This window comes from Streptomyces sp. NPDC048643, from assembly GCF_040650615.1.
In the GTDB taxonomy this organism is placed as follows: Bacteria; Actinomycetota; Actinomycetes; order Streptomycetales; family Streptomycetaceae; genus Streptomyces.
The window spans coordinates 1-57,671 of sequence record NZ_JBEZHO010000043.1; the positions used below are offsets into that span (position 1 = coordinate 1).

Here is a 57,671-nt window from a genome sequence, read left to right on the forward strand (position 1 = left end):
GGGCTCGAGTTGATGATCGACAGCCCGGCGATCGGCTGGGGCGTGCAGATCGACCGCGTCGAGATCAAGGACGTGTCCCTGCCCGAGACGATGAAACGCTCGATGGCCCGGCAGGCCGAGGCCGACCGTGAACGGCGGGCCCGGATCATCAACGCCGACGCCGAGTTGCAGGCCTCGAAGAAGCTCGCCCAGGCCGCCGAGGTGATGTCGGAACAGCCGGCCGCCCTCCAACTCAGGCTGCTCCAGACCGTGGTGGCCGTCGCCGCCGAGAAGAACTCCACCCTCGTGCTGCCCTTCCCCGTCGAACTGCTCCGCTTCCTGGAACGCGCCCAGTCCGGGCAGGCCCCGGTCGCTCCGGAGCCGCAGGCGAAGCGGCCTCCGGAGACACCGCCCCCGATGGACGCGCAGCAGGTCACCGAGGACACCGAGCCGACCGCCCTGGCGAACGGGGCCGGCCGGCTGCCGGAGGGCCTCGGCGTTCCGGACGCCTTCGGCGACACGGACGGGCTCGGGATACCGGGCGCGTTCGGGGACCTGGACGCGCCCGGGAGGCTGCCGGAGTCCCGGGAACCGGAGGCTCCGGAGGAACCCGTCGAGAAGCCGCTGGACTGACCCCGTCCGGCTCGGGGCACCCGCTGCGGGCACGCGGTGACCGGGCCGTCCGAGCACACCGAACGGGTAGCGGGCCCCGGACACCCGGCGCACCATCGAGGAACACGGCCGGAAGGGGCGCGCGGTGGGCAAGAAGCACGGCGGGAAGCACGACAAGGACGAGACGAAGCACGAGAAGAAGCACAGCAAGAAGCACCACGGAAAGGGCGGCGCCCAGGACGACGCCAGGCCCCCGGCGCGACTCCGGGAGCTGCTGCGCGTGCCCGGCGGGCAGGGCGTGGACCTCTCCGCGTACGACGCCGAGGCCACCCCCGGCGGACCGCACGACAAGACCTCCGGCCTGGCCGCCACCGCCCGGATGGGTGAACACCTCGCCGACCTCCAGGAGCGTCTGTGGGCGGCGAGCACGGCCGGCGACCAGCGCCGGATCCTGCTGATCCTCCAGGGCATGGACACCAGCGGCAAGGGCGGCGTCGTCAAGCACGTGATCGGCCAGCTGAACCCCTCGGGCTGCCGCATCCGGGCGTTCAAGGCCCCCACGCCGGAGGAGCGCAGGCACTCCTTCCTCTGGCGGATCAGGCGGGCCCTGCCCGAGCCCGGCGAGATCGGCATCTTCGACCGCTCGCACTACGAGGACGTACTGATCGGCCGCGTGCGCGAGCTGGCCCCGCGCAAGGAGATCGCCCGCCGCTACGGCGAGATCAACCGCTTCGAGGAGTCCCTCGCAGACGAGGGGATCACCGTCGTGAAGTGCTTTCTGCACGTCTCGTACGAGCAGCAGCGCCGCCGCCTGCTGGCCCGCCTCGACAACCCCGAGAAGTACTGGAAGTTCAACCCGGGCGACATCACCGAGCGCGCCGTGTGGCCCGCGTACCAGAAGGCCTACGAGATCGCCCTCGACCGCTGCTCCACCCCGGGCGCGCCCTGGTTCGTCGTCCCCGCCGACCGCAAGTGGTACCGCAACTGGGCCATCGGCAGGCTCCTCCAGGAACACCTGGAGGCCCTCGACCCGCAGTACCCGAAAGCGGACTTCGACGTGGAGGAGTGCCGGCGGCAGCTGCTCACCGGTGACACCGGCCCCGGCACGGCCCCAGCCGGGTGACGTGTCGACCCTGTGCGGGCGCCACACCCCCATGACGGCTAATTAGTCACATTTCATTTCATATCTTCATGCGGTGATCCTTTCCGTACGGAGTTTCGCCCTGGCCTGTGCCCTCGGAGCGCTCGGCGCCGCACTCACCGCGTGCGGCGGCCCGGCCGCCCCGCCCGTCGCGCGCCAGGGCCACCACGCGCCCGCCACCAGTGCCGCGCCCTCGCGCCCGCCCACGCTCGCGCCGGGGCCGGCCGGTCTGACCCCCGTCTTCAAGAACGGGCCGCGTACGCAGGCCAAGACCGTCGCGCTGACGTTCGACGCCGACATGACCGCCGATGAGGGGGCCCGGGCCGCGGCCGGAGAACATTTCGACAACCCCCAGCTGATCGCGACCCTGCGGGCGTTCAAGGTCCCGGCGACCGTGTTCATGACGGGCCGGTGGGCCGACGAGTATCCGCGAGAGGCCCGGGACATCGGGCAGGACCCGCAGTTCGAGATCGCCAACCACTCCTACAGCCACTACGCCTTCACGGACGACTGCTACGGACTGCCCACGGTGTCCGAGGACAAGATGCGGGCCGACGTGGAGCGGGCGTACACCGCCTTCGAGCGGGCGGGCGTCCGGGACGCGATGCCGTACTTCCGCTTCCCCGGCGGATGCTACGACCAGCGGTCGCTGCGGACGCTCAGTTCGGTCGGTGTCACCGCCGTGCAGTGGGACGTGGTGAGCGGTGACGCCTTCGCCACGGACGCAGACGCCGTGGCGCAGCAGGTGCTCGACGGTGTGCGGCCCGGCTCCGTGGTCGTCATGCACTGCACGCGGAGCGCGGCCCCGGTCACCGAGCGCGCGCTGCGGACGATCGTGCCCGAGCTGCGTAGGAAGGGCTTCCGGTTCGTCAAGGTGTCGCAGCTGATCGGCGCCTCCGCCGGACGGCACTGACCGCCCCCGCCGCCCCGACGTGGCGGACTCCCCTCCCCGCGCTTCCCGGCCGCTTGCCCCTCGTCCGTACGCTGGTGACATGAGCGACGACTACCGCGCCGGCGGCGCGGACGAGCCGGGCGGGGAGTCCCGCGGCCTCGGGGCGGCGGGCGACCAGGGTCCGGCGTACGCGGAGTGCGTGCTGTGCCGGAAGCCCACGGAGTACCCGGCGTCGCAGAAGGGCGTCACGCTGTGCCCGGTCTGCGAGTGGCAGGAAGCCCAGCGCACCGCGTGTTCGGGCTGACCCGCACGGAACATGGCCCTGCTCCCGCGCGAACCGTCCGCTCGGCGCCGATCTTGCGCCTGGCAGACTGGGGCGGGTGAGCAGCGAGCCGACCCCCGCCGACGACAGTCCCTTCCGTACCGAGCCCACCTCGCGCGACGAGGCGCCGCAGTTCGTGCTGCCGCTGGTCGTGCACATCGAGAAGGCGGCTCCGCCCGCGCGCACCGACGCGCTGGAGACGTCGGCCCGGGCGGTCCTGACGATCCTGAGCGACGAGCGGTCACTCGGCGACGGGGAGTGGGCGCGGGCGATGCGGGACTGGCAGGACGCCCGGATCCGCAAGGTCGTCCGGCGGGCGCGCGGTGCCGAGTGGCGGCGGGCCGAGGCGCTGCCCGGCATCACGGTGACCGGCGGGTCCGCCGAGGTGCGGGTCTTCCCGCCGGTGCCGTTGGACGGCTGGCCCAAGGACCTGGCCCGCCTCCAGGTGTCCGGGACGGATCTCGACGATCCGGAGCCGCCGGGAGAGGCCGATCCGGACGCGCCCGTGCTGTGGCTCAATCCGGGGCTCGACATGTCGGCCGGGAAGACGATGGCGCAGACGGGCCATGGCGCCCAACTGACCTGGTGGGAGCTGTCGGACGAGGAGAAGGCGGCCTGGCGGGACGCGGGCTTCCCGCTCACCGTGCGCACCGCGCGGCAGGATCACTGGGATGAACTCATGCTGTCCGACGGGCCGTTGGTGCGCGACGCGGGTTTCACGGAGATCGCGCCCGGGGAGACCGTCGCCGTCGAGGGCGTGGACCGCGTCAGGTCGCTCAAGCACTGACGACGCACCCCGCCGAGCCCGGTCGGGCCGCGCGGGGACGACCGGTGCCGACGGCCTCGGGTTCGGGGAACCGGAGGGACGTCGGCACGGTCGGGCGGTGGGTCAGGTGGTGACGGTGGCGACGGGGTCGAAGCCGTAGGTGCGGGCGTAGCCGTTCTCGGTGCCGACCAGCAGGTCGACGATCTCGAAGTAGTGGTCCCAGAACGGCGTTTCGCGCAGTGCGTCGACAAGGCGCTGGTAGGCGTCGTGGTCGTCGGCCTCCCAGACCCACACGTCGGTGACGCGGGTGGAGTAGAACTCCGTGTCGTAGAAGCGTGACCGGACGCCGCTCGTCCTGGCCTCGATGGCGGGGACGACCTGGCCGGTGAACGCGGTCATGCGTTCCTGCGGGGTCATGGCGAGCCATTCGGGCCTGGTCTTGATGAGCATGAACGCGGTGACCGGCGGTGCGGCCGCGGGGGTGGGCATGTCGGGCGCCTCCGAAGTGGCTGATGTTCGCGATGTGTCGGACCTCGGGCGGTCCGTGCCGGGGTGGTGCGTCACGGGGCGAGCACGGCCGGCTTGAGGGTCCGGGCGCACCACTGTTCGAAGGTGGTGGGGGTCGCGGTCTCCTGGGTGCGGACGACTCCCGCGTCGAGGCCCTCGTCCTTGGCGCGCTTCATGTCGGCGATGCCCTGGACGAACGCCTCGTCGAGTCCGTAGCCGACGAGGGTGGTGTACAGCTCGTCGAGGGGCTGCCGTTCGTAGCGGACGGGGCGGCCGAGCTGCTCGGTCATGATGCGGGCCAGGTCCTCGGGCGAGAGGTCCTCGGGTCCGAGCACCGGAACACTGTCGCTGCCGGTCCACGAGCGGTCCAGCAGCAGACCGGCGGCGACGGCCGCGATGTCGGCGACGGCCACGAGCGGAGCCCTGCGGTCGGCGGCTACGACGTCGGTGAAGACACCCTTGTCACGGAGGGAGCCGGCCTCCTCCAGCAGGTTCTCGAAGAACGACGGGTTGGCCAGCGCCCGGTAGGCCACACCGGTGCCGGTGATGAGGTCGTCCAGGGCGAGGGAGGCGGTGACCAGTCCCGCGCGTCCGGCGACCGCTGTGCCGCGGCCGAGCGCGGAGACCCCGACGACGTGACCGACGCCGTGGGCAGCGAGGGCCTTCGCGGCGGGACGGCTGAAGCCGCTATAGGCCTCCTCGGGGGTCCGGGAGGAGTCCGGCGGGACGAGCCAGAACACGGCGTCGGCGCCCTCGAAGGCCCGGTCGACGACGTCGGCGTCGCCGTGGGAACCGGCGACCACATCGACGCGCTCGCGCACCGCGTCGGGGAGCCGGGCGGGGTCGCGCACGATCACGCGCAGTTCCTCGCCGCGGCCGGGGGCGGACTCCAGGAGCAGGGGCAGCAGGTGGCGGCCGATGTTGCCGGTGGGAGCAGTGATGACGATCATGAAAACCTCGTGGGTCGTGCCGGATCGGTACGTCCCTCATCCTGCGGAGCCGCCCGGCGTTGCCACAATGGGAACTTCAGCAAGGGATCTTTGCCTGGAACGGAACAACCCACATGAGCAGCACACCAGAACCCGTCATCGACGCGAATCTCGCCGTCGCGCTGGACGCTCTGCTGACCGAGCAGAGCGTCACGCGGGCTGCGGCCCGCCTGCACACGTCTCCCGCCGCCATGAGCCGGACGCTCGCCCGCCTCCGCCGTGTCCTCCAGGATCCGCTGCTGGTCCGGGCCGGTCAGGGCATGGTCCCGACCCCCCGCGCCCAGGCCCTGCGGGACGAGGCCGCCGCGGTGGTCCGCCGTGTCGGGGCGCTGCTCTCTCCGGGCACCGGCGTCGATCCGGCCGCCCTGCGCGGCACGTTCACGCTCCAGGCGGCCGACCTGGTCGGCGCGGCCCTCGCTCCTGGCCTGCTGCGGCTCGCCCGTCAGGAGGCACCCGGGGTCTCGCTGCGGTTCCGGGCCGAGGAGTTGGAGGCCGGTCCGGCGCTCCGCGACGGCAGGATCGACCTGGAGGTCGGTTCCATCGACCACGTCGACCCCGAGACCAGGGTCGAGGAACTCGTCAGCCTGCGGATGATGGCCGCCGTACGGCCGGAACACCCCCTCGCCGAGGGGACCCTGACGCCGGAACGGCTCGCCGCCGCCGAGCACGTGGTGGTGAGCCGCAGAGGACGGTTCACCGGCCCGCTGGACAGCGCCCTGGCCGAGCGGAACCTGAGGCGGAGGGTCGCTGTCGTCCTACCGGGGCACTTGGCCGCGATGACGCTCGCCGCCGGCAGTGACGTCGTGTGTCTCATCCCCACCGCGCCGCCGGGCGTCGCGCCGTCACCGCTCACGGACGCGGCCGGCGCGCTCGGCCTGCGGCTTCTGGAGATCCCGCTGCCGCTGCCACCGCTGGCCATCGGCATGGCGTGGCATCCTCGGCACGCGGCCGACGGCGGCCATCAGTGGTTGCGCGACGCGGTCCGCCGGACCCTGGGACCACGGAGCCCGGCGGCCTGACGCTTCTGCGACGGCTCCGGCTCCGGCTCCGGTGGTGTCTGTCCACTGCGCGGTCGGGGTACGCGGGCCGGGTGTACCCGGGTACGGCGGCCGGACGTGTCAGTCGGCCAGCGCGGAGGCGAGTTCGGTGGTGACCCGGACGAGTTCGGTGTCGGGTTCGTCGAGCAGGTGCTGGAGGGCACCCCGGCGGGCGCGGACGGCCTGGCGGGCCTCGCGCTCCCAACCCACGTAGTTCTCACGGCGGTTGAGCAGCTTCGGGTAGGCGCGGGCCGTGCGCTCCCACTGGCGGGCGTCGGCGATGTCCTTGAGGAGCTGGACGATCTGCACCCGGCAGGTGACCTGCGGGAGTTCGACGAGTTCCCACAGGAAGGGAACCGTCGCGGCGGTGGCCTGTTCGACCACGAATCCGTACTGGCAGATTCGTTCCCGCAAGTCGTGAAGTGCTGCCCGGGCCGTCGGTTCGTCACCCCAGGCGACGGCGTTCAGCAGGAACGGGATGGCCTGAGCGGAGCCGCTGGAGTCCTTGATCTCCTCCCACGACACGTGTTCCAGGTTCTCGAGTGGTGTTGCCATTTCCGCTCCCTCCGAAGGCGTCGGACAGTGTCAGGTGGTGCGAGCCGCTCGACGTCCCGGCCCCGGTCCCGCCCCCTGGGGCGCTTCCTGAAACAACGTCAGTACCTGGCGCTGGCAAGCCCGTTGGCGCCGCCGCTAGTATCCACCTGACACCACCTTCGTGCAATTGCACGAGAAATTGCACGAAGGTGGAGGGAGAAGATCAAGCCACGTGGTGTCCGTCCGATTCCGGGACGGGGTGGCCGGTATCCACGTGATGGAACGTCAGCAAGGAGAGTGCGTGGTGCGATCGGTGCCGAACGGAGTGCGGGCGAGCTCACTGGCAGCTCACTGGGTCAAGAGCAGCCACAGCAACGCCGAGGGGAACTGCGTCGAGGTGGCCAGCCTGGGCGAAGGGGGTATCGCGGTGCGCAACTCCCGCGACCCGGAGGGTCCGGCCCTCGTCTACACCCCGGCGGAGGTGGCCGCTTTCCTGGCCGGTGCGAAGGGTGGCGAGTTCGACCACCTCCTGTGAACGGTCTCCCGCGTCACGGAGCCCGGATCCCGGTCCCGGCGAAGCGGAGGAGTGATTTTCCACTTCTGTCGACGCATGCGGCGGAGACCGACTCGGTGCGATAATTTGGGCTGTCTTCTGCCGGTCGACTGGGAGCCAGGATGTCTGTCGAGTCACCCCGCGTCTCCCGCCTCGAACCGTATCTGAGTCGGCAGGAGCCCGCGCCCACTCTGCTGAAGATGCTGGTCGGCGTTCAGCTGACGGGTGCCCGCGAGGACGCCGGCCTCTCCCAGGAACAGGCGGCGCGCTCCCTGGGGTTCAGCCCGGCGAAGCTCTCACGCATAGAGGCGGGCAAGGGCCGCAAGCCCCCCACGGAGGCCGATGTCCGGTCCCTCCTCGACCTGTACGGGACCGACGACTACGAGGTGTCCGTCCTGCTGCGGCTCCTCCAGCGCGCCGGTGAGCCGGGATGGTGGCAGCGCTACGACAAGCGGCTGATGCCCGAGTGGTTCGACCGGCTGGTCGGGCTCCAGGAGGCGGCCACCACCATCCGTACCTTCGAGATCCAGTACGTGCCGGGCCTGTTGCAGACCCCGCACTACACACGGGCGGTCGTGCAGCGCGGGCTGCCGACGGCGACGGCCGGCGAGGTCGAGCGCCGGGTGGAGCTGCGTATGCGCCGGCGGGAGCTCCTGGACCGGGAGGACGCGCCTCATCTGTGGGCGGTCATCGACGAGTCCGTGCTGCTGCGGGTCCTCGGCAGCCCCGAGGTGATGCGCAGGCAACTGGAGCACCTCGTCGAGATGGCCCAGCGCCCCCATGTGATCGTCCAGGTCGTGCCGTTGGACGTGACGAACGCGTCGGCGCCGGCCATCCCGGTCACCTATCTGCGCTTCGGCGGCGTCGAACTGCCCGACGTGGTCTACCTGGAGCACATCAGGAGCGCCAACTTCCTGGAGGACCGCGACGAGACGGAGGAGTACCGCGTGGTGCTCGACCGGCTCGCCGACGAGGCCCTCAACCCGCGCGAGTCCCTGGCGCTGCTGCGCGACACGATGGAGCGGCGCTACAGCGTGTCGCGCTGACGCGACGGCGGACGCCCCGGAGTCGCGCGGGCACGGCGATGCGATGCTCCGCCGCCGAGTCGCGCCGGCACGGCGGTGCGGTGCTTCCGCGCGTCGCGCCGAAGCGGCCACCCCTCCGCGTCACCCGATGCGGCCGACTCCGCCGAACTCGATCCATTCCTGGGTGAGTTGACGTGCCACCACGTCGGTGTCGGGACGCCAGGTGGACACCTCGACGAGGCCGGGTTCCAGGATCTCCATCCCGTCGAAGTACTCCGCGACGTCCTTCTCCTGGCGGACCCGGCCCCAGTGGCCCTGTGTGGCGGTGTCCATGAAGTCGGTGACGAACGTGCGGACCTCGGGATCCTCGCTGACCAGCTGGCACATCACCATGAAGCTGCCGGGGGCGAGCCGCTCGGAGACGCGGGCGATCACGGCGAGCGGCCCGTCGGTGTCACTGTCCGGGATGCAGTGGAACACCGAGTTGAACAGCACGGCGACCGGCTGCGAGAAGTCGATCAGGCGCTCGGTGTCGGGGTGCGTGAAGATCTGCTCGGTCTCGCGCAGGTCGGCGTGGATGACGGCGGTCCGGTCGTTCTGGTCCAGCAGGGCCCTGCCGTGCACGAGCACCATCGGGTCGCTGTCGACGTACACCACCCGGGACGTCTCGTCGATCTGCTGGGCGACCTGGTGCACGTTGTTCTGCGTGGGCAGGCCGGATCCGTGGTCCAGGAACTGCCGGATCCCGTACCCGCCGGCGAGGGTCTTCACCACCCGCTGGAGGAAGCGCCGGTTGTTCAGCGCCAGCGCGCGCGTGCTCGGGACGACCTTGTCCAGCTCCTCGCACGCCGCCCGGTCCGCGGCGTAGTTGTCCTTGCCGCCGAGATAGTGGTCGTACATGCGCGCGGCCGTGGGCACGGTGGCATCGATCGCCGTGGACAGCTGCTGGTCAGGCTGCATCGTTCCCCCAGATCAGTGCCGCGCCAAAGGTCTGGCCCGACGGTCGATCCATAGTAGATAAACGGAAGTTGGCGTTACCAGTCCCCGAACGAAGCATGGGGTGGAGGACCGGCACCCGCCCTCGCCCTCCAGCATCCCGCACGCCCCGCCGGACCGTCCCGGAAGCCGGAACATTCCGCGGCCGTCGCCCCTGCCTCCCGGCGAGGCGACACGGCCCGGCGCGAACCCTGCGACCCGGACGACGTGCTCCGGTGGCCGGCCCGGTCGCCGCGCCGGCGGGCCCCGAACCTCAAATGTTGCTCTGAACGTCCGCTCCGATGGGTTGGGCGTTCGCCGCCTGGGCCATGACACGGTCACGCCGGGGGACGGGCCGTCGTGAGGAGACGACACACAGGCAGGCCGGACGGGCACCGTGACGGAGGAGGGGACATGCAGCAGCTGAGGCGGCTGGGAACGGGAATCGGATGGCGGCCGGAGATCGCCGAGGCCGTGGAGCGCATGCCCGGCATCGACTGGGTCGAGGCCGTGGCGGAGAACGTGTGCCCGGGCCACGTCCCCGAGTCGCTGCTGCGGCTGCGTGAGCGGGGTGTCACGGTGGTGCCGCACGGCGTCTCGCTGGGCCTCGGCGGCGCCGACCGTCCCGACGAGTCCCGGCTCACCGCACTCGCCGAGCGGGCCGAGGCACTGGGTTCGCCGCTCGTCACGGAGCACATCGCGTTCGTCCGGGCGGGCGGACCACTCACCGCCTCGCCGCTCCTGGAAGCCGGGCACCTGCTGCCGGTGCCGCGGACCCGGGACGCGCTGGACGTCCTGTGCGCGAACGTCCGCGCCGCGCAGGCCGCGCTGCCCGTGCCGCTCGCCGTGGAGAACATCGCCGCGCTGATCTCCTGGCCCGGCGAGGAGATGACCGAGGGGCAGTTCCTCTACGACCTGGCCGACCGCACCGGGGTCCATCTGCTCATCGACGTCGCCAACCTGCACACCAACCACGTCAACCGCGGCGAGGACCCGGCCAGGGCACTCGACGAACTCCCCGTCGAGGCCATCGCCTACGTCCACGTCGCCGGGGGCTTCGAACGTGACGGCGTCTGGCACGACAGTCACGCCCACCCCGTCCCCGAGCCCGTTCTCGGCATCCTCGCCGACCTCGCGTCCCGGGTCGCCCCGCCCGGGGTCCTCCTCGAACGGGACGAGAACTTCCCCGAGCCCGCCGAACTGGAGCGGGAACTGGCGGCGATCCGGCGCACGGTGACGAGGGCGCGGGCGCGGGCCACCGTCGGGGCGGGCACGCGAGGAGGCGTGACGTACGCGCCGAGCGCGCCGAAGGCGATCACCGGTAACGGCGTGGAGCCGGACGCCGGGGCCGCCGGACGCTCGGAGCCCGGTGCCGCGGTACGGGCGGAGCCGGCGTCCGGGGCCGAGGACGCCGCCCGGCAGCGGCTGGCGCTCGCGCAGACCGCCCTGCTGTCGGCGCTGGTCGCGGGGACCCCCGCGCCCGAGGGCTTCGACCGGGTCCGGCTCGGGGTGCAGGCGCGCGCCCTCGCCGCCAAGCGTGCGGACGTGGTCGCCAAGGTCGCCCCCGAGCTGCCGGAGATCCTCGCGGAGGTGTACCGGCCGGCGTTCCTGGCGTACGCGCAGGGCCACCCGATGACCGGCGGGTACCGGCGCGACGCGCTGGACTTCGCCGAGCACCTGCTGCTCGCGGGGCTCCCGGAGAGCGCGGAGACCCGGCTGCTGCGCGAGTGGTGGCTGGAGCGATCGGGGCCGGCCCCGCTGTCCCGGCGCCCTGGAGCGCGGCTCGCCCGCGCCACCCGCAGGGTGCTGCTGGGCCGCTGACGGACGGGTCGCGGGGTGTGGACGCGCCCCGCGACGGCCGGGGCTCCGGACCGTCCCCGGCCTCACCGCGCCGCCTCGGCCACGCACGCGCGACACGAGGCGTCCGCGGAGTGTGCCCGGACTAACACCGCTCCCTGTGAAGGTGATGTGCGCGTCCGTTTCCGGTGGGTTCCGTGCGGTCTGACGTAGGCACGAACCACCGCAACCGGCGCCTTCCACCCTCCGCGCAACCCCATTTTCCTGTACGGCAGTTGGCGTAGACCCCGCAGTAGCATGCCAACCCGCACGCGAAGCGCATTAGCGTGCGGTGCCGCAACAGGAGGCACCATGCGATCCATCAACCGCACCGGATTGGTCAGTGGAACAGGGCTCATCATCACCGCCCTCCTGGCGACCCTGGCCGCCCTGGCCTTTCCGATCTGGTCGTACGCGGACCGCTCCGGCACCGGCCTCGACACCCTGAACGCGCAGTCCGTGTCGACGCGGTACGGACCGCTGTCGGCCCTGGACCGCGAGTTCGTCACCAAGGTCCGGCTGGCCGGGCTCTGGGAGCTGCCCGCGGGTCAGCAGGCCCAGGAGCGCGGCACCACCCAGGCCGTACGGACGGCGGGCGAGCACCTCATCGAGGGGCACACGTTCCTCGACGCGCGCGTCCGCAATGTCGCGGCCCGCCTCGGCCTGGAGCTGCCCAACCAGCCGAACCCGCAGCAGCGCGGCTGGCTGGCCACCCTGAGCGCGGCCCACGGCACCGAGTACGACCGGGACTTCGCGAACATCCTGCGCACGGCGCACGGCAAGGTCTTCGCCGTCGTCGCGCAGGTCCGCGCGAACACCCGCAACTCCCTGGTCCGCGATCTCGCCGACGACGCGAACACCACCGTGCTCGACCACATCAAGGTGCTGGAGGCGACCGGTTACGTCGACTTCGACGCACTGGCCGAGGACGCCGCGACCGCGAGTCCGCCGCCGCTCACCAGCTCCCCCGCGCCGCCCGGTCCGACCGAGGCCCCGCAGTCGCCGGTCCCGGTGACACCGTCCTCGGGATATCCCCTCCCGCCGCCCGCGACCCGCCCCAGGCCGACGTCGATTCCCTGACGGCACCCCGGTCCGTACGACACCGGTCCACACGTCGTCGGCCCACCCCTCACCGGGCCGAGCGGAACGTCACAGACCCACAACGCTCCGTCCACATGGTGAATAAGGCATGGCGTCCGCCCCGCACTTCGCATAGAAACACGCCATGTTCTGGGTCCTTCTCCTGCTGCTGGCCTGGGCCGCGGCCGGCATATCGTGCACGCGGCTGTGCCTGGCCGCCGTGCGCGCCGCGACGGTCGACACCCGTGAGGCGCACGGGCACGACCTGACGCTGTACGAGGCGGCGTTCCTGTCGGGCGGCCCGGCGCGGGTGGCCGACCTGACCCTGGTGTCGATGGCCCGCCAACGCCGGCTGCTGCTCGCGCACACCGGCTGGGCGACGGTGGTGGACCCGCGCGGGCGGGACGACATGGAGCGCTCGGTGCTCGGGGCGATCGGCCCGGAGGGCCAGTCCCGGATAGCTCCGGTGCGGGCGGCCACGGCCGCCGCGGACTCGGTGCACCGGCTCGCGGACCGTCTGGTCGCGGCGGGGCTCGCCGTGCCCGATGGGGCCCGCAGCACGGTGGCGGGCGCCGTCCGCCAGGTCCAGGCCGCCTCGGCGGCGGTCCTCGCGCTGGCCGTCGCGGCCCTGTTGCTGCCGGCCAGGACCAGCGGGAGCGGCGTCCCGGTGGCCGTCTGGTTCGCCCTCCCGCTGGTTCTGACCCTGAGCTGTCTCGCGATCGCCCGTATCGAGGTGCACCCGTACACGCGCTGGGCCTCTCCCGCCGGTCAGCGGCTGCTCGGCACCCTGGCCCGGCACTCCGACGCGTCGGGTGACGACCGTACGTATCTCACCTCGGTCGCCGTGCGCGGTGTCCGGGCGATCGGCGAACCGGACGTGCGCGCGGCGCTCGCCCACCGGGACCGCGGCGCCGGCCACAGCGGCTGACGGCGGGGGCTCACGCGGGGGCTGAGGGGCGCCCCGGGGGGCGCATCGGGGTCATTGCGGCCGACACCGACGGCCGGTGCTTTACATCGCCGACGGTCGAACGAACCATCCTTCTGTCGCTGCCGTGCGCCGAAGGGATTCGCGATGAGAGCTGCCGTCCTCCACGGAACCGCGGGGTCCCTGCTCCTGACGGCCCTCGTCGCCGCCCCGGCCGGCGGCACCACCGCCTGGCCGGACGGGACCGGTTCGGCATCGGCCGAGGCGCGCGGCACCGTCGTCGCCGCCCGGCGCGCCGCGGCCGCCGGCATCCGCTTCGGCGCGTGCCCCAAGGTCGAGCAGCTGCCCGGCAACCTCCAGTGCGGCACGGTGACCGTGCCCCTCGACTACGCGCACCCCGACGGCAAGCGGATCAAACTGACCGTCAGCCGCGTCAAGGCCACCGGCAAGGACGCGCGGAACCCGAAACGCAAGGTCCCCCGTCAGGGCGCCCTCGTCTACAACCCCGGTGGGCCCGGCGCCTCCGGCATGTACTTCCCGCTGATCGGCTTCCTCCCCGAGTGGAAACCGATCGGCGCCGCCTACGACCTCGTGGGCTACGCGCCGCGCGGCGTCGACCGTTCCGCGCCGCTGTCCTGCCAGGACCCGAAGCGGTTCCAGAAGGCGCCCTCGCAGTCCCCGACGTTCCCCTCCGAGTCGTACAAGAAGGAACGGATCGCGGAGGCGAAGGCGTACGCCCGTGGCTGCGCGCAGCGTTCCGGGGCGGGCCTGCGCCACTTCACGTCGCTGAACAACGCCCGTGACCTGGACGTGCTGCGCGCCGGACTCGGCGAGCGGAAGCTGACGTTCATGGGCGCGTCGTACGGGACGTACTTCGGTGCCCTGTACGCGACCCTGTTCCCCTCGCACGTGCGCCGGATGGTCTTCGACTCGGCGGTGAACCCGGACCCCGAGCAGATCTGGTACCGCAACAACCTCGACCAGTCGGCCGCGTTCGAGGGCCGTTGGACGGACTTCCGTACCTGGATCGCGCGCCATGACGACGTGTACGGCCTCGGCGGCACGCCCGAGGAGGTGCTGCACTCCTACGAGAAGGCACAGGCCCGGCTCGCCGCGAAACCCGCGGGAGGCAAGGTGGGGCCGGCGCAGCTGCAGGGCGCGTTCCTCCAGGCCGGGTACTACGACGACTACTGGCCGCAGCGCGCCCTGGCGCTGTCCGCCTACCTGAAGGGTGACCCGAAGCCGCTGGTGCAGATCGCGGGGCCGCATCCGGAGGCGGCGGCCGAGCAGGAGAACGGCAGCGCGGTCTACACGGCCGTGGAGTGCAACGACGCGTCCTGGCCGACCGACTGGCGCACCTGGGACCGCGACAACACGCGGCTCGCACGGGTGGCGCCGTTCGAGACCTGGGACAACGTGTGGATGAACCTGCCGTGCGCGTACTGGCCGGTGCCGCGGCAGAAGCCGCTCGACGTGCGCACGCTGCCCGGGCAGTTGCCGCCGACGCTGATCCTGGCGGCCGAGCGGGACGCGGCGACGCCGTACGACGGGGCCAAGGAGTTGCACAGGAGGCTGTGGGGTTCGGTGCTGGTGACGGAGAACGGCGCCGGGACCCACGGGATCGGCGGCGGCCCCAACAAGTGCGTCAACGGCTATCTGGACGCCTACCTGCTGGAGGGGCGGCTCCCCGAGCGGAACGCCGGATGCGCGCCGCACAAGGAGCCCACGGCGCAGGCGCCCGACGGTGAGCGCGGCGCCGAGGGCGCGAAGGGCGCGGCTGCGGCGCCCGAGGACTCGGACCGGGCGGAGCCGGCCGCGAAGAGCGTCGGGCAGGCGCCCTGACGGACGGCTCGGTGACATGACGACGGCGGGTGCCCCTTGGAAGGGGCGCCCGCCGTCGTGTCGTGCCGGTCAGGCGAGGCCGGCCACCAGTTCGGCGACGTCCTTGCGGCGGCCCGTGTAGAACGGGACCTCCTCGCGCACGTGCATCCGGGCCTCGGAGGCACGCAGATGACGCATCAGGTCGACGATGCGGTACAGCTCGTCGGCCTCGAACGCGAGGATCCACTCGTAGTCGCCGAGGGAGAACGAGGCGACCGTGTTGGCGCGCACGTCCGGGTAGCCGCGGGCCATCTTGCCGTGGTCGGCGAGCATCCGGCGGCGGTCCTCGTCGGCGAGCAGGTACCAGTCGTAGGAGCGCACGAAGGGGTAGACGCTCACGTAGTCGCGGGGCGACTCGTCGGCGAGGAACGCCGGGATGTGCGAGCGGTTGAACTCGGCGGGCCGGTGCAGCGCCATGTTCGACCAGACCGGCTCCAGGGCGCGGCCGAGGCGGGTGCGCCGGAAGAGGTTGTACGCCTCCTGGAGCTGGTCGCTGGTCTCGGCGTGCCACCAGATCATGAGGTCGGCGTCGGCCCGCAGCCCCGACACGTCGTAGGTGCCGCGGACGGTGACGTCCTTCGCGGCGAGCTGGTCGAACAGCTCCTGGACCTCGTCGGCGTAACCGGCGCGGTCCTCCGGCAGTACGTCCTTCAGCCGGAAGACGGACCACAGGGTGTAGCGGATGGCCTCGTTGAGGTCCTTGGCCAGCTTGCCCTTGTTCGGGACCCTGCCGGACTCGGTGGTGGGGGCGTCGTCACTCATGGGGCTATTCTCCCGCTCCGCCGTGCAGGCTCTGCACCGGGTCGGCCCGCAACGTGTCCAGGCCGCCGAAGTCGCCGCCGAGTCCGTCCACGGCGGCGTACGCGGAGGCGATGCAGGCGGGGATGCCGACCCCGTCGTAGGCGGCCCCGCAGACGGCGAGGCCCGGCAGCCTGCCGACGTGTTCGCGGACGCGGACCACGCGCGCGTGGTGGCCCACCGGGTACTGGGGCAGTCCGTCGTCCCAGCGCGTCACCCGGGTCTCCACCGGCTCGGCGTCGAGGCCGGTGGCCTCCCTCAGGTCGTGCCGGGACACCCGGACGAGGTCGTCGTCGGGGCGGCCGAGCACCTCCGTCTCGCCGTACCGCCCGACGGACGTGCGCAGCACCGTCAGGCCCGGGTTCCGCTCGGCGATCCAGCCCCACTTGCGGGAGGCGAACGTCGAGGCCTTGATGGTGTGCCCGTCGACCGGCGGGACGAGGAATCCGCTGCCCTCGGGGAGGGCGGTGTCGGCGCTGCGGTAGGCGAGCGTCACGAGGGCCATCGACGCGTACTCGACGGCGGCCAGTTCGGTCGCGGCGGCGGGTGCCTCGGCGCGCAGCAGCGCGGCGGCGGCCGGTGCGGGCACGGCGAGGACGACCGCGTCGGCGTGCAGGACCCGGCCGCCCGCGACGATCCGCCAGGCGGACCCGGGCCGCTCGCCGGACGCGGGGCCTGCGGGGTTCGTCCTGCGCAGTTCGGTGACCGGGGTCCCGGTGAGGATCTCGCCGCCGTGTGCGGTCACCGACTCGGCGACGGCGAGGGGCAGTCGGCCCACACCGCCGTCGATGCCCATGAACACCGGGCCGTTCTGCTGCGCGGCGGCGGCCTTGGCCTGGATCTCGCGGACCGCTTCCGTGAGGGAGGTGTGGGTGCGGGCGGCGGCGTACAGCTGGGGGACGGCGAGGCGCAGGGAGATGCGGTAGGCGTCGCCCGCGTACACCCCGCCGAGGAGGGGTTCGACGAGGCGGTCGACGACCTCGCGGCCCATGCGGGCCGCCACGTACTCGCCCACCGCGATGTCGTCGCCGACCTCGGTGCGTGGGAGGTCGGCGTCGCGCTCGACGCGGCGCAGGCCCTCTTCGGAGAGGACGCCCGCGAGGGCGGAGGCGCTGCCGGGGACGCCCATGACGTGCCCCTTGGGCATGGGGCGCAGGACGCCCCGGTTCCACAGCGAGGCCGAGGCGGTGGCGGGCGGCTGGAGGAGGTCGCCGAGGCCGGTCTCGCGGGCGAGGGCCACGGCCTCGGGGCGGCGCGCCAGCATCGACTCGGCGCCGAGGTCCACGCGCGCGCCGGCGATCTCGCCGGTCAGCAGCTTGCCGCCGAGGCGGTCCGACGCCTCCAGAACGGTGACGCGGAACCCGCGCCCCAGCAGGCGGTGGGCTGCGGCCAGCCCGGCGATGCCGCCACCGACGACCACGACGTGTCCCGAACCCGTACGAACGTCCTCTTCGCGCATGTCTCCACCTTCTCAGACCCTGTCGGCACCTCGGCCGGGGAGCCCGGTGTCCGGTGCGAGTCCGGACCGTGACCGCATCGGGACCGGATCCGGCCAACGTCCCGCGCCGGCCGGGCGTCGAAGGAGCGTCAGTCAGTCACCGTCCCGGGGGTAGGCCATGCGCACACATTCGTCAGCACGTCCGGCAGGATCCGCGTCGCCGGAACCGTCCCCGCATCGTGCTCTCCCGTCACGCCCGTCCCGGCCGTTGCGTGTTCTGGCCGGGGTGCTCCTCGTCACCGCGCTCGCGCTGACGGGGTGCGGTGCCGGCGACAGCTCGTCCGACAGCAAGTCGGCAGCGGAGGGCGGGGGCGCGAACGCGCAGAAGGCGGACTCGGGCGCCGCGGGCAGCGCCAGCGCGACCGGCCGCAAGGCCACCGCCCCGCCGAAGCTGTCCGCGAACAGCATCATCCGCACCGCCTCGCTGACGGTTCGGGTCAAGGACGTTCCCGAGGCCCTGGACGACGCCCGGACCACCGTCGAGAGCGCCGGGGGCTACGTCGGCAACGAGACGACCACGCGTGACGGCGAGGGTCGCGAACGCACCCACGTCGTCCTGCGGGTGCCCACCGAGCGGTACGACGAGGTGCTCGCCGACCTGGAGGGGACCGGGAAGGTCCTGGAGCGGACGGCCAAGGCGCAGGACGTCACCGACCAGGTCGTGGACGTGCAGAGTCGCATCGCCTCGCAGCGCGCGAGCGTGGCCCGGGTCCGCGAGCTGATGGACAAGGCGACCAAGCTCAGCGATGTGGTCACCCTGGAAGGGGAGTTGAGCGGCCGCGAGGCCGACCTGGAGTCGCTGCTCGCCCGCCAGGCCTCGTTGAAGGACCGTACGAGTCTGGCGACGATCACGCTGTCGCTGTCCCAGACGGCGGTGCGGCACGCCGAGAAGAAGGACGACGACCCGGGGTTCCTGGACGCGCTCGCGGGCGGCTGGAACGTGCTGGTCACCATGATCCGCTGGCTGGCTCTCGCGATCGGGGCGGTCCTTCCGTTCGCGGCGGGCGTCGCGCTGATCGCCGTGGTGTGGCTGTTCGTGGTGCGGCCCCGGCTGCGCCCCCGGCGGGCCGCGGCCACGGCGTCGGGACGGGCCACGGTGTCGGGACCGGCCGCCGTCCCGGCGTCGCGCCCGTCGCCGGGCACCGCTTCGGGGACCGCGGCTCCGAAGGCCGGTCCGCCGGCCGGTGGCAGGGCCGAGGACGGTGGTGAGCAGGACTGAAATGCCGGGCCCCCGTAGCGTGTTCGTATGAGCATGAGCCGAACGAGCGGTAGTGGTGGGGCCCTGGAACGACTGGTCGTGATCGGCGGTGACGCGGCGGGCATGTCCGCCGCGTCACAGGCGCGCCGGCTGCGCGGGCCGGACGAGCTGGAGATCGTCGCCTTCGAGCGGGGCCACTTCGCGTCGTACTCGGCGTGCGGCATCCCGTACTGGGTGGGCGGCGACGTGCCGGACCGTGACCGGCTGGTGGCGCGGACCCCCGAGGAGCACCGGGAACGCGACATCGACCTGCGGATGCGCACGGAGGTCACGGAGATCGACGTCGCGGGCGCCCGGGTGCGCTCCCGTGAGCTGGACACCGGGACCGAGGCGTGGACGTCGTACGACAAGCTCGTGATCGCGACCGGGGCGCGGCCCGTGCGGCCCGAGCTGCCGGGCATCGACGCGCCGGGGGTGCACGGCGTGCAGACCCTGGACGACGGACAGGCCCTGCTCGACACGCTGGAGCGGACGGAGGGCCGCCGTGCCGTGGTCGTCGGCGCGGGCTACATCGGCGTGGAGATGGCCGAGGCGCTCATCAACCGCGGGTACGAGGTGACGGTCGTCAACCGCGGCAAGGAGCCGATGTCCACGCTCGACCCGGACATGGGCCGCCTGGTGCACACGGCCATGGAGGGCCTCGGCATCACGATGGTCGACGACGCCGAGGTCACCAAGGTGCTCACGGGTGACGACGGCAGGGTCCGCGCGGTCGTCACGGACGACGCCGAGTACCCGGCGGACGTGGTCGTGCTCGGCATCGGCGTACGCCCCGAGACGGCGCTGGCGCGGGCGGCGGGGCTGCCCGTGGGCGACCACGGCGGCCTGCTCACCGACCTGGCGATGCGGGTGCGCGGGCAGGAGAACATCTGGGCCGGCGGCGACTGCGTCGAGGTGCTGGACCTGGTCTCGGGGAGTGAGCGGCACATCGCGCTGGGCACGCACGCGAACAAGCACGGCCAGGTGATCGGCACCAACGTGGGCGGCGGGTACGCCACGTTCCCCGGGGTCGTCGGTACGGCGGTGAGCAAGGTGTGCGACCTGGAGATCGCCCGCACCGGCCTGCGCGAGAAGGACGCGCACCGGGCGGGCCTGCGGTTCGAGGCCGTCACCGTCGAGTCGACGAGCCGCGCGGGCTACTACCCGGGGGCCGAGGCCATGACGGTGAAGATGCTCGCGGAGCGGCGCACCGGACGGCTGCTCGGCGTGCAGATCGTCGGCCGCGAGGGCGCGGCGAAGCGCGTGGACGTCGCGGCGGTGGCGCTGACCGCGGGCATGACGGTGGAACGGATGACGACCCTCGACCTCGGCTACGCGCCGCCGTTCTCGCCCGTCTGGGACCCCGTCCTGGTGGCGGCCCGCAAGGCGATGGCGAAGGTGCGGGCCGGCGCCTCGTAACGGCGCGCACCGCTCCCCCACGCCGACCGCCCCACCGCGTACCGCAAGCCGACCGGTGTCGCCCGGCCGTCAGGCGGACTCGTGGCCCGCCGATCCGTTGATGCGGTCTATCGCCTGGCGGGCCTGCTCCCCCGGCGGCCGGGCGGGCAGCGACGAGACGGAGGCGGGCGCGGTGACCGCGGGCGGCGCCTGGGCGGGCTTGGCGTGCGCCGCCGACCGCGTGGACCGCAGGCGGTGGCTGACGGCCTCGTCCAGGGTCACCGGACGCTGCATCCGGGCCGCGAGCCGTCCGGCCTCCTGGCCGAGCGCCGCGACGTCCTCCCAGGGGAGGTGCACCACCAGGGCGATCTCCGCCTCGCCGTCGGGCAGGGCCTGCATCGGAGGAGTAACTCGGTCGTTCATCGCCTGTGTCCTCACGTCATCACGTCGTCGCGTCGAACCCACGCCGGAACGTCCGTCACGGCGGGGGCGGTTGAGGACACATACGGCTGACGGGGCGGGTGTGTTCAGTGGGACGACGCGGTGAACTCCGGTCGGGCGCACGGGCCCTGGGGCTCGGTGACCCGCGGATTCGCCCCGTACATCGCGGGCAGTACTTCCTTGTGGTCATTCCCGTCCATGACGTGAACCCGGCGCGGCGCACGCCCTATGTGACGTACGCACTGATCGCCGCCAATGTCATCGTGTTCCTCTACACACCCGGTCTGGCCGGATCCGCGGCGGGTGACAGCGCCCTGTCGCAGCTGTGCCACCTGCACGCGTTCATGGACCAGTACGCGGCGGTGCCGCAGGAACTGATCCACCATCGGATGGCGCGCCTGGTGCCGACCGGCGACGTCGGTGTCGGGCCGCACGGCGCCGGCTGCGTGACGGGCCCGCCGGACTACGACAAGTCGCCCCCGCTGTCGGTGCTCACGGCGATGTTCCTGCACGGGAGCTGGCTGCACCTGCTGGGCAACATGCTCTTCCTGCTGATCTTCGGCAACAACATCGAGGACCGCCTCGGCCACGTCCGGTTCACGCTGTTCTACGGGGCGTGCGGCTTCGCGGCGGCCTACGGCTTCGCGCTGGTCAACGAGGACTCGGGGGACCCGCTGATCGGCGCCTCGGGAGCGATCGCGGGAGTCCTCGGCGCCTACCTGGTGCTGTTTCCGAAGGCGAGAGTCTGGGTGCTGGTGCCGTTCCTGGTGTTCCTGCCGCTCCGGCTGCCCGCCTGGATGGTCCTGGGCTTCTGGTTCGTGCTCCAGGCCGCGTACTCGTCCGGAGCGGCCGTGCCGGACGCGGGCACCGTCGCCTACGCCGCGCACGTCGTGGGATTCCTCGCGGGCATGCTGCTGGCCTGGCCGCTGCGCCCCGGCACCCCACCACCGCCGGAACCGCGCCGCCTGCTCTTCGGCAGACAGGCGCGGCACAGCTGGTGAGCCGGCGGCCGCACGGCCGCCGGGCTAGCGCGCCGTCCGGGTGTGGACGTACTCCACCAGGCGGGTCAGGGAGTCCGGGTCCATCGAGGGCAGGACGCCGTGGCCGAGGTTGAAGACGTGGCCCTCCAGACCGGCGGCGGCCTCCAGCACCTCGCGGGTCTTGGCCTCCACGGCCGCGGTCGGTGCGAACAGCACGGCCGGGTCGAGGTTGCCCTGGAGCGCCTTGCCGGGGCCGACACGGCGGGCGGCCTCGTCGAGCGGGACACGCCAGTCGACGCCCACCACGTCCGCGCCGGCCTCGCCCATGAGGCCGAGCAGTTCGCCGGTGCCGACGCCGAAGTGGATGCGCGGGACGCCGTACCCGGCGACCGCGTCGAAGACCTTCGTGGACGCGGGGAGGATCGAGCGGCGGTAGTCGGCGGGGGCGAGGGCGCCGACCCAGGAGTCGAACAGCTGGACGGCGCTCGCGCCCGCCTCGATCTGTACCTTCAGGAAGGCGGCGGTGATCTCGGCGAGTCGGTCGAGCAGGTCGGCCCACAGCTGCGGGTCGCCGTACATGAGCGCCTTGGTGTGCTCGTGGTTCTTCGACGGTCCGCCCTCGACGAGGTAACTCGCGAGGGTGAAGGGCGCGCCCGCGAATCCGATGAGCGGGGTCTCGCCGAGCTCGGCCGTCAGGATCTGCATCGCCTCCGTGACGTACCAGACGTCCTCGGGGGTCAGATCGCGCAGCTGGGCCAGGTCGGCGCGGGTGCGGATCGGGTTCTGCACGACGGGGCCGACGCCCGGCTTGATGTCCAGGTCGAGACCGATGGCCTTCAGCGGGACGACGATGTCGCTGAAGTAGATCGCGGCGTCCACGCCGTGCCGGCGGACCGGCTGGAGCGTGATCTCGGCGACCAGCTCGGGCCGCATGCAGGACTCCAGCATGGGGATGCCCTCGCGCACCTTGAGGTACTCGGGCAGTGAGCGACCGGCCTGCCGCATGAACCACACGGGCGTGTGCGGCACGGGCTCGCGCCTGCACGCCTTGAGGAAGGCGGACTCGTACGTGGCTGTCGGCTGCTGCCCGGCGGGGCTGTGGTTGGCGCTCACGACGGAAAGTCTCCCACGCCACACGGACCGCCCGGTCCCGGGCTCCGGCGGCCCCCCGCGGGCGCCGCGGCCCCTCGCGGGAGCTGCCCGGAAAGCGGTGTTCGCGCGGCGCGATCCGGACAGGGGTCCCACGCACGGGTGTCTCTCCCTGCACGCGGGCTCCGTTCCCCTTAATCTTCCCCGCATGGCTGCGGCTCAGGGACGACTGTCGGACGGCGCTGGCGGAATGGACGACGCGAAGGAGGAGGACAGGAATGCGGTGGAGACGGCCCCGTTGCCCTTCCGGGCGGCCGTCGACGCACTGAGGGCCGCGCGACTGCGGCCGGACATCGAGATCGACCCGACGCGACCACCGCAGCGACTGGCTCCTTACGCCTACGCGCTGGAGGCCGCGGTCGTCGCCGACGACGAGGATCTGGCCGACGGCCGGCTCGTCCTGCTGCACGATCCGGCCGGGCACGACGCCTGGCAGGGCTCCTTCCGCCTGGTGACCCTGGTCCGCGCGGAGCTGGAACCCGAGATGGCCGCGGACCCGCTCCTCCCCGAGGTCTGCTGGTCGTGGCTGACGGGCGCGCTCCAGGCCCGCGGACTGTCGTACGGCGAACCGAGCGGCACCGTCACGCGCGCGAGCTCCCACTACTTCGGCGGGCTCTCGGAGCGTCCTGCCGCCTCACAGATCGAGATCCGGGCGTCCTGGACGCCGCGGGAGGGCCTCGGCGGCGTTCCGGACACCGCCGCGCACCTCGCGGGCTGGTGCGACCTGCTGTGCCAGATCGCCGGTCTGCCGCCGTTGCCCCCGGGCGACGCCTCGGTGGTCACCCTGCCGCAGCGCCGGGGGCCGCAGTCCCGCTGATCCCGCTCTCCGACTCTCCGAGAAAGGCGCGCGTCGCGACGCGCGCCTTTCTCATGTCCTGACCCGTTTGACCTCCGGCCTTCACCCGCTTGCCGGTTTCTTTGTCGATACGACCACTTTCGGCCGCGTATCGACGTGGAGCGACTCGGTTCGATCTTCGGATGATCGATCGCGTGTCCGAATTGCACGGATTGTTACTCACCACATCGTGATCATTCTCTAAAGGTCGACGGGTTTGATGCCGAAGACGTCTGTGACCTTGAAAGCACGGTTCGTCCTGGCTCGCCCCCCAGAGCCGGTCCCCGTCCCCGCACCCCCAGGAGGCCTGGTGTCCGTTCTCCTCGAGCAGCCCGCAAGCCTGGTCGCCTACCGCCCGAACAAGCCGACCGCCATGGTGGTCGTGGCCGACCCCCGGGTCCGCTCCACCGTCACCCGCCATCTGTGGGCGCTCGGAGTGCGCGACGTCATCGAGGCGTCGTCCGTCGCGGAGGCACGTCCCCGCATCGGCAACCCGCGCGACATCTGCGTCGCCGATGTCCACCTGCCGGATGGTTCCGGCCTCACCCTTCTGTCCGAAACCCGAGCCGCGGGCTGGCCCAACGGCCTCGCCCTCTCCGCCGCCGACGACATCGGCGCCGTGCGCAACGCCCTCGCGGGCGGCGTCAAGGGCTATGTCGTCACCGGTACCCGTACGAACGTCGGGCTCCCCACCCGGCCCGGCGCCGCGCCCATCGGCTCGGCCGCCGCCCGTATGCACCGCCGCCCCCCGGGTTCCCCGAGCCACCCGGGCGGCTACCGCGAACTGTCCGGCCGAGAGGTCGAGGTCCTGCGCCTGGTCGCGGAGGGCCAGTCGAACAAGGCCATCGGCGTCTCCATGGGTCTGTCCGCGCTGACCGTCAAGAGCCACCTCGCCCGTATCGCCCGCAAGCTCGGCACGGGCGACCGCGCCGGGATGGTCGCGGTCGCGCTGCGGACCGGCATCATCCACTGACCCTCCCCCGCACCGCTCCCCACTCCCCCACCCGGCCTCCTCCCCCCGTGCGTGAACCGGATCTTTCACCGAGCTGACTGGTTTACGACCCTCAGACGCCCGTCGACGGAACGTTCCGTCGACGGGCGTTGTCCATACCCGGATACCCTTGACAGGTGACCGACGCCCAAGAGACCGCAGCAGACAGCTCACTGCGAACCACCGGAGGCGGCCCTCCGGACGACGTCGAATCGGCGCCGATCCCCTTGCTCGAGCCCCGCGAGGGCATTCCGCCGGTGATCGCCGACGACGCCGCCCTCGCCGAGGTGATCGCGGCCTTCGCCGCGGGCACCGGCCCGGTGGCCGTCGACGCCGAACGCGCGTCCGGGTACCGATACGGCCAGCGTGCCTATCTCGTGCAGCTGCGCCGCGAGGGCGCGGGCAGCGCGCTGATCGACCCCGTCGCCTGTCCCGACCTGTCGGGTCTCGGCGAGGCGATCTCCGGCGCCGAGTGGGTGCTGCACGCCGCGACCCAGGACCTGCCCTGTCTCCGCGAGATAGGCATGATCCCCACCAGCCTCTTCGACACCGAGCTGGCCGGCCGCCTGGCCGGGTTCCCCCGCGTGGGCCTCGGCGCCATGGTCGAGAGCGTCCTCGGCTTCGTCCTGGAGAAGGGCCACTCCGCCGTCGACTGGTCCACCCGCCCGCTGCCCGAGCCCTGGCTGCGCTACGCCGCGCTCGACGTGGAACTCCTCGTCGACCTGCGCGACGCCCTGGAGAAGGAGCTCGACCGGCAGGGCAAGCTGGACTGGGCCCGCCAGGAGTTCGACGCCATCGCCGCGGCCGAGCCCGCCCCGCCCCGCAAGGACCCCTGGCGCCGTACGTCCGGGATGCACAAGGTCCGCCGCCGCCGGCAGATGGCCGTCGTACGCGAACTGTGGGAGACCCGGGACCGGGTGGCGCAGCGCCGGGACATCTCGCCGGGCAAGGTGCTCGGGGACGCGGCCATCGTCGAGGCCGCGCTGGGCCTGCCGGCCAACGTGCACGCGCTGTCCGCGCTGAACGGCTTCGGACACCGCATGGGACGGCGCCAGCTGGACCAGTGGCAGGCCGCGGTCGACCGCGCAAGGGAGCTGCCGGACGCCGAGCTGCCGCAGCCCGGGCAGCCGGTGACCGGTCCGCCGCCGCCGCGCGCGTGGGCCGACAAGGACCCGGCCGCCGCCGCCCGGCTCTCCGCCGCGCGGGCCGCCGTGTCGGCCCTGGCCGAGCAGCTGAACATGCCCCAGGAGAACCTGATCACCCCGGACACCGTGCGGCGGGTGTGCTGGGAGCCGCCCGCGACCCCGGACGCCGAGTCCGTCGGCGCGGCCCTCACCGGGTACGGGGCGCGGCCCTGGCAGGTCGAGCTGGTCACGCCCGTCCTGGTGACCGCGCTGTCCCTGAAGGCTGACTAGAGGCCCCGCAGGGGCCCTTGGACACCCCCTGAAGGGACGCGCTGCGACGCCTGTGACGGCCGGGACTACGCCGAACGGGCTCAGGACGCCGGGCCGGAACGTCGAGATCACGCCAAGATCCGCGAACCGGGCCGGGGCACACGCGGGTCCGCCCGCGAATCCCTTCGTGCGCCTTACGGATGTGACCTTCACCGCTCCCGGCCGCGGGACTGGGCACGATGGTTACTCGTAAGTAGCATGGGTGCTGAGCGCACGCTCAGGCGTGTGCCCGCGCAGCAGTGCCATCCCGCATCTGGAGGAGAGCCATCGTGCCTCGTACCGTCAGGGACGTCGTCTTCGTCGACGGCGTCCGCACCCCGTTCGGCAAGGCGGGCCCGAAGGGCATCTACCACGAGACCCGCGCCGACGACCTCGTCGTGAAGGCCATCCGGGAGCTGCTGCGCCGCAACCCCGGTCTTGACCCCCAGAAGATCGACGAGGTCGCCATCGCCGCGACCACGCAGATCGGCGACCAGGGTCTGACCCTGGGGCGCACGGCCGGCATCCTCGCCGGGCTGCCCCAGTCGGTCCCCGGCTACTCCATCGACCGCATGTGCGCGGGCGCGCTGACCGCCGTCACCAGCACCGCGGGCTCCATCGCCTTCGGCGCGTACGACGCCGTCATCGCCGGCGGTGTCGAGCACATGGGCCGTCACCCCATGGGCGAGGGCGTGGACCCGAACCCCCGGTTCGTCAGCGAGAAGCTGGTCGACGAGTCCGCCCTGTTCATGGGCATGACCGCCGAGAACCTGCACGACCGCTACCCCACGATCACCAAGCGGCGCGCCGACGAGTACGCCGTGCGCTCGCAGGAGAAGGCCGCCAAGGCGTACGCCAACGGCAAGATCCAGCAGGACCTGGTGCCGGTCTCGGTGCGCAACACCAACGCGGAGGTCGGTGAGACGGGCTGGGGCCTGGTCACCGCCGACGAGCCGATGCGTCCGGGCACCACGCTGGAGAACCTCTCCGGTCTGAAGACCCCGTTCCGCGTGCACGGCCGGGTCACCGCCGGCAACGCGGCCGGTCTGAACGACGGCGCGACCGCCTCGATCATCGCCTCCGAGGACTTCGCCCGGGAGCACGACCTGCCCGTGCGGATGCGCCTCGTCTCGTACGCCTTCGCGGGCGTCGAGCCGGAGGTCATGGGCTACGGCCCGATCCCCGCCACCGAGAAGGCCCTCGCGAAGGCCGGTCTGTCCATCGAGGACATCAACCTCTTCGAGATCAACGAGGCCTTCGCCGTCCAGGTGCTCGCGTTCCTGGAGCACTACGGCATCGCCGACGACGACGCGCGCGTCAACCAGTACGGCGGCGCCATCGCCTACGGCCACCCGCTCGCCTCCTCCGGCGTCCGTCTGATGACGCAGCTGGCCCGCCAGTTCGAGGAGCAGCCGGAGGTCCGCTACGGCCTCACGACCATGTGCGTCGGCTTCGGCATGGGCGCCACGGTCATCTGGGAGAACCCGCACCACAAGGACGCCGGAGGCGACAAGTGAGCACCACCGAACTCCTCAAGGGCGCGGCCGAGCTGTTCCCCGACGAGGTCGTGACGTCCGCGCACGTACGCCACCTCGACCTGCCGTTCGGTGCCGGGCGCTTCGCGCTCATCACCCTCGACAACGGCTTCGACCACACCAAGCCGACCACCTTCGGCCCGGCGTCGCTGGCCAACCTCGACGCCGCCGTCGACCAGGTCGAGAAGGAGGCCGCGGCCGGCGAGATCGTCGGTGTCGGTATCACCGGCAAGCCGTTCATCTTCGCGGTCGGCGCCGACCTCAAGGGTGTCGAGCTGCTCAAGCGGCACGAGGACGCGCTCGCCATCGGCAAGGGCGGCCACGAGGTCTTCAAGCGTCTGTCGGGCCTCGCGGCCCCGACCTTCGCCTACTACAACGGCGCGGCGATGGGCGGTGGCGTCGAGGTCGGTCTGCACTGCACCTACCGGACCGTCTCCGCGGCCCTGCCGGCGTTCTCGCTGCCCGAGGTCTTCCTCGGTCTGGTTCCCGGCTGGGGCGGCTGCGCGATCCTGCCGAACCTGATCGGCGCCGACAAGGCCGTCTCGGTGATCATCGAGAACTCGCTCAACCAGAACAAGCAGCTCAAGGGCGGCCAGGTCTACGACCTCGGTATCGCCGACGCGCTGTTCGAGGGCGCGGACTTCCTGGAGCAGTCGCTGCTGTGGACGGCCGCCGTCCTCAAGGGCGACATCGCCATCGAGCGCCCGGCGATCGACCGCGGTGAGGCCTGGGACCAGGCCGTCGCACGCGGCCGGGCCATCGCCGACAGCAAGGTCCACGGGGCCGCTCCGGCCGCCTACCGCGCGCTCGACATCATCGCCGCGGCCAAGGACGGGGACCTGCAGAAGGGCTTCGACGCCGAGGACACCGCGCTCGCCGACCTGATCATGGGCGGCGAACTGCGGGCGGGCATCTACGCCTTCAACCTGGTCCAGAAGCGCGGCAAGCGTCCGGCCGGCGCGCCGGACAAGTCCCTCGCGCGTCCGGTCACCAAGGTCGGCGTCGTCGGCGCGGGCCTGATGGCCTCGCAGCTGGCGCTGCTGTTCCTGCGCCGCCTCGAGGTGCCGGTCGTGCTGACCGACATCGACCAGGAGCGCGTCGACAAGGGCGTGGGCTACGTCCACGCCGAGATCGACAAGCTGCTCCTCAAGGGCCGCGTCAACCAGGACAAGGCCAACCGCCTGAAGGCCCTGGTCTCCGGTGTGCTCGACAAGGCCGAGGGCTTCTCCGACGCGGACTTCATCATCGAGGCCGTGTTCGAGGAGATCGGCGTCAAGCAGCAGGTGTTCGCGGAGGTCGAGGCGGTCGCCCCGGCGCACGCGATCCTCGCCACCAACACCTCCTCGCTGTCGGTCAGCGAGATGGCGTCGAAGCTGAAGAACCCGGAGCGGGTCGTGGGCTTCCACTTCTTCAACCCGGTCGCGATCCTCCCGCTCCTGGAGATCGTGCGCGGCGAGCAGACGGACGACGCCTCGCTCGCCACGGCGTTCGCCGTCGCCAAGAAGCTGAAGAAGACCGCGGTCCTGGTGAAGGACGCCCCGGCGTTCGTCGTGAACCGCATCCTCACCCGCTTCATGGGCGAGATCCAGAACGTCATCGACGAGGGCACGCCCGTCGCGGTCGCGGAGAAGGCGGTGGAGCCCCTGGGCCTGCCGATGTCTCCTCTCGTCCTCCTCGAACTGGTGGGTCCCGCGATCGGCCTGCACGTCTCGGAGACCCTCAACCGGGCCTTCCCGGACCGCTTCACGGTCTCCCCGAACCTCGCGGCGGTCGTCAAGGCCGGCAAGCGCGGCTTCTACGTCTACTCCGCCGAGAACGGCTTCAAGCCGGAGCTGGACCCCGAGGTCGCCGCGCTCCTCCAGCAGGGCGACGTCGTCCTGACCGAGGAGCAGGTCCGTGACCGCGTCCTGGACGCCGTCGCCCAGGAGATCGGGCTCATGCTCGACGAGGGTGTCGTCGCCGAGGCGCAGGACATCGACCTCTGCCTGATCACCGGTGCCGGCTGGCCGTTCCACCTCGGTGGGATCACGCCGTACCTGGACCGCGAGGGTGTCTCCGAGCGAGCCACCGGCAAGCGTTTCCTGGCCCAGGGCCTCGCCTCGGTCCCCGCGTGACGCTCCGCTGAGTCACACCGGTGCCCCGCAGGCCAGTCGGCTTGCGGGGCACCGTCGTATCGCGGGGCGTTGACGAGGAGAATTCAGCCCCGCCGGCGCTTGAGGAGCGGGGGCCCGGGGGCAGCGCCCCGGGTACGGGACGGGCAGGGGCGGAGGGGGGCGAAAGGAGCTTCCGGGGTCACACCGGGTGCCAGGGTTCCAGGGCGAGGACCGGTTCGGGCTTGCGCCGGGTGAGGAGGAGTTCCCCGGTCGCCGGGGAGAGGCTCGCGGCGACGACCCGCCCGTGCTCGTCCTCCGCCATCGACACCATCGCGTCGGCGGGAAGCTCGGGCCCCGACTCCGTCCACCACGCCCCCGCCGCCTCGTCCTCGGTCGGATACGCGGCGAACGCCACCCGCCCGCTCGCGGACCGCTGCGCGAGCAACGTGCAGTCGTGCCCGTCGAGTTCACAGCGGATGGCGCAGACGGGCCCCGGCCCGGCGGAGGCGAGAACGGGCGCGGGCTTGGCGCCGGGACGCCAGGCGCACACGTCGCCCGACGCGTCGGTGAAGAAGAGCGTGGTGGAGTCGAAGGAGGTCGCGAGCGCGCGCAAGGTGTCCGCGCGGACCGGCGCCTCCAGCGCCTCGTCCAGGGCCGGTTCGGCACCCGCCTCCTGCTGGCGCCAGTGTAGGACACCGCCCGGCACGGCCGCGTACAGCTCGACCAGGCCCGACGTCCCCGTGACGGCCGCCAAGTCCCCGTGCACGTCGCGTCCCTTGAGGTCCCGCCAGGGCCCCCAGCCGCCCTTGAGTTTCTGCGCGATCATGCTCACTCCGCCGCCCTCGTTGCGCACGAAGACGTGGGCACGCCCCTCCGCGTCGACGGCGACGGCCGGGGTGCCGGTCCGGCCTCCGGTGCGGTTGGGATGCCCGATCGGATGCCAGTCGAGCGCGGCGAGGTCCGGCCGGTAGTGGGTCGAGTGGACGAGACCGGACTCGTCACGGACCGTCGGGCGCCAGGAGACGAGGTGGGCGTAGCGGTCGGGTCCCTGGCCCAGGGCCAGTACGGGGTGCAGGCGTTGGCCGCCGCCCACGGTGCGCGGCGGGTCCCAGGGGCCACCGGGTCCGCGCTCCGCCCGGCAGCGGACGGCGGCCTCCGACAGCAGGTACACACTGAGCCTGCCGTCACGGCCGCGTATGAGCCAGTCGACGTTCACCGGTTCACCTTAATCGGGACCACCCCCGACACCGAGGCCCGCCCCCGCCCGCTCACAACCGCTTGGCGCTGCGCAGCAGACCGGCGTAGAAGCCGTTGCCGTCGATCCGGGACGCGCCGCCCTTGTCGCCCATGGTCGGCCCGTTGACCTCCTTGCGGCTGGAGATGAAGACGCGGTGACCGTCGGTGTCGACGCCGAGGTACAGGGCGACGTGGTCGAGGTGGTTGCCGGTGCGGTGGTCCATCTTGAAGAAGAGGAGGTCACCGGGCTGGACGACGTCGATGTTCTTGGGGCGGGTGTACCAGGGGGCGGGGCCGGAGAGCTTCAGGATGTCGACGCCGACCTTGGAGCGGGCCATGCCGTCGGCGCTGCGCGGCAGTCCGTCGCCGGACGTGTTCGTGGCCATCAGGGGGTAGCGGGCTCGGTAGCCCCAGATCATGCGCATGAAGCCGGAGCAGTCCAGGGCCCGGTAGCGCTCCTTGCGGGCCTGCATGGTGGAACCGTCACGGAACGTGTAGTTGATACCGAGGTAGTCGTAGAAGTCGTTCTGTTCGAGGCGGTCGACGCCGTCGTCCTTGAACGGGCCGAAGACCGCGTCACCCGCGTACGGAACGCCCTCGTCGTCCTTCTTCACCGGCGCGCCGTCGACGTACTGGAAGGCGATCGCGAAGATGTCGTCGGCCTCGCTGCCGTAGAACTCCTTGAACCAGTCCTTGAACCACTTCTCCTTCTCGGCGCCCTTGCGCCAGGCCTCCGGCATGAGGCGCACCCAGTCCTGGGTGACCACGCGGGACTGGGTGTTGGCCGGTTCGGTGAAGGTGCGGGAGGGACCGCGGAGGGTCGCGGTGCGGGCTCCGTCGGTGAAGGTGGCGAGGATGTCGCCGTTCTCCCCGCGCAGCACCGAGCGCGTGGGGTTGTTCAGACGCTCCCAGGTCTGCTTGCCGGTGGCCTTCCCCGAGTTCTCCAGGTCGGGCCGGTCGGTGACGGCCTGCACGGCCGGGACCTTCGCCTCCTCGTCCTTGCGGAGTTCGAAGGTGAGGAAGGCGCTGCCGGTGAGCAGCACGAGGACGGTGGCCGCGTGGAGAACGGGACGGCCTTTGCGCTTCGGCATGGTGACGGCTCCAGAGGTTCCGAAGAGAAGGCGGGTCAGGCGGTCGGCATGGCGCCGAGGAGGATTCCGGCGGTCAGCACGACGTAGGTGGCGAGCGTGACCGAGCCGGTCGACAGCAGCGTGGCCCCCTTGGGCTGGCGCACCAGCTGGTAGCCGATGAGACCGGGGACGATGAAGCCCAGGGTCTGGTTGGCGTAGAGCAGCGGGAACTCCATCTGGAGCACGATGATCACGGTCGCCTGGATCAGCACGCCGGACAGCACGACGGCCGCGAACAGGCGCTTGCCGTAGAGGATCACGAAGCGCTGGAGAAGCAGCGTGGTGACGTACGTCAGGACGGTGACGCCCACGACGAGGGCGGCGCGCTGCAGGTCCTCGATGAGGGTGAGCGCCAGCCAGCCCGGTGTGATCATGCCGCCGGGCGAGAGGTTGGTCGTGAGGTAGCAGATCAGCGAGAACATCAGGCCCAGGCCGATGCCGATCGCGGCGATCTCGGGGGTGAGGACGGAGGGGATCAACGGGGCTCTCCTGGGCTGTGCCACTGCTGGTCGTCGGCGGGGTGTGTGGGTGGTACGCGGGGTTCGAACAGGCCTCGGGCCGGCGGCTGTTCACCGTGCTCGGGCGGCTGGGACCGCGCGGCGGCGGGTCCCTGCGACACGTCCGGCCAGGCCGCACGCGCCTGCTCCGGCCGGCGGCTCTCGTGGGCCGCCCCCGCGGTCTGGTGCGGATGCTGCGGCTGGTGCGGGTACTGCGACTGCTGCGCCTGCTGAGGGAAGTCCGGGAGCGTCGGCCTGCGGCGAGTCTCCGGGCGGCCCTCCGAGGAGAGCGCCGGCTGCGGGTCGACGTCCTGGCGGTGGCTCTGCTGCGGCCGGCCCGGCTGCTGCGGGTACGGGTTGTCCGCCGAGCCCTGCACGGGCACCTGGGTCCGGGGCTGGTTGGTCTGCGGTGCGTACCGTGTCTCGTACGCCTCCGAGTACGGCTGGTACGGGTCGATCCGCGGCGCGTACAGCTGGACGGTCTCGACGTGCTCGCGCACCGCCACCGCGGTGCGCGGCGCGGTGGGGACCGCGGGCCCGTTCCTCCTTCCGTCACCACGGCCGGGGGCGATGCTCTCGGCGCTGTCGTCGGCGCTCTCGTCGGCGGGAAGTTCGGCGAGGTGCTCCAGCAGGTGCTCGCCCTGGCCGTGGATGTTGCCGATGGCCACCAGCGAGCTGTCCGGCCCGAGTTCGGCGAGAAGCCGCCGCATGAACTCCTCCGGGTCGCGGCGGTCGCCGCCGAGGTCGACCGCGCGGGAGCGGTACTCGGCGGGCATGGCGTCGATGGCGCTCTTCGCCGGGTGCCCGATGACGAAGACCTTGTCGGGGTCCAGCTCCGGAATGATCTCGCCCATCTGCCCATTGCGCTCGACGCGGTCGGGGCGACAGTTGATGACCACGTTGAGCGGGCGGTGGATGGCACCGAGGTCGAGCAGCTGGTTGATGTTCATCAGCGTCGACTCGGGGTCGTTGGCCGCGAAGACGTTGGCGAAGCGGACCTTCTTGCCGTCCTCGGTGACATACCGCTCGACGGAGAGGACACCGGGGTCCGGCGGCGCGTCGTACATGCCCTGGAGGGCCGTCTCCCGCTCCACGCCCAGCAGTTCGGCGACGGTGAGCGCGATCGCCACGTTCTCCTTGAAGGTGAACCAGCTGAACCCGCGCAGCTCCTCTTCCGAGACCGTTTCCGGGTCGGCGTAGATCAGCTTGCAGTCGCGGGAGTCGGCCTCCTCCTGGAGGATCGCGAAGCGCTCCTGCTCGGCGGTGACACAGATCCCGCCCTCCGGCATGGACCGGGAGAGCGAGCGGGCCACGTCGTCGAGGGTGGGGCCCATCTCCGCGAGGTGGTCCTCACGGACGTTGCACAGAACGCCGATCGTGGAGCGGATCAGCTTGGACTGGTTGATCTCCTGGAGCGCCGGCATCACCGCCATGCACTCGATGACGAGCGCGTCCGGGTTGTACGCGGCGGCGCGCCGGACGATGCCGATCTGCTCGACGACGTTGGCGATGCCGAACTTGCGGTAGACCGGCTCCTCGGTGGCGTCGGGATGGATGAAGCGGGCGGCCGTGCCGGTGGTCTTGGCGACGGTGGCGAGGCCTCCGCCGCGCAGCGCCCCCGCGCAGAGCCGGGTGATGGACGACTTGCCGCGGATGCCGTTGACCAGCACCCGGGTGGGGATGTTGTCCAGGTTGGTGAAGTGGCGCCGCTGTTCGACGATGCCCGCCACGAGCAGGATCGCGCAGCACACCATCAGGACGGTGTAGAGGAAGAGCACGGCCGATCAGTTCCTAACGTGCTGCTGCTGGGCCGTGCCGGGTGCGCTCCGGCGTGGCGTTGGCTGCTGTCTGCGCTGTTCCTGGAGCTGCTGACGGAGGAGTTCGAGGGAGCGGGTGACCGCGCCGACCTCGTCGTGGTTGCGCGGGAACAGGACGGTCTTGCGGTCGCCGTCGGCCAGCGCCTCGGCCTGTCCGGCCAGGGCACGCAGCGGGCGGGCCACCACGATCTGCATCCAGCCGAGGCAGGCGGCCGCCGCCGCGGCGCCGAGGAGTCCGGCGAGCACCGTGCGGTGCTGGACGTCGTACTCGGGGATCGCGAGCCGGTCGGCGGGCTGCCAGCTGACGACGGTCCAGCCGAGCTGCTTGGCCGCGCCGCCGCCCACGAAGGGGGCGGCGGCTGCGATCTGCACGCCGTTCTCCCGGTAGAGGACACCGGCGGCGTGCGCGGACTTGCCGACCTTCTGGCCGGATGCGGAGACCAGGTCCTTGAGGCGCTGGTCGGGCAACGACTGGAAGGCGAGGTAGCCGGTGTTGCCGGCGATGACCTCGCCCTTGTCGTCGACGAGGCGGACGACACCGAGACCGGGTCGCTTGAGCACGGAGTTGAGGAAGTCGATGCGGAACTCGCCGACCAGGGCCGAGCCGTCGCGGCCGGGAATCTCCGCGGTGCCGACGACGAGCGGCTTCTTGCCGCCCCGGCCGAGCAGCTGCAGCGGGTCGGCGGTGGCGGGCTTGGGCCGGGCCTCGCGGGGCTCGTCGCCGACCCCGGCGATCACGTCCCCGGAGGCGTCGACGACGTAGAGCGCCTGGTAGCGCAGGTGCTGGTTGAGGGTGCGGTCGAGGACCTTGGTCATGTCCGCGGGGGTGGTGCGGTCGCCGATCAGCGTGGCGACGGACTGGAGGTCGGCCTCGCCCTCGTTGAGCGCGCGGCGCACCCGGTCGGTCAGGGTGTCGGTCCGTTCGCGCTGGTCGTTGACGAGCTGCTGCGGGACGACGACGGTGCCGTCGGCGCGGTTCAGGATGAGCAGCAGCGGGGCGGACCAGGCGAGCAGGAGGACCGCGCACACGGCGAGGAGGGCGCGGGTGCCGACGCGGCGCAGGCCGCGCGGGCGCGGCGCGGAGTCGTCCCGGTCCGCGGGTGTGCCGAGCAGTTGTCCGCGCAGCCGCTCGAGGGCGAGGCCGATGCGGCGGGCCTCGCCGTAGCCCGGGACGCTCACCGGGCGTGCCAGGTCGCCGCGGGTGAGACGGCGCGACTCCAGGAAGAGCCGGATGAGCGGTCGCTGCACCGTGCCGAGCAGTACGGCGACGGCGATGCCGCCGACGACGAGGAGCGCTCCGGCAGCGATCAGACCGAAGACGGGTGAGGTGGAACGGGTGGGGTCCTCGGCGACCTTCACCATGGCGACCACGGTGAGACCGAGGGCGGTCGCGGTGGTGGTCTCGCCGGGTTCGGGCGAGGAGAGGCCGGCGTAGCCGGCGACGGACCGGTCGCTGAGGAAGCTGCCGCCGAGCAGGCTGCCGCTGACGCCCAGGTACCCGCCTGAGCCGGGCTCCTTGGTGCTGAGCGGGTGCTGCGCGGCGCGGCCGGCCGCCTTCTTCGCGAAGGCCTTGAGCTGCTTGTTGGAGGCGGCGACCTCTTCGCGCTGGAGGTCGGTGAGGACCTGCTCGGGCTCGGGGATGCCGTCACTGCTGAGGATCGTCCCCGAACGGTCCACGACCGCGATGGAGCGGAACTGGCCGAGGCTGATGCCGGGGAACTTGAGGCTGTTGGAGGCGACGAGCAGCAACTGCGGCTTGCCCGGCCAGGAGAGCAGCGCGAACGACAGCAGCCGGACCTCGCCGTTCTCCAGGCGCACCATGCGCGGCGCGAGGCCGCCCTCGTCGCCGAGAGTGGACCGGTCGAGGGAGGTCAGCGGCACGGTCTCGCCACGGGTCGCGACGAGCTTGCCGGACCGGATCTCGACGACCGCCGTTCCCATCCACTTCTGGTACGTGTTGCCCAGTTTGTCGAGGACGGTGTCGGCGGAGACCGGGGCGCCGGCGCTGAACAGCGCGGCGGAGCGGTCGAGGTCGGTCACCGACTCGTCGATGGAGGCACGCATGGCGATCGCGCCGTCCTCCGCGAAGTGCTGCTGGGACGTCTGCACCGCCTTGGGCACCGAGGTGTCCCCGGCCGGGCCGAGGACGAGTGCCGTGACGGCCGCCAGGGAGAGGAGGAGCGCTGACAGGACCGCAATGGGCGGTCGTATGCCGCCAAGCAGCGACATGTCTGCTCTGCGGCGAGCACGGTGCTGCCGCGCCGGGGGCGATGGCGCCAACGGTCGGGTCCTCTCAAGCGGTTGTACGGGCGTGCGGGCACGGAGAACGGCCCGCGTGCGGGTGCGGGTGGGGCGCGGGGACACGGCTGGGAAAACTGAGTCTCCGCGCGTGTCAGACCAGCGAAGGCGTCAGGAAGTTGCACCGATCAAAAGTGATCTAGACAACATCACGTTTTAGTTGGGCATCTTCGGGCAGGACTGATCAATTCCGGTTCAGGTGAAGTTCAGGCACATGTCGGGGTCTGGACATGTGCGGCCCTGACCATGCCGGACTCCACCCAGGACGGTCCGGCCCGGGACGTGCCGCGCGCCCGACCCGTCGAGGGGCCGGGCGCGTCCTGACGCCGGGTGTTCTCAGCCGGGCAGCTCAGTGAGGGGCTTCAGACCGTCCTTCGCCGCTCCGCGGTTCAGCATGGTGCCCTCGGTCCGCTCGAAGGCGAGCCGGAGGCGGGAGCGTTCCTGGTCGCTGAGGTCGTCCCGCTTGAGCTCGGCGGCCACGTCCACCAGCCGGTAGTTCTCCACCTGGCCCTTGGCGGGCTCGGCCGGGGTGCCGTCCGTGGTGACCTCAGGGTCCGGCGGGATCTCCACGAGGGTCGGCTCGTAGCGTGCCTCGACGTCCCACTTGCCGCCGCGCTGCGTGAAGGTGAACCAACCGATCACGCCCTCCTCGGTCAGCCCCGTGGGCACGTCGTGACGCGCGACCTGATTGCCGAGGCCGTACGCGATCCACGTGCCGTCGACCTTCTCCATCGGCTGCACGACGTGCGCGTGGTGACCGATGACCAGGTCGACAGTGGTCTCGCGCGCGAGCTGCCGGGCGAACTTGAGCTGCGGGGTCGAGGGGTTGGGATGGTGCTCACGGCCCCAGTGGATGGACAGGATCACGACCTCGGCACCGGCCGCGCGGGCCTGCTTCTCGGCCTTCTTGATCCGGCTCAGGTCGTTCTGGTTGACCAGCCAGGGCTTGTCCTTGGGCAGCTCGTGGGCGTTGAAGCCGAACGCGAAGGAGATCTGCGCGACCTTCACGCCCTTGACGTCCATGACCAGCGGGGTGAGGGCGTCCTTCGCGGTCCGGAAGGAGCCCGTGTGCTTCAGGCCGGCCGCGTCCAGGGTGTCCAGGGTGCGCTTCACCCCCTCGTATCCGTGGTCGATCGAGTGGTTGGAGGCGGTCGAGCAGGTGTCGTAGCCGACGTCCTTGATGGTCCCGGCGATCTGCGGCGGGATGAGGAAGTTGGGGTAGCTCTCGAAGGGGCCCTTCGGCTTGCCGATCACCGGCTCCATGTGGCAGATGCCCAGGTCCGCCTTGCTGATCACGGGCTTGATCCCGGCCATCAGCGGGCCGAAGTCCAGACCGTCCGTCCCCTTGCCCGTCTTCTTGGCGTCGGCACTGGCCTGGTCGATCAGCTGAGGATGGATCAGGATGTCCCCGGCTGCGGCGACGGTGAACGACCGGCCGCCCCCCTTCGACGAGGAGTCGGAGTCCTCGCCGCCTCCGACGAGACCGCACCCTGCCAGCGCGGCGACGAGGGCGAGCGGGGGCAGGAGAGCGGGCAGGGTGCGGCGGCTACGACGTCTGGTCACCGAGATATCTTGATACAACCATGAGGGCAAACCGCTCCAGAACGATAACGATCGCAACACTTCTCCTGGTCCTCACCGCTCTGGCCGGTTTGGGCGCGGTTGTCGTGCGCGGGAGCCAGGACAAGGGGAGGACTCCCTCCACCGACGAGCGCGGGGGCGGCCCTCCGTCGGTCGACCTGGCGCGCTCCGTCGCCGCCTACACCGACCGGTTCGCGCCGGACGGCTCCTTCCAGCCGCCGTCCCGTACCGAGCGGGAAGCCATCGCACAGGCGGTCGGCCTGCTCCTCGACGGCCACCGTGAGCAGGCCGAACAGCGTCTCACCGAGGTGGACTTCGCCCTGCGCACCGTGGTCGACAGCTCGTCCGGCCGACAATTCGCGGAGGTGTACGACCGCGTCGACCAGGGCCCCTCGCCGCGCGGCTGGGGCCGCGTCTTCGTCGACCTGGAGCACCCGGTCCGATGGTCGGTGCAGGTGCCCCACCCGGTCGCCGACCAGGATACGGAGCTGCTCGGCGTGCGGGTCCTCAGGGGTGCTCCGGGAGGTCTCCTTGTGATTGCTGGCGCACATCGCAAATCAGGTGAGGGTAATGCGGCGGACGTAGCTCACCGGCGGGACACGGTGTTCCACGCGATCTGCGCCGAACTCGTCCGGCGCGGTGTCCCCGGCGTCCAGCTGCACGGGTTCGCCGAGAAGTCGGCCCCGCGCTACGACGTCATCGCCTCGACAGGAGCCGGCGAGGACGGGCTCACCGCCGGCCGACGGCTCGCCGACGCGCTGGGCGACCGGGACTTCGCCGTGTGCCGGGCCTGGGCCCGCTCCTGTCCGCTCGCCGGGCGGGACAACGTACAGGGGCGTGCCTCCGCCGACGCGGGGGTGCCGTTCCTCCATGTGGAGTTCGCTCCCGGACCGCGGACGGACAGCCGCCAGACCGTCCGGGCCGCCGATGCCCTGGCCGTCGTGACGCGCGGCTGGGCCCGGAGTGCTCTGGCAGGGTGAGGGCATGACGACTCTGCTCATCGTGGACGGCGCCAACGTGGTCGGATCCGTGCCCGACGGATGGTGGCGCGACCGGCGGGGAGCGGCCGAGCGGCTCCGGGACGGGCTGGCCGGCGTCGCCGAGGCCGGGGTGCCCGGTCGTCCCGGTCCGCTGGAGATCGTCCTCGTGGTCGAAGGCGCCGCCCGGGGAGTGGAGTCCGTCCCCGGGGTCCGGGTGGACGAGGCTCCGGGCAGCGGGGACGACCGGATCGTGGAGCTCGTGGCCGGATCGCCCGACCGCCCCCGCCTGGTCGTCACGGCCGACCGCGAACTGCGGCGCCGGGTGACCGAGCTGGGCGCGGAGGTCACCGGCCCACGGACCGTACGCCCCGGTTCCTGAAGTCCCTGAACCGGTTCCTGAAGCGGTCCCCGGGCCTCTCGCACTTCGGGGGCGTAACCCGCCTCCGGCTCCGTTGCGACGCAGGCGAGCGCCCGGCCCCGCGCCGAGCCACCCGACCCCCCCAGCCCTCCCCCGGCGGACCCCGGACACGTCACCGGCCCCGCACCTCCGCGCCGAGGCGGGGACGTGCGGGGCCGGAGGACTCCCGGGTGGGAAGGTGGCGTGCGAGCCGAGCGGTGGGACCGTCAGGCCGTGGGGCCGCTCGGCGGGGGGCCCGTCGGCGGGCTTCCGCCGGTGCTCGGGGAGGGTTCCTGGGGGCCGGCCAGGCGGCTGTGCGAACGGCCGTACAGGAAGTACACGACGCTGCCGATGACCATCCAGATCGCGAACCGCAGCCAGGTCTCGGCGGGCAGGTTCAGCATCAGCCACAGGGACGCGAGCACCGACAGGATCGGCACCCAGGGGACCAGCGGGGTGCGGAAGGCGCGGTGCAGGTCGGGGCGGGTGTGACGCAGGATGACGACGCCGATCGCGACGACGACGAAGGCGAAGAGCGTGCCGATGTTGACCAGTTCGGCCAGCTCGCTGAGGCTCGTGAAGCCGGCCAGGATCGCGATGATCACACCGAGCAGGATCGTCGGCCGGTGCGGGGTGCGGAACCGGGGGTGGACGCGGGAGAAGAACCGCGGCAGCAGCCCGTCGCGGCTCATCGCGAAGAAGACGCGGGTCTGGCCGAGCAGCAGGATCATGCAGACCGTGGTGAGGCCGACGGCGGCGCCGAAGCTGATGACGCCCGCGTACCAGGGATGTCCGGTGGCCTTGAACGCGTCGGCGAGCGGGGCGTCGACGGACAGCTCGGTGTACTTCTGCATGCCCGTGACCACGATCGACACGAGGACGTAGAGCGCGGTGCAGATGAAGAGCGAGCCGAGGATGCCGCGCGGCATGTCCCGCTGCGGGTTCTTCGTCTCCTCGGCGGCCGTCGCGACCACGTCGAAGCCGATGAAGGCGAAGAACACGACGGAGGCGGCGGTGAAGATGCCGAGCAGGCCGAAGTTGGTGGGGGCCCAGCCGAACATGAGCTGGATCAGCGGCGATTTGATGCCGCTGCCCGCCTCCACGTTCTGCGCCTTGGGGATGAACGGCTTGTAGTTGTCGCCCTTGATGAAGAAGGCGCCCGCGATGATCACGATCATGACGACGGTGACCTTGATGGCCACGACCAGCGTGGTGATCCGCGCGGAGAGCTTCACGCCGACGACGAGGATCGCCGTCAGGACGAGCACCAGGCCCGCGGCGAGGATGTCGAACCCGAACCCGGTGCTGCCCTCGCGCCCGCTCAGGGACTCGGGCAGATGCCAGCCCGCGTTGTCCATCAGCGAGCGGACGTAGCCCGACCAGCCGACCGCGACCACCGCCGTGCCGAGCGCGAACTCCAGGACGAGGTCCCAGCCGATGATCCAGGCGGGCAGCTCCCCCAGGGAGGCGTAGGAGAAGGTGTACGCGGACCCCGCGACCGGGACCGTGGAGGCGAACTCCGCGTAGCAGAGGGCGGCCAGGCCGCAGGCGACGCCCGCGACGACGAAGGCCAGCGAGACGCCCGGCCCCGCGTTCTCCTTGGCCACCTTGCCGGTGAGGACGAAGATTCCGGTGCCGATGATGACACCGACACCGAACACGGTGAGATCCAGAGCGGACAGCGACTTCTTGAGTGCGTGCTCCGGCTCCTCAGTGTCGGCGATCGACTGTTCGATCTTCTTCGTCCTGAAGAGGGTGTTCCTCACGGGCGTACCTCCCACGCTTGTCGTCCTCGACATCATCGAGAGGGCGGGTGACACGTATGCCCCGACGCGGGCCCCGTTAACGCGAACGGCCGGTTTCACCACCCGTCCAGGGGTGCTGAAACCGGCCCTTCGGCCCTGCTGTCCGCGCGTCAGTCGCGCGCCGGCTCCACCGCGTCCACGGCCTGCGGGGTGTTTCGCTCGTAGCGGCCGTCGAGCTTGGCGACGAGGCCGGTGACCTGCCGGGCGATGTCCGGCGCGGTCAGCCCGATCTCCGCCATGACCTCGGCGCGGGAGGCGTGGTCGAGGAAGCGCGGCGGGATGCCGAAGTCGCGCAGCGGCACGTCGACGCCCGCGTCGCGCAGCGCCTGGGCGATCGTCGAACCGACACCGCCGACGCGCGAGTTGTCCTCGACGGTGACGACCACGCGGTGCTGCTCGGCGAGCGGGGCCATGGCCTCGTCGACCGGCTTGACCCAGCGCGGGTCGACGACGGTGGTGGAGATGCCCTGCTGGTCGAGGAGCGTGGCGATCTCCAGGCACATCGGGGCGAGCGCGCCGATGGAGACCAGGAGCACGTCCGGTGCGTCGGTGCCGGGCGCCCGCAGGACGTCCATGCCGCCGATCCGGCCCACGGCGGGCACGGCCGGGCCGACCGCGCCCTTGGAGAAGCGGACCACGGTGGGCGCGTCCGTCACCTCGACGGCCTCGCGCAGCTGGGCGCGGACCTGGTCGGCGTCGCGCGGTGCGGCGAGCCGGAGGGTGGGAACGACCTGGAGGATCGACATGTCCCACATACCGTTGTGCGAGGCGCCGTCGGTGCCGGTGACACCGGCGCGGTCCAGCACGAAGGTGACACCGCACTTGTGCAGGGCCACATCCATCAGGACCTGGTCGAAGGCCCGGTTGAGGAACGTCGCGTAGACGGCGAAGACCGGGTGGAGCCCGCCGGTGGCGAGGCCCGCCGCGGAGACGGCGCCGTGCTGCTCGGCGATGCCGACGTCGTAGATGCGGTTCGGGAAGGCGTCGGCGAACTTCTTCAGGCCGACCGGCTGGAGCATCGCGGCGGTGATCGCGACGATGTCCTCGCGCTCCTTGCCGAGCGCGACCATCTCGTCGCCGAAGACGGAGGTCCAGTCGGCGCCGGAGGCCTTGATGGGCAGGCCGGTGTCGGGGTGGATGGGGCCGATGCCGTGGAAGCGGTCCGCCTCGTCCTGGAGGGCGGGCTGGTAGCCGCGGCCCTTCTCGGTGAGGCAGTGCACGATGACCGGGCCGCCGAACCGCTTGGCGCGGGCGAGGGCGGACTCCAGGGCCTCGATGTCGTGGCCGTCGATCGGGCCGACGTACTTCAGGCCGAGGTCCTCGAACATGCCCTGCGGGGCGATGAAGTCCTTCAGACCCTTCTTCGCGCCGTGCAGCGTCTCGTAGAGGGGCTTGCCGACGACCGGAGTACGCCCCAGGAGGTCCTTGCCGCGGGCCAGGAAGCGCTCGTAGCCGTCGGTGGTCCGCAGGGTCGCCAGATGGTTCGCGAGGCCGCCGATGGTCGGTGCGTAGGACCGCTCGTTGTCGTTGACGACGATGATCAGCGGACGGTCCTTGGCGTCGGCGATGTTGTTCAGCGCCTCCCAGGCCATGCCGCCGGTGAGGGCGCCGTCACCGATGACGGCGACCACGTGGTCGTCACGGCCGAGAACCTCGTTCGCCTTCGACAGACCGTCGGCCCAGCCGAGGACGGTGGAGGCGTGCGAGTTCTCGATGACGTCGTGCTCGGACTCGGCCTGCGAGGGGTAGCCGGACAGGCCGCCCTTCATCTTCAGGCGGGAGAAGTCCTGGCGGCCGGTGAGCAGCTTGTGGACGTAGGACTGGTGGCCGGTGTCCCACAGCACCCTGTCCTTGGGCGACTCGAAGACGCGGTGCAGGGCGAGGGTCAGCTCCACGACACCGAGGTTGGGGCCGAGGTGGCCGCCGGTCTTGGAGACCGCGTCCACGAGGAAGGTCCTGATCTCGCCGGCCAGCTGGTCCAGCTGCTCCAGGCTGAGCCGGTCCAGATCGCGCGGTCCCGTGATGCGGGTCAGCAGCGGCACCCGTGCCTCCTTGCAGTAGAGCTGTTGCCGGGCTTGTCGAGTCTAATGTTCCGCCTTTTCGGCCGCGGGCCGGGCCCGGCGATCCACGCCACACGATCGGCCGTACCGGATGGGAACACGCATTCGCTTACCGGACATGACTGTGCCCGGCGCCGCCATTGGCGCCGGGCACAGGGTCGTGAAGGGCGTGAACCCTACGCGCGACCCGCCGACTTCTGGGTCTTGCGGGTGACGGCGTCGATGACGACCGTGGCGAGAAGCACACCACCGGTGATCATGTACTGGACCGGCGAGGCGATGCCCTGCAGGGCCAGGCCGTACTGGATCGAGACGATCACGAGGACACCCAGGAGGGCGTTCCACGTGCGGCCCCGGCCACCGAAGAGGCTGGTGCCACCGATGACGGCCGCCGCGATGGCGTTCATCAGCAGGTCACCGGCACCGGCGCCCTGGTTGGCGGAGGCGATCTTCGAGGCGATGAACAGACCGCCGATGGCGGCGAAGGTGCCGGAGATCGCGAAGACCGAGATCCGGACCATCTCCACGTTGATGCCCGCACGCCGGGAGGCCTCGACGCTGCCACCGAGCGCGAAGATCTTCCGGCCGTACGCGGTGCGGCGCAGCACGAAGTCCGTGAGCAGCAGGACCGCGACGAAGATCACCACGGCGAGCGGCAGGCCCTTGTACTGGTTGTACACGGCGCCGACGGCCAGCGTGAGGACCGCCAGGAGCGCGGTGCGCACGATGATCTCGCCGAGCGGCTGGGACGGCACGCCGGCCGCCTCGCGGCGACGGTTGCCGAGCAGCGAGGTGACGAAGTACCCGGCGGTCACGACGATCGCGAGCGCGTAGGCGGCGGCCACATCGGAGAAGTAGTAGCTGGTCAGCTTGGCGACGATGCCGTTGCTGTCCAGGTTGATGGTGCCGTTGCTGCCCAGGATCTGGAGCATGAGGCCGTTCCAGAACAGCAGACCCGCCAGCGTGACGGCGAAGGCCGGCACACCGATGCGCGCGAAGAAGAAGCCCTGGATGGCGCCGGCGACCGTGCCGGTGAGCACGGCCAGGACGAGGGCGAGCCACTCGTTCATGCCGTGCGTGACGCTGAGTACCGCGAACGTCGCTCCGGCCACACCGGAGAGCGAACCGACCGACAGGTCGATCTCACCGAGCAGCAGCACGAAGACGATGCCGACCGCGATCATGCCCGTGCCGACCATGGCGACGGAGATGTCGGAGAGGTTGCCGGCGGTGAGGAAGTTCGAGTTCAGGCTCGCGAAGATCGCCCAGATGATGATCAGGCCGATCACGACGGGGATGGAGCCCAGGTCGCCGGACTTCACCTTCCGCTTGAACTCGGTGACGTAGCCCTTGACACCCTGCTCGCGCACGAGCAGTCGCGGGTCGACGACGGGGACCGCCGCGGCGGCCGCCTCCGGGTTCGGTACCGCGTGGTCCTCGGGGGACTCGGAGGTCTTGTCGATGCTCACTTCTGAGCCTCCCCATTGCTGCTGCGCGCCGCACGACGGGTCACGGCGTTCTCCGTGGCGCCCGTGATGGCGGAAATGATCTCTTCCTGGGACGTCGACTTGACCTCGAAGACGCCGTTGTTGCGCCCGAGGCGCAGGACGGCGACCTTGTCGGCCACGGCCTTCACATCGGCCATGTTGTGGCTGATGAGGATGACCGCGTGACCCCGCTCGCGCAGACGCTCGACCAGGTCGAGGACCTGGGCGGTCTGCTCGACGCCGAGCGCGGCGGTGGGCTCGTCGAGGATGACGAGCTTGGGCTCACCGAGCATCGAACGGGCGATCGCCACGGTCTGACGCTGACCGCCGGAGAGCGAGGCGATCGGGATGCGGACGCTGGGGATGCGGATGGACAGCGTGTCCAGCAGCTCGCGGGAACGGCGCTCCATCTCGACCTCGTCCAGGATGCCGCGCCTCTTCACCTCGCGTCCCAGGTAGAGGTTGCCGACGACATCGATGTTGTCGCAGAGCGCGAGGTCCTGGTAGACCGTCGCGATGCCCAGGTGCTGGGCGTCGTGCGGGCGGTTGATCTGGACGGCTTTGCCGTCCCACTCGATCGAGCCCTCATCGATGGGGTGCACGCCGGCGATCGTCTTCACCAGCGTGGACTTTCCGGCACCGTTGTCGCCCACCAGGGCGACCACTTCACCGGCGTGGACTTCAAGCTCTACATCGGTGAGCGCCTGGACGGCACCGAATCGCTTGGAGACCCCGCGCAACGCCAGAACAGGCGTAGCGGACACGTTAACCATCTCCTTCGCCGCCTGACCCGGCGGGAGGTTGTGCAGAAGTTTTTTGTGGAGGGGTGTTCTCTCCGGCGCCCCGCCTAGCTTGCGGGGCTGTTGGATGCGGGGCGCCGGAGGGGCTTTGTTTCAGCAAGTCACGTACGGGAATTCAGGTCCGAATTCCCGTACGCGGTTCGTGACTTGCGGTTGCTTCTACTGGAGACCGATCTTCTTGCAGGCCGCGGCGTAGGCCGGGGTGCAGATGTCCTGGACCGTGTAGACGCCGTCCTTGACGACGGTGTCCTTGATGTTGTCCTTGGTCAGCGAGGTGACCGGGACCAGGACGGACGCGACCTGCTTGGTGGTCGGGCTGTCGACCTTGTCCTTGGCGATGGAGTCGAGCGACTTGCCCTGGGCGAGCGCGACAGCCATCTCCGCGGCGGCGTCGGCCTCCGGGGCGTACGGCTTGTAGACGCTCATGAACTGGGTGCCGGCGACGATGCGCTGGACACCGGCGAGCTCGGCGTCCTGGCCGGTGACCGGGACGGAGATGCCGGCGGCCTTCAGAGCGGTGATGATACCGCCGGCCATGCCGTCATTGGCGGAGTAGACGCCGATGATGTTCTTCTTGCCGAGAGCCGAGATGGCGCCCTCCATGTTGGAGTTGGCGTTCTCCGGCTTCCACTCCTTGGTGTCGTACTCCTTGCCGACGTTCACCTTGCCGTCCAGCACCTCGTGGGCACCGGCCTTGAACAGGGCGGCGTTCGGGTCGGTGACCGAACCGTTCATCATGACGATCTTGCCGGACTTGGCCTTGGAGCCGAGCGCCTTGAGGAGCGCCTCACCCTGCGTCTTGCCGACAGTCTTGTTGTCGAACGAGGTGTAGGCGTCGATCGGACCCTGCGCGAGGCGGTCGTAGGCCACGACCGGGATGCCGGCGTCCTTGGCCTTCTGGACCGAGCTCTTGATGGCGGCGGAGTCCACAGCGTCAACGATCAGCACGTCCACCTTGTTGGTGATCATGGTGTCGACCTGCTGGTTCTGGGTGCTCGCGTCCTGCTTGGCGTTGGCGTAGACGATCTTGCCCTTGCCGTTCGTGAGCTCCGAGACCTTCTTCTCGATGAGCGGCTTGTCGAACTTCTCGTAGCGGGCCGTCTGGTTCTCCGGAAGGAGCAGACCGACCTTGATCGCGTCGCCCTTCTTGGCGGAGCTGGAGCTGTCGCTCCCGCCACCGGAGTCCTTGGCGCTGCCACAAGCGGCGAGCGAGACAGCCATTGCACCAGCGGCAACGGCAACGGCGGCACGACGCATCTGCGTGTTCACTTTGAAACCTCCCTGACGAGGCCGCGTCGTTGCGGCCGAGGTGGCTGGAAGTCAACTCGGCCACACGTGCGACGTCAAGAAGTAAATACTTAACGAGATGGCAACGGTGCCATGCGTTCTCTAAGTGAAGGCAGGCGTTACGGCATTCAGAGAACCGTCCAAAAGGGTCGAATCGCCCATCTCGCTGAGCGCGAGAGCGAGGGCTCCGAGCACCTCCGCACGGCCGCCAAGTGCCCCTGGCAACACCGAGAGTTGACGTGCGGCGCTGGGGATCGCGTACCGGCCGACAGACTCCCTGATGGGCCCGAGAACGAGCTCTCCGGCCTCGGCGAGATCGCCGCCGAGGACCACCCGGCTCGGGTTCAGCAAATTGCAGAGATTCGCAACTCCACTCCCGATATGTCGGCCGACGTCGGCGATCACCCGGCGGCAGCCCGGATCGCCGTCCCGCGCCAGCCTGACCACGCCTTCCATGGTCAGGTCCGTCCCGTGACTGGACTGGAGGAGCGGCAGCACATAGCGCGCCGCCGCAAAGGTCTCCAGGCAGCCGCGGTTGCCGCAACGGCACACGGGGCCGGATTCATCAAGAGTAATATGCCCGATTTCTCCCGCTGTGCCACCCGGGCCACGGTAGATCTTGCCGTCGATCACCAGGCCCGCGCCGACACCGCTCGCGACCTTGATGTACGCGAGGTCCCTGACCCCGCGCCCGCTCCCCCAGACCATCTCGCCGAGCGCGCCCAGATTGGCGTCGTTGTCCACGTGCACGGGCACGCCGAGCCGCCCCCGCAGCTCCTCGGCGGGCCTCGCGCCGGTCCAGCCCGGCAGGATCGAGGTGGACCCGAGGGTCCCCGACTCCACGTCGATCGGACCCGGCACACCGAGCCCCACACCCGCGATCTTGGACCGGTCGACACCGGTTGCTGCGATCAGGCGACTGACCAGCTCCTCGGCCCGGTCGAAGCCCTGGGCGGCCGAGGCGTCCACGTCCAGCGGCTCGGACTCCTCCGCCAGCACCTGATGGGCCAGATTCCCGACCGCGACGCGCAAATGGGTGTGACCGAAGTCGACCCCGATGACGATGCCGGCGTCCCCGCTCAGGGACACGCTGCGGGCCCTGCGCCCGCCCGCCGAAGTGGGAGTGACCTCGACCGTTCCCCCGTCCTTGAGTTCACGGACGATATTGGAAACGGTCGCGGCCGACAGCCCCGTCGCCCTCGCGATCTCCGCCTGCGTGAGCGATCCGGCAAGGCGCACCGCTCTTACGACGCGCTCCAGATTGGCTCGGTGCAGCGACGACTGCGACCCCGGAGTCTCCATCGACTCATCCACTCCTGCCCTCAGCCGGACGGCCCCGATGCCGCCCGTGTGATCCGGGTCACAGCAACGGGACGCCGGTCACTTACAAGTTGTGAACTCCAAGCTCCGCTGAACGGGTTACCGCAGTCAAGTCCTTGACGGAAATCGGGTCCGTCCAGTCTTGTTCGATTTCCGTCACCGTCCGGACACGCGTACGCCACCCCCGCGGGACGGAGGTGGCGTACGCGTGGAAGGCGGCGGGCTACTTGAGCGTCGCCGAGGTGAGGCCGGCCTGTACCTGGCGTTGGAAGGACAGGTACACGATGAGCATCGGGATCATCGCGATCGTCACGCCCGCGAAGAGGACGGGAAGGTCGGTGGCGTATCCCTGCTGCTGCTGGAGCTGGATGAGTCCCTGCGTGAGGACGTAGCGTTCCGGGTCCGAACTGCTCTGCGGCTGCATCAGCACCGAGGGCAGGATGTACTGGTTCCACTGGCCCAGCACGTTGAAGATGCCGACGCTGAGCAGTCCGGGCTTGGCCATCGGGAGCATGACCTGGAAGAACGCCCGGGTGTGCGAGGCCCCGTCGAGAACCGCCGCCTCGAAGACCGCCCCGGGCAGCGTTCGGAAGAACGCGTGCATGAAGAACACGGTGAACGGCAGCGAGTAGGCGACGTACACCAGGATCAGACCTTGGTACGAGTTCAGCATGTCGAGGCGTTTGACCATGAAGAACAGCGGGACCAGGGCGAGGAAGACGGGGAACATGGCCCCGCCGACGAAGAAGAAGTAGATGGCCCGGTTGCCGGGGAAGTCGTAGCGGGCCAGGACGTACGCCGCCATCGCCCCGAGGAGCATGGTCAGCGGGACCGAGAAGACCAGCACGATCAGGGTGTTGGCGAAGTAGTCGCCGATGCCCTTGTTCCAGGCCCTGCTGAAGACGTCCAGCTGCCAGTTGGACGGCCAGCCGAGAGCCGACCCGCCGATCTGCGCGTCGGTCTTGAAGGAGCTCAGGACGAGCCAGAGCAGCGGCAGGATGATCAGGATGGCCCACAGGGCCAGGAAGCCGTGCGAGAAGACGTTGAGGGCCATTCCCTCGGTGCGCTTGTCGCCCGGCCGGGGCGGGGCCTTCTTCACGGTTCGTTGCGGGGGTACTCCGGCGCCGTCGACCTTCGTCGGCTCCGTGATGGGTGCGCTCATAGTCGTGTCTCCCGCTCAGAACTCGATGCGCTCGCGGCGGGTGGCGCGCAGCGTGACCACGGACAGGATCAGGGTGAGAAGAAGCATGACGACGCCCATGGCACAGGCGTAGCCGCTCCTTCCGTAGTAGAGGAAGTTGCGCATCATGACGTTCGCCATGACCTCGCTGTGGTGGTCCGGTCCGCCGCCGTACCCCGTGCCCTGGGTCATGGTCGAGACGAGGACGAACATGTCCATCGCGATGATGCCGAGGTAGACCCAGGCGGTCTGCACCGTGTCCCAGAGGAGGGGCAGGGTGACCCGGAAGAAGGTGTGGGTGCGGCTCGCGCCGTCGAGCAGCGCGGCCTCGTAGATGTCCTTCGGGATGGACTGCATGGCGGCGGAGAACAGCACCAGGTAGAAGCCGACGCCGTGCCAGACGACGACCGCCATCAGGCACCAGAGCACCAGGTTGGGCTCGTTCATCCACTCGATGGGGTTGTTGACGTCGACCAGGCCGAGCTTGATGAGCAGGCCGTTGAGCAGCCCGCCGCCGTCACTGCGGTAGAGGGCTCCGAAGAGCACCGCCACGATCGCGAGCGACAGCACCTGCGGGAAGAAGTACACGATCTTGTAGAAGCGCGAGCCGGCGACGCCCTGCACGCCACCGGCGCCGCCCCGCCCGCCCGCGTTCACCATGAAGGCGAAGAAGAGGGCGAGCAGGATGGTGATCACCGGGATGAACACCAGGAACAGGATGTTGTGCCAGATCGCTCCGAGGAATACGTCGTCCTGGAACAGCGCCTTGTAATTGTCCAGGCCGACGAAACTGAACGTCTGCGACTGACCCTTCCAGTCGGTGAAGGAGTAGCCGATGGTCTGTATGTATGGCCAGATCACGAAGATCAGATACAGCGCCAAAGGTGCGAGGAGAAACCCCGCGACGAACCGGTACTGCCCTTTTCGCATGGCATCCTGCCCCTGGTGTGCCGGGTTTACGTGATCAGTCGCGGTGGTTCTTCTTGGACTCCGGGTCCTTGGCCGCCTTGTCGACCGCCGCCTGGGCCCGCTTGAGCCATTCCTTCGGCTGAATGCGCTTCGACATCAGCTCGTTGGACGCGTTCTCGATGGAGGTGCCCATCTCGCTGTACCAGTTGGGGTACAGGTAGTTGAACGTGTTGTCGCCGGCCGCCTTGGAGGCCTCGACCGTGGACTGCGTACCGGGACGCAGCTGCACGCCGTCGGAGACACCGTCCTTGAGGATGGTGAGCGAGTTGGCCTTCTGCGCGAAGACCGTCGACCACTCCTTGGAGAGCATGGAGCGCATGAACTCCTTGGCCTCGGGCAGGTTCGCGGCCTTCGACGGGATGATGAACGGCTCGCCGGAGCCGGCCCGGATCGCCTCGAACGGCAGGGCGCTGTCAGGCAGGTTGGGCATCGGCATGAACTTCATGTCGAAGTCGTCCGGGGTCTGCTTGAGCTGCTCGTTCTCCAGCCAGGAACCACAGGTGATGAACGCGGCCTTGTACTGGTTCCACCGGGTCTGCGACTCGGTGTGGGTGAGGCCGTTCGTACCCGGCATCAGGTAGCCCTTCTCGACGATCTCGTAGATCGCCTCGACGGCTGCCTGGGCCGCGTCGCTGCCGACGAACGCCTTGGGGTCCAGGTTGTCGATCGCCTTCATGGCGTCCAGACCGCCCTTCTTGGCGATCAGGTCCATGATGGCGACGTTGATGTAGTACGGGTACTTGCCCTGGTGGGCGAGGCCGCCGATGCCCTGCGACTTGGCGTCCTTGCAGACGGCGAGGAAGTCGTCCCAGGTCTTGGGGACGTCCCAGCCCTTCTCCTTGAAGAGCTTGCCGGAGTACCAGAGGCCCCACACCGTGTAGATGTAGTTCAGGGAGACGACCTTGCCGCCCTGGAGGCCCGGGTCCAGCGTGCCCGGGATCAGGGTGTCGCGGACCTTCTTGCTCGGGTCGTCGATGGACGGGGCGTCGAGCACGGCGGCCAGGTCGAGGAGCTGGCCGCTCTTGTAGAGCACGTCCAGCTTGATCTGCTGGGCGCCCGAGTCGTCGACGATGTCCGGCGGGTTGCCGCCGTTGAAGCGCGGCTGGAGCTTGCCGGTGATCTCCTGGGTGCCGGTGTGGGCGCTCTTGGTGCCCCACTTCTTGTCGAAGGCCGCTTCCCATGCCTTGGCGTACTCGTCGCCGTAGCCGCCCTTGAAGACGACGACGTCGAGCTTGCCGCCGCCCTTCTTCACGCCGAAGGGGTTGTCCTTGCTGGTCTTGCCGGTGCCCTTGTCTCCGGAGTTGTCGTCGTCTCCCCCGCCGCTCGCACACGCGGACAGGAAGCTCATCGTCGGAACGGAGATCAGACCAAGTGCGGCCGACCTCTTGATGAGGTCACGGCGGCCGACACCCTCGGGGCTGCTGTTCTCGGCGGAAGTGGATCCCATGCTCAAGTCCTCGCCTTCTCCAGGACTCAGGCGGTGAACCGGATCCTCCCCGGCACCGCGGTTAGGTCAAGCTGGGGTCGTGCATGGGGGATTCGCTGGGACGAATCGGCGGTAGGTGTATCGACCACGGTCCGCCGGCCCTCGAATTCCCCCCCTGGGTCCTGCCTGTCCAGAGCCAGTCGAACGACTGGCCGGACGCGACAGGTATAGTCCACTTCCCGCCAACGGAGCAAGATCGAATGCAGGTTTGCCCGTCGGTCTTTTCCGAGTTGAGACCTCCCGGAAATATGGGGCAGCCACGGATCACCCCGACGAAGGCCCCCAGGGGGCCAACCTCCCGCAATGGAACCAATGCCTGGTTCGTCGCACGCATTCACCCCGGATGCCACATCCAACACCCTTGACAGCACAGACAACTTGACGCACCAATGGTCCTTGCGTACTGAAATTGACAACGTTGTCGATGTCTTGGGAGGGCTCGGGCATGCAGCAGAGAGCTCGGTACAGACGGAGTTCCACGGGTCGCGCCGGACGGCTTTCCCCGGTCGCACTGGGGGTGGCGGCACTTTCGCTGGTGGCCGCCGCGCAGGGCGTGGCGGTCGCCCTGCCGGCCCAAGCGGCGGCACCCGACCGGGACTTCACCTCGTCGTTCGAATCGGGTGATCCGGCACCGGACTGGATCAACACGGTGGATACGGCACCGGACGGGACGAAGCGATCCTCCGGTGTCGACGGCGGCTACAGCAGCGGCATCCCCGGGAACGTGACCGATCACGTCACCGACGTGCGTGCCAGCGACGAGAACACCGGCGGCGGCGAGGTCAAGGAGAACCTCGTCGACGGCGAGCCCAGCAGCAAGTGGCTGACCTTCGAGACCACCGGCTGGGCGGAGTTCGACCTGGACGCGCCGGTCAAGGTGGTCACGTACGCGCTCACCTCCGCGAACGACCACGACGAGCGCGACCCGAAGGACTGGACCCTCCAGGGCTCCACCGACGGCAAGGACTGGAAGACCCTCGACACCCGCTCGGGGGAGACCTTCGGCGAGCGGTTCCAGACGAAGTCGTACGACATCGCGAGCCCGGTCGAGTACCAGCACTTCCGGCTCGACGTCACGAAGAACAACGGCGGCGACATACTCCAGCTCGCCGACGTCCAGTTCTCGACCGGGCAGAGCGACGACCCGACGCCCAAGGACATGCTCTCGCTCGTGGACCGCGGTCCGAGCGGATCGCCCACCGCGAAGGCGGGCGCGGGCTTCACCGGCAAGCGGGCCCTGCGCTACGCCGGCACCCACAAGGGCGACGGCCGGGCGTACTCGTACAACAAGGTCTTCGACGTGAACGTGCGCGTGGGCCGGGACACCGAGCTGGGGTACCGGATCTTCCCCGCGATGGCGGACGGTGACCGGGACTACGACGCGACCAACGTGTCCGTGGACCTGGTCTTCACCGACGGCACGTCGCTGAGCGGGCTGAACGCCGTGGACCAGCACGGGTTCGCGCTCACCCCGCAGGGCCAGGGCGCGTCCAAGGTGCTGTACGTCAACCAGTGGAACAACGTGACCTCGCGGATCGGTTCCGTCGCGGCCGGGAAGACCGTCGACCGGATCCTCCTCGCGTACGACTCGCCGAAGGGCCCCGCGAAGTTCCGCGGCTGGCTGGACGACGTCTCGCTGAAGACGGCCGCCCCCGAGAAGCCCAAGGCGCATCTGTCCGACTACGCGCTCACCACCCGCGGCACCAATTCCAGCGGCGGCTTCTCGCGCGGCAACAACTTCCCGGCGACGGCCGTCCCGCACGGCTTCAACTTCTGGACGCCGGTGACCAACGCGGGATCGCTCAGCTGGCTGTACGACTACGCACGTGCGAACAACGCGGACAACCTGCCGACCATAGAGGCGTTCAGCGCGAGCCACGAGCCGAGCCCGTGGATGGGCGACCGGCAGACCTTCCAGGTGATGCCGTCCGTCGCGGCCGGGACCCCGGACACCGCCCGGGACGCCCGCGAGCTGGCCTTCCGGCACGAGAACGAGACAGCGCGGCCGTACTACTACGGGGTGACCTTCGAGAACGGGCTGAAGGCGGAGATGGCGCCGACGGACCACGCGGCGGCCCTGCGCTTCACCTACCCCGGTGACGACGCGAACGTCGTGTTCGACAACGTCACCGAGCAGGCCGGGCTGACGCTCGACAGCGACGCGGGCGTGGTCACCGGCTACTCGGACGTGAAGTCCGGCCTGTCGACCGGCGCCACGCGGCTCTTCGTCTACGGGGTCTTCGACGCCCCCGTCACCGAGGGCAGTTCCAAGGGCGTCAAGGGCTACATGAAGTTCAAGCCCGGCGCCGACCACTCCGTCACGCTGCGCCTGGCCACCTCGCTGATCAGCGTGGACCAGGCCAAGGACAACCTGCGCCAGGAGATCCCGGACGGCACCTCGTTCGCGGCCGTGAAGGCCGGGGCACAGAAGCAGTGGGACCGGCTGCTCGGCAAGGTCGAGGTCCAGGGCGCGACCCCGGACCAGCTGACGACGCTGTACTCCAGCATGTACCGGCTGTACCTGTACCCGAACTCCGGCTTCGAGAAGGTGGGTTCGACGTACCAGTACGCCTCGCCGTTCGCGCCCATGCCGAACCCGGACACTCCGACCCACACCGGCGCGAAGATCGTCGACGGCAAGGTGTACGTCAACAACGGCTTCTGGGACACCTACCGGACGACCTGGCCGGCCTACTCCTTCCTGACACCGGGTCAGGCGGGCGAGATGGTCGACGGGTTCGTGCAGCAGTACAAGGACGGCGGCTGGACCTCGCGCTGGTCCTCCCCCGGGTACGCGGACCTGATGACGGGCACCTCCTCGGACGTGGCGTTCGCGGACGCGTACGTCAAGGGGGTCAAGTTCGACGCCAAGGCCGCCTACGAGGCGGCCCTGAAGAACGCGACGGTCGTCCCGCCGACCTCCGGCGTCGGCCGCAAGGGCATGACCACCTCCCCCTTCCTCGGCTACACGAGCACCGACACGGGCGAGGGCCTGTCGTGGGCCATGGAGGGCTACAACAACGACTACGGCATCGCCGAGATGGGCCGGGCGCTCTACAGGAAGACCGGCGAGAAGCGCTACAAGGAGGAGTCGGACTACTTCCTCAACCGCGCCCAGGACTACGTCAACCTCTTCGACTCCAAGGCCGGCTTCTTCCAGGGCCGTGACGCGAAGGGCGACTGGCGGGTCGACTCCGCGAAGTACGACCCGCGTGTGTGGGGCTACGACTACACGGAGACCAACGGCTGGGGCTACGCCTTCACCGCCCCGCAGGACTCACGTGGGCTGGCCAACCTGTACGGCGGCCGCTCCGCGCTCGCGGACAAGCTCGACACGTACTTCGCGACCCCGGAGACGGCCTCGCCGGACGTGGTCGGTTCCTACGGCGGTGTCATCCACGAGATGACCGAGGCCCGGGACGTCCGGATGGGCATGTACGGGCACTCCAACCAGGTCGCCCACCACGTCAACTACATGTACGACGCGGCCGGGCAGCCCTGGAAGACGCAGAAGAACGTCCGCGAGGTCCTCTCCCGGCTCTACGCGGGCAGCGAGATCGGGCAGGGCTACCACGGCGACGAGGACAACGGCGAGCAGTCGGCCTGGTACCTGTTCTCCTCGCTCGGGTTCTACCCGCTGGTGATGGGCAGCGGCGAGTACGCCATCGGCTCCCCGCTGTTCACGAAGGCGACCGTCCACCTGGAGAACGGACGGGACCTGGTGATCAAGGCCCCGCGCAACAGCGCGAAGAACATCTACGTGCAGGGTGTGCGGGTCGACGGCAAGCGCTGGACCTCGACCTCGCTCCCCCACTCGTTGATCTCGAAGGGCGGCGTCCTGGAGTTCGACATGGGCGCGAAGCCGTCCTCGTGGGGCACCGGCAAGAACGCGGCTCCTCCGTCGATCACCCAGGACGACAAGGCGCCGTCGCCGCGTTCGGACACCCTCAAGGGTGACGGCCCGCTCTTCGACAACACCTCGGCCACGGACGCCGCCGTCACCTCGGTGGACCTGCCGGCCGGCGACGCCACCAAGGGGGTGCAGTACACGCTGACCTCATCGGACCACACGAAGGCGCCGGCCGGCTGGACGCTCCAGGGCTCCTCGGACGGCACGACGTGGAAGGACCTCGACAAGCGGTCCGGTGAGTCCTTCCCCTGGGACAAGCAGACCCGGGCGTTCACCGTGGCCCATCCGGGCTCCTACGCCCACTACCGACTCGTCCTCGACGACGCGGCGACCCTCGCGGAGGTGGAACTGCTCGCCTGACGCGTACGGCACGGCGGAAAGGGGCGGGCCCGGAGGAGACTCCGGGCCCGCCCCGCGTTCCGGACGGATCAACTCTTCTCTCTACGGCCTCACTTGTTCACGGCGAGGGTGAAGACGTGCAGGTCCGCGTTGTCCGGGAGCTTGACGCTCTTGACGGTGCGGCCGGCCGGGGCCTCGAAGGGCTTGGTGGCGAAGACGTACGTGGCTACGGGGTCCTTGTCCGCGCCGGCGACGTTGCGGTACGCGGCCTTGGCCACGGTGGCGTTGCCGTACTGGACGGTGCCGCCTCCTCCGCCGACGGTCCAGTCGGTGAAGGCCAGGTCGACGGAGTCGGTGCCGCCGTCGGTGTAGGTGACGGTCGCGTGGCTCTCCTGGTTGCCGTTGACGGCACTGCCGACGAAGGACAACCGGGCGGCCGGGTCGGCCAGTTCGATGGTCTGGCCGGTCGCCGAGGCGTTGTCGGGGCGGCCGGGGGGCGAATCGGGCCAGGTGAAGGTGAGACCGTCCACGGTGCCCGGCCGACCGGGGGTCAGGCCCGCGTCGGCGAGGGCCTGCCGGGAGTAGCTCCAGCCGCCGCCGTCGAAGTCGGCCTCGTCGTGGTCACCGGCGTCGTCGGAGACCCCGGTGTTGTCGTACGCCGCGAGCAGGGAGCCCGGGGCGGCGACGGTCAGGGCCACGGGCTGCGCGTACGAGGTGTCGGCGGAGGTCACCGTGACCTTGACGTCGTAGAACCCCTGCTCGGCGTCGTCCGCGGCGGTGAGGGTGATCCGCTGGGCGCCGTCGGTGACCGTGCCCTCGGCCGGTGTGGCCGTCACGCCGTCGGGGGTGTCCACGTGGAAGCGCACGTCGGGTCCGGTGCCGCCGCTCAGCGCGAGGGCGCGGATGTCGAGCGCGGTGGTGCCGCCGGGCGCCAGCGTCGCAGCCGTCGGACCGACCCCGATCTGGTACGGCTGCTCACCGGTGCGGAAGGAGGGCGGCGCCGCCTTCTCGGCGCTGCCCCAGGCCGTGTCGGGCGTGCCGGACAGCGTGTAGTCCAGCGTGCCGCCCTCGCGGACGAAGGAGGCGGGGAGCCAGGGCCGGTCGCTGGTACGGCCGTCGACGCGCAGCGACCGGACGTAGGGGGCGTCCGCCGCCGCGCCCCGGGCCCGGATCTCGATGTCGGCGCGGCCGGGGCGGTCGATCTCGATCCTCGGGAACAGCGGTGAGGCCAGGGTGAGTTCGGCGCGGGAGGGGACCTGGGGGTACATGCCGAGCGCGGAGAAGACGTACCAGGACGACATCTCGCCGAGGTCGTCGTTGCCGGGGATGCCCTCGGGCTTCGTCGACCAGAGCTGTGTCATCGCGGCGCGGACCGTCTCCTGCGCCTTGTACGGCGCGCCCGCGTAGTCGTACAGGTAGGGGACGTTGATCGACGGCTCGTTGTCCAGCTCGGACTTGTCGCCGCCGCTGCCGGTGAACGCCCAGCCGCCGTCGGCGTCGTGGAAGAAGGTGTCGAGGCGTTCGAGGGCCTTGTCGCGACCGCCCATCGCGGCGAAGAGGCCCGCGGGGTCGTGCTGCACCATCCAGGTGTACTGGGCGGCCGTGCCCTCGACGAAGCCGTTGCCGGTCGCCGGCGTGAAGCCCGTGACC

Annotated in this window: 47 protein-coding genes (1 of these 47 running past the window's edge); 23 read left to right on the forward strand and 24 right to left on the reverse strand. The window is 70.6% G+C overall.

The features are described 5' to 3' along the window. The 5 genes from AB0C62_RS31505 to AB0C62_RS31525 form a co-directional block, all read left to right on the forward strand. Positions 1-612, forward strand: a 612-nt coding sequence (locus AB0C62_RS31505) for an SPFH domain-containing protein (RefSeq protein ID WP_362978959.1), incomplete at its 5' end; no start/stop codon positions are given. Between the two features lie 250 nt (positions 613-862). Next, positions 863-1,714, forward strand: a complete 852-nt coding sequence (locus tag AB0C62_RS31510; RefSeq protein ID WP_362979052.1) for a PPK2 family polyphosphate kinase — start codon at positions 863-865, stop codon at positions 1,712-1,714. A gap of 73 nt (positions 1,715-1,787) precedes the next feature. Continuing rightward, positions 1,788-2,645 (forward strand): polysaccharide deacetylase family protein, encoded by an 858-nt coding sequence (locus AB0C62_RS31515; protein ID WP_362978961.1) that lies wholly within the window; start codon positions 1,788-1,790, stop codon positions 2,643-2,645. A 79-nt stretch (positions 2,646-2,724) separates the two neighbouring features. Next, a complete protein-coding gene (locus AB0C62_RS31520; RefSeq protein WP_362978963.1) occupies positions 2,725-2,928 on the forward strand; it encodes a hypothetical protein in 204 nt (67 codons plus the stop codon). A gap of 76 nt (positions 2,929-3,004) precedes the next feature. Continuing rightward, a complete protein-coding gene (locus tag AB0C62_RS31525; RefSeq protein ID WP_362978965.1) occupies positions 3,005-3,733 on the forward strand; it encodes a peptidyl-tRNA hydrolase in 729 nt (242 codons plus the stop codon). 102 nt (positions 3,734-3,835) lie between these two features. On the opposite strand, the gene AB0C62_RS31530 is transcribed toward AB0C62_RS31525, so the two are convergent. Both AB0C62_RS31530 and AB0C62_RS31535 read right to left on the reverse strand, forming a co-directional pair. After that, positions 3,836-4,201: a darcynin family protein gene (locus AB0C62_RS31530; protein WP_362978967.1), complete on the reverse strand. Its 366-nt coding sequence runs from the start codon at positions 4,199-4,201 to the stop codon at positions 3,836-3,838. Positions 4,202-4,272: 71 nt separating this feature from the next. Then, complete coding sequence (locus AB0C62_RS31535) at positions 4,273-5,169, reverse strand: NAD(P)H-binding protein (protein WP_362978969.1); 897 nt, start codon at positions 5,167-5,169, stop codon at positions 4,273-4,275. A 113-nt stretch (positions 5,170-5,282) separates the two neighbouring features. Here AB0C62_RS31535 and AB0C62_RS31540 point away from each other — a divergent pair, with 113 nt between their 5' ends. Continuing rightward, positions 5,283-6,227 carry a LysR family transcriptional regulator gene (locus tag AB0C62_RS31540; protein ID WP_362978971.1) on the forward strand — a complete coding sequence of 315 codons (945 nt, stop codon included), beginning with the start codon at positions 5,283-5,285 and terminating at the stop codon, positions 6,225-6,227. Between the two features lie 99 nt (positions 6,228-6,326). Here the strand turns inward: AB0C62_RS31540 and AB0C62_RS31545 are convergent, their stop codons facing one another. Further along, positions 6,327-6,800, reverse strand: a complete 474-nt coding sequence (locus AB0C62_RS31545; protein ID WP_362978973.1) for a hypothetical protein — start codon at positions 6,798-6,800, stop codon at positions 6,327-6,329. Between the two features lie 283 nt (positions 6,801-7,083). On the opposite strand from AB0C62_RS31545, the gene AB0C62_RS31550 reads away from it, so the two are divergent. Together AB0C62_RS31550 and AB0C62_RS31555 are read left to right on the forward strand one after the other, a co-directional pair. Continuing rightward, positions 7,084-7,314 (forward strand): DUF397 domain-containing protein, encoded by a 231-nt coding sequence (locus tag AB0C62_RS31550; protein WP_362979054.1) that lies wholly within the window; start codon positions 7,084-7,086, stop codon positions 7,312-7,314. Positions 7,315-7,454: 140 nt separating this feature from the next. Then, positions 7,455-8,378: a helix-turn-helix transcriptional regulator gene (locus AB0C62_RS31555; RefSeq protein ID WP_362978975.1), complete on the forward strand. Its 924-nt coding sequence runs from the start codon at positions 7,455-7,457 to the stop codon at positions 8,376-8,378. A gap of 120 nt (positions 8,379-8,498) precedes the next feature. Here the strand turns inward: AB0C62_RS31555 and AB0C62_RS31560 are convergent, their stop codons facing one another. Then, positions 8,499-9,317 carry an SAM-dependent methyltransferase gene (locus AB0C62_RS31560; RefSeq protein WP_362978977.1) on the reverse strand — a complete coding sequence of 273 codons (819 nt, stop codon included), beginning with the start codon at positions 9,315-9,317 and terminating at the stop codon, positions 8,499-8,501. A 429-nt stretch (positions 9,318-9,746) separates the two neighbouring features. On the opposite strand from AB0C62_RS31560, the gene AB0C62_RS31565 reads away from it, so the two are divergent. The 4 genes from AB0C62_RS31565 (at position 9,747) to AB0C62_RS31580 (ending at position 15,015) form a co-directional block, all read left to right on the forward strand. Further along, the gene (locus AB0C62_RS31565; RefSeq protein ID WP_362978979.1) at positions 9,747-11,153 is read left to right on the forward strand and encodes a DUF692 domain-containing protein; all 1,407 of its coding nucleotides are present in this window, start codon (positions 9,747-9,749) and stop codon (positions 11,151-11,153) included. Between the two features lie 327 nt (positions 11,154-11,480). Beyond that, positions 11,481-12,248 (forward strand): DUF4142 domain-containing protein, encoded by a 768-nt coding sequence (locus AB0C62_RS31570; protein WP_362978981.1) that lies wholly within the window; start codon positions 11,481-11,483, stop codon positions 12,246-12,248. A 145-nt stretch (positions 12,249-12,393) separates the two neighbouring features. Further along, positions 12,394-13,176, forward strand: a complete 783-nt coding sequence (locus AB0C62_RS31575) for a TIGR04222 domain-containing membrane protein (protein WP_362978983.1) — start codon at positions 12,394-12,396, stop codon at positions 13,174-13,176. A gap of 144 nt (positions 13,177-13,320) precedes the next feature. After that, complete coding sequence (locus AB0C62_RS31580) at positions 13,321-15,015, forward strand: alpha/beta hydrolase (RefSeq protein WP_362978985.1); 1,695 nt, start codon at positions 13,321-13,323, stop codon at positions 15,013-15,015. A gap of 69 nt (positions 15,016-15,084) precedes the next feature. Here the strand turns inward: AB0C62_RS31580 and hemQ are convergent, their stop codons facing one another. Beyond that, positions 15,085-15,816 carry a hydrogen peroxide-dependent heme synthase gene (gene hemQ, locus AB0C62_RS31585; protein ID WP_362978987.1) on the reverse strand — a complete coding sequence of 244 codons (732 nt, stop codon included), beginning with the start codon at positions 15,814-15,816 and terminating at the stop codon, positions 15,085-15,087. Between the two features lie 4 nt (positions 15,817-15,820). Beyond that, complete coding sequence (gene hemG / locus AB0C62_RS31590; protein WP_362978990.1) at positions 15,821-17,311, reverse strand: protoporphyrinogen oxidase; 1,491 nt, start codon at positions 17,309-17,311, stop codon at positions 15,821-15,823. Between the two features lie 265 nt (positions 17,312-17,576). Between hemG and AB0C62_RS31595 the strand changes: the two genes are divergently transcribed. Together AB0C62_RS31595 and AB0C62_RS31600 are read left to right on the forward strand one after the other, a co-directional pair. Next, entirely contained in the window at positions 17,577-18,569 is a 993-nt protein-coding gene (locus AB0C62_RS31595; RefSeq protein ID WP_362978992.1) for a DUF4349 domain-containing protein, read from the forward strand. A gap of 27 nt (positions 18,570-18,596) precedes the next feature. After that, on the forward strand, positions 18,597-20,006 hold the full coding sequence (locus AB0C62_RS31600; protein WP_362978994.1) for an FAD-dependent oxidoreductase: 1,410 nt from the start codon (positions 18,597-18,599) through the stop codon (positions 20,004-20,006). A 69-nt stretch (positions 20,007-20,075) separates the two neighbouring features. Here the strand turns inward: AB0C62_RS31600 and AB0C62_RS31605 are convergent, their stop codons facing one another. Continuing rightward, complete coding sequence (locus tag AB0C62_RS31605) at positions 20,076-20,408, reverse strand: hypothetical protein (RefSeq protein WP_164375107.1); 333 nt, start codon at positions 20,406-20,408, stop codon at positions 20,076-20,078. 200 nt (positions 20,409-20,608) lie between these two features. Here AB0C62_RS31605 and AB0C62_RS31610 point away from each other — a divergent pair, with 200 nt between their 5' ends. Next, positions 20,609-21,427 (forward strand): rhomboid family intramembrane serine protease, encoded by an 819-nt coding sequence (locus tag AB0C62_RS31610; protein ID WP_362978996.1) that lies wholly within the window; start codon positions 20,609-20,611, stop codon positions 21,425-21,427. A gap of 24 nt (positions 21,428-21,451) precedes the next feature. Here AB0C62_RS31610 and hemE read toward each other — a convergent pair whose 3' ends face one another. Beyond that, entirely contained in the window at positions 21,452-22,519 is a 1,068-nt protein-coding gene (gene hemE, locus AB0C62_RS31615; protein ID WP_362978998.1) for a uroporphyrinogen decarboxylase, read from the reverse strand. Between the two features lie 226 nt (positions 22,520-22,745). On the opposite strand from hemE, the gene AB0C62_RS31620 reads away from it, so the two are divergent. From AB0C62_RS31620 to AB0C62_RS31640, 5 genes are all read left to right on the forward strand, one after another. Beyond that, positions 22,746-23,372, forward strand: a complete 627-nt coding sequence (locus AB0C62_RS31620) for a DUF3000 domain-containing protein (RefSeq protein WP_362979056.1) — start codon at positions 22,746-22,748, stop codon at positions 23,370-23,372. Between the two features lie 328 nt (positions 23,373-23,700). Further along, positions 23,701-24,363 carry a response regulator transcription factor gene (locus tag AB0C62_RS31625; RefSeq protein ID WP_030605794.1) on the forward strand — a complete coding sequence of 221 codons (663 nt, stop codon included), beginning with the start codon at positions 23,701-23,703 and terminating at the stop codon, positions 24,361-24,363. Positions 24,364-24,518: 155 nt separating this feature from the next. Beyond that, positions 24,519-25,796 (forward strand): ribonuclease D, encoded by a 1,278-nt coding sequence (locus tag AB0C62_RS31630; protein ID WP_362979000.1) that lies wholly within the window; start codon positions 24,519-24,521, stop codon positions 25,794-25,796. A 308-nt stretch (positions 25,797-26,104) separates the two neighbouring features. Then, positions 26,105-27,331, forward strand: a complete 1,227-nt coding sequence (locus AB0C62_RS31635; protein ID WP_081219939.1) for an acetyl-CoA C-acyltransferase — start codon at positions 26,105-26,107, stop codon at positions 27,329-27,331. Further along, complete coding sequence (locus tag AB0C62_RS31640) at positions 27,328-29,463, forward strand: 3-hydroxyacyl-CoA dehydrogenase NAD-binding domain-containing protein (RefSeq protein WP_362979002.1); 2,136 nt, start codon at positions 27,328-27,330, stop codon at positions 29,461-29,463. Before AB0C62_RS31635 ends, AB0C62_RS31640 begins: the two co-directional genes overlap by 4 nt. A gap of 178 nt (positions 29,464-29,641) precedes the next feature. Here AB0C62_RS31640 and AB0C62_RS31645 read toward each other — a convergent pair whose 3' ends face one another. The 6 genes from AB0C62_RS31645 to AB0C62_RS31670 all read right to left on the reverse strand — a co-directional run bounded on the left by AB0C62_RS31645 (position 29,642) and on the right by AB0C62_RS31670 (position 37,983). Continuing rightward, positions 29,642-30,658, reverse strand: a complete 1,017-nt coding sequence (locus AB0C62_RS31645) for a hypothetical protein (RefSeq protein ID WP_362979004.1) — start codon at positions 30,656-30,658, stop codon at positions 29,642-29,644. Positions 30,659-30,710: 52 nt separating this feature from the next. After that, positions 30,711-31,769, reverse strand: a complete 1,059-nt coding sequence (locus AB0C62_RS31650; RefSeq protein ID WP_362979006.1) for an NlpC/P60 family protein — start codon at positions 31,767-31,769, stop codon at positions 30,711-30,713. A 35-nt stretch (positions 31,770-31,804) separates the two neighbouring features. Further along, entirely contained in the window at positions 31,805-32,287 is a 483-nt protein-coding gene (locus AB0C62_RS31655; protein WP_358818429.1) for a poly-gamma-glutamate biosynthesis protein PgsC/CapC, read from the reverse strand. Then, a complete protein-coding gene (gene pgsB, locus AB0C62_RS31660) occupies positions 32,284-34,083 on the reverse strand; it encodes a poly-gamma-glutamate synthase PgsB (RefSeq protein WP_362979008.1) in 1,800 nt (599 codons plus the stop codon). Before pgsB ends, AB0C62_RS31655 begins: the two co-directional genes overlap by 4 nt. Positions 34,084-34,089: 6 nt before the next feature. Continuing rightward, positions 34,090-36,351: a cache and HAMP domain-containing protein gene (locus AB0C62_RS31665; protein WP_362979010.1), complete on the reverse strand. Its 2,262-nt coding sequence runs from the start codon at positions 36,349-36,351 to the stop codon at positions 34,090-34,092. A 405-nt stretch (positions 36,352-36,756) separates the two neighbouring features. Next, a complete protein-coding gene (locus AB0C62_RS31670; RefSeq protein WP_362979012.1) occupies positions 36,757-37,983 on the reverse strand; it encodes a CapA family protein in 1,227 nt (408 codons plus the stop codon). Positions 37,984-38,087: 104 nt separating this feature from the next. Between AB0C62_RS31670 and AB0C62_RS31675 the strand changes: the two genes are divergently transcribed. Both AB0C62_RS31675 and AB0C62_RS31680 read left to right on the forward strand, forming a co-directional pair. Continuing rightward, entirely contained in the window at positions 38,088-38,981 is an 894-nt protein-coding gene (locus AB0C62_RS31675) for a hypothetical protein (RefSeq protein ID WP_362979014.1), read from the forward strand. Positions 38,982-38,985: 4 nt separating this feature from the next. After that, the gene (locus AB0C62_RS31680; RefSeq protein WP_362979015.1) at positions 38,986-39,360 is read left to right on the forward strand and encodes an NTP pyrophosphohydrolase; all 375 of its coding nucleotides are present in this window, start codon (positions 38,986-38,988) and stop codon (positions 39,358-39,360) included. A gap of 245 nt (positions 39,361-39,605) precedes the next feature. On the opposite strand, the gene AB0C62_RS31685 is transcribed toward AB0C62_RS31680, so the two are convergent. From AB0C62_RS31685 to ngcE, 9 genes are all read right to left on the reverse strand, one after another. Next, positions 39,606-41,144 carry an amino acid permease gene (locus AB0C62_RS31685; RefSeq protein ID WP_362979017.1) on the reverse strand — a complete coding sequence of 513 codons (1,539 nt, stop codon included), beginning with the start codon at positions 41,142-41,144 and terminating at the stop codon, positions 39,606-39,608. A 149-nt stretch (positions 41,145-41,293) separates the two neighbouring features. Further along, a complete protein-coding gene (gene dxs / locus AB0C62_RS31690; RefSeq protein WP_362979019.1) occupies positions 41,294-43,225 on the reverse strand; it encodes a 1-deoxy-D-xylulose-5-phosphate synthase in 1,932 nt (643 codons plus the stop codon). Positions 43,226-43,419: 194 nt separating this feature from the next. Beyond that, positions 43,420-44,712 carry a sugar ABC transporter permease gene (locus AB0C62_RS31695; RefSeq protein WP_358818435.1) on the reverse strand — a complete coding sequence of 431 codons (1,293 nt, stop codon included), beginning with the start codon at positions 44,710-44,712 and terminating at the stop codon, positions 43,420-43,422. Then, complete coding sequence (locus AB0C62_RS31700; protein WP_164375117.1) at positions 44,709-45,503, reverse strand: ATP-binding cassette domain-containing protein; 795 nt, start codon at positions 45,501-45,503, stop codon at positions 44,709-44,711. Before AB0C62_RS31700 ends, AB0C62_RS31695 begins: the two co-directional genes overlap by 4 nt. 186 nt (positions 45,504-45,689) lie before the next feature. Continuing rightward, positions 45,690-46,787 (reverse strand): substrate-binding domain-containing protein, encoded by a 1,098-nt coding sequence (locus tag AB0C62_RS31705; RefSeq protein ID WP_267050026.1) that lies wholly within the window; start codon positions 46,785-46,787, stop codon positions 45,690-45,692. A gap of 132 nt (positions 46,788-46,919) precedes the next feature. Next, a complete protein-coding gene (locus tag AB0C62_RS31710) occupies positions 46,920-48,119 on the reverse strand; it encodes an ROK family transcriptional regulator (protein WP_362979021.1) in 1,200 nt (399 codons plus the stop codon). A gap of 241 nt (positions 48,120-48,360) precedes the next feature. Continuing rightward, a complete protein-coding gene (locus tag AB0C62_RS31715) occupies positions 48,361-49,299 on the reverse strand; it encodes a carbohydrate ABC transporter permease (RefSeq protein WP_362979023.1) in 939 nt (312 codons plus the stop codon). A gap of 15 nt (positions 49,300-49,314) precedes the next feature. Then, positions 49,315-50,247: a sugar ABC transporter permease gene (locus AB0C62_RS31720; RefSeq protein ID WP_164375119.1), complete on the reverse strand. Its 933-nt coding sequence runs from the start codon at positions 50,245-50,247 to the stop codon at positions 49,315-49,317. Positions 50,248-50,281: 34 nt separating this feature from the next. Continuing rightward, positions 50,282-51,733 (reverse strand): N-acetylglucosamine/diacetylchitobiose ABC transporter substrate-binding protein, encoded by a 1,452-nt coding sequence (ngcE, locus tag AB0C62_RS31725; RefSeq protein ID WP_362979025.1) that lies wholly within the window; start codon positions 51,731-51,733, stop codon positions 50,282-50,284. 571 nt (positions 51,734-52,304) lie between these two features. Between ngcE and AB0C62_RS31730 the strand changes: the two genes are divergently transcribed. Next, positions 52,305-56,042, forward strand: coding sequence for a GH92 family glycosyl hydrolase (locus tag AB0C62_RS31730; protein ID WP_362979059.1), 3,738 nt, complete (start codon positions 52,305-52,307; stop codon positions 56,040-56,042). An 89-nt stretch (positions 56,043-56,131) separates the two neighbouring features. Here the strand turns inward: AB0C62_RS31730 and AB0C62_RS31735 are convergent, their stop codons facing one another. Then, positions 56,132-57,671, reverse strand: the 3' end of a protein-coding gene (locus AB0C62_RS31735) for a GH92 family glycosyl hydrolase (RefSeq protein WP_362979027.1). Its footprint extends 1,739 nt past the window's final position; only the last 1,540 of its 3,279 coding nucleotides appear in the window; its start codon lies off the right edge, out of view — the gene reads right to left on this strand; the stop codon is at positions 56,132-56,134.

Bases quoted from the DNA above. Each gene is read 5' to 3' on its own strand.
- AB0C62_RS31520 (WP_362978963.1), top strand. From the start codon at position 2,725: ATGAGCGACGACTACCGCGCCGGCGGCGCGGACGAGCCGGGCGGGGAG.
- AB0C62_RS31530 (WP_362978967.1), bottom strand. From the start codon at position 4,201: ATGCCCACCCCCGCGGCCGCACCGCCGGTCACCGCGTTCATGCTCATC.
- AB0C62_RS31535 (WP_362978969.1), bottom strand. From the start codon at position 5,169: ATGATCGTCATCACTGCTCCCACCGGCAACATCGGCCGCCACCTGCTG.
- AB0C62_RS31540 (WP_362978971.1), top strand. From the start codon at position 5,283: ATGAGCAGCACACCAGAACCCGTCATCGACGCGAATCTCGCCGTCGCG.
- AB0C62_RS31545 (WP_362978973.1), bottom strand. From the start codon at position 6,800: ATGGCAACACCACTCGAGAACCTGGAACACGTGTCGTGGGAGGAGATC.
- AB0C62_RS31555 (WP_362978975.1), top strand. From the start codon at position 7,455: ATGTCTGTCGAGTCACCCCGCGTCTCCCGCCTCGAACCGTATCTGAGT.
- AB0C62_RS31560 (WP_362978977.1), bottom strand. From the start codon at position 9,317: ATGCAGCCTGACCAGCAGCTGTCCACGGCGATCGATGCCACCGTGCCC.
- AB0C62_RS31565 (WP_362978979.1), top strand. From the start codon at position 9,747: ATGCAGCAGCTGAGGCGGCTGGGAACGGGAATCGGATGGCGGCCGGAG.
- AB0C62_RS31570 (WP_362978981.1), top strand. From the start codon at position 11,481: ATGCGATCCATCAACCGCACCGGATTGGTCAGTGGAACAGGGCTCATC.
- AB0C62_RS31575 (WP_362978983.1), top strand. From the start codon at position 12,394: ATGTTCTGGGTCCTTCTCCTGCTGCTGGCCTGGGCCGCGGCCGGCATA.
- AB0C62_RS31580 (WP_362978985.1), top strand. From the start codon at position 13,321: ATGAGAGCTGCCGTCCTCCACGGAACCGCGGGGTCCCTGCTCCTGACG.
- hemQ (WP_362978987.1), bottom strand. From the start codon at position 15,816: ATGAGTGACGACGCCCCCACCACCGAGTCCGGCAGGGTCCCGAACAAG.
- hemG (WP_362978990.1), bottom strand. From the start codon at position 17,311: ATGCGCGAAGAGGACGTTCGTACGGGTTCGGGACACGTCGTGGTCGTC.
- AB0C62_RS31600 (WP_362978994.1), top strand. From the start codon at position 18,597: ATGAGCATGAGCCGAACGAGCGGTAGTGGTGGGGCCCTGGAACGACTG.
- AB0C62_RS31605 (WP_164375107.1), bottom strand. From the start codon at position 20,408: ATGAACGACCGAGTTACTCCTCCGATGCAGGCCCTGCCCGACGGCGAG.
- AB0C62_RS31620 (WP_362979056.1), top strand. From the start codon at position 22,746: ATGGACGACGCGAAGGAGGAGGACAGGAATGCGGTGGAGACGGCCCCG.
- AB0C62_RS31650 (WP_362979006.1), bottom strand. From the start codon at position 31,769: ATGCCGAAGCGCAAAGGCCGTCCCGTTCTCCACGCGGCCACCGTCCTC.
- AB0C62_RS31665 (WP_362979010.1), bottom strand. From the start codon at position 36,351: ATGTCGCTGCTTGGCGGCATACGACCGCCCATTGCGGTCCTGTCAGCG.
- AB0C62_RS31680 (WP_362979015.1), top strand. From the start codon at position 38,986: ATGACGACTCTGCTCATCGTGGACGGCGCCAACGTGGTCGGATCCGTG.
- AB0C62_RS31700 (WP_164375117.1), bottom strand. From the start codon at position 45,503: ATGGTTAACGTGTCCGCTACGCCTGTTCTGGCGTTGCGCGGGGTCTCC.
- AB0C62_RS31705 (WP_267050026.1), bottom strand. From the start codon at position 46,787: ATGCGTCGTGCCGCCGTTGCCGTTGCCGCTGGTGCAATGGCTGTCTCG.
- AB0C62_RS31710 (WP_362979021.1), bottom strand. From the start codon at position 48,119: ATGGAGACTCCGGGGTCGCAGTCGTCGCTGCACCGAGCCAATCTGGAG.
- AB0C62_RS31715 (WP_362979023.1), bottom strand. From the start codon at position 49,299: ATGAGCGCACCCATCACGGAGCCGACGAAGGTCGACGGCGCCGGAGTA.
- AB0C62_RS31720 (WP_164375119.1), bottom strand. From the start codon at position 50,247: ATGCGAAAAGGGCAGTACCGGTTCGTCGCGGGGTTTCTCCTCGCACCT.
- ngcE (WP_362979025.1), bottom strand. From the start codon at position 51,733: ATGGGATCCACTTCCGCCGAGAACAGCAGCCCCGAGGGTGTCGGCCGC.